Source organism: Acinetobacter sp. (assembly GCF_045628685.1).
Classification (GTDB): Bacteria; Pseudomonadota; Gammaproteobacteria; order Pseudomonadales; family Moraxellaceae; genus Acinetobacter.
In genome coordinates, this window is record NZ_JAZQPV010000036.1 from 1 (window position 1) to 57671 (window position 57671).

The window sequence follows — 57671 nt, forward strand, 5'->3', positions numbered from 1 at the left end:
TCGGAAAATAGAAAGTAACTTAGACCAGTGTTGATTATTCAGCATTGTACGAGGCATAGCGAGAGTAAAATTGGGTTTGGCGATTTAATTTTACTACCTCGCTATTTTTTTAAGCAACAAATGTCAACAGACCCTAATAAAATATGTATTTAATCTTTCAAATGTAAATGATCTCAAGCACTTTTAAAAAAATGAAGGACTATATTTTTGAATAAATTTAATGGTTTGTGTAAAGGTTTGCTGACTGGCTTTTTTACTCATCATAAATTGATATTCATGGACTAAAAATTCTTTAGAGTTGGGATAAAATAATTCAGTTACGGGTATATTTTGATCTATTAAAGCTTTTGCAAAAGGTACAGATTGAGTCCTGGTTAAAAAGTCTTTATTACCACCACTAATTAATACCGGTGGATAATTCGGGGTTAAATATTGAATGGGAGATATACTTTTTAAAAATTCCGCATTGTCTTTTTTATTGCCGGTATAGGATTGAACCAGATTAAATACCCCCCATTCGATTAATTTCAGTTCATTCGGTGCAGTATTAATAAAAGCATTCATATCATAAATACCGCAATGTAAAATTAAGCCTTTAATCTGGTCACGTTGAATCAACGGCGTAAAACCTGACTGCTGGGCAAAATCCGGATTACTGAGTAAAGCGGCATAATGACTGACTAAGTTCGCACCTGCCGAATCACCTGCCAAATACATTTGATTGGCATTAAGATGATATGCCTGCGCATGCTCGCTTAGAAACTTTAATGCTTGATTAATTTGTAGCAGCTGATTTGGATAAATGGCTTGGGGGGCAAATTGATACTGTATTGACACCACGTTATAGCCCTGATTGGCCAAAAGTTTAAAGTAGCCACGCGCGTGCTCTTTAGAACCTGAAACCCATCCCCCTCCATGAACCCAGACTACGGTTGGACGCGGCTCAAGTTGCCTCACATTTTTGGGCTGATAAATATCCAAAGTTAATGTGGGTTCCTGCATATAGGTTATATTTTTCTGTACCAAAATCTCTTGGGGTGCATATTTATCGATCATCTTTTTTTGTACATTGGTGGAAGCATTAAAAACACTCGCAATCACTTTGGTACTACTTTGGGTATTCTGACAACCACTAAGGTTGAGTGCAGCAATTAAACACAGACTTAAACCGAAAAATTTTGAATCCACGGGCTTTCCTTATTGGCATTATTTCGCCCGCTATTTATTGAAGACGATAATATTCTTAGCCATTTTAATACGGGTTTAGATATTTAGAAATATCTATGCAAATGTAGAGTTTCCAACTTAGATTTAAATGCAAAACAGAACACACTTATATTTATGATATTTAATAAATTTTAAATCATTTCACAGTCTAAATTGATCATTCAAACACAATGTGCTATCTATAATTAATAGCCAGATAATAAACTCCAAGGAACAAGTAATATGTCTTATCAAAATATTTTAGTCCCAGTTGACGGTTCCCCTATTTCCTTGTCTGCCGTGCAAAAAGCTGCTCAGATTGCCCAAGCTTTTGGTAGTCAATTAACTTTAATTAGCTTGGTCACTGAAGACCCGTTTTCTGAGGCAGACTTTTACTATCCATCTCCAATTATGAAAGAGTATTTCGTCCAAGCCTATGCCAATGCGGAAAAGTCACTGAAACAGGCTCAAGCGATTGCCAGCGAAAATGGTGTTACTGCCAACTCTCAAATCGTTAAAGGGACTGTCTCTGAAGAAGGTATTATTGAAGCTGCAGAAAAGTTGAAAATTGATCTCATTGTGATGGGTTCACATGGCCGCAAAGGTTTTCAAAAGTTCTTGCTCGGTAGTTTTGCTCAGGATGTTTTAAAAGGAACGAAACTTCCTGTTCTCATTGTTAAAGAATAAATACTTATCAATAAACCCTACAGCTGATGTGGGGTTTATCTATCTATTTTAACAGTCCTTTACTTTATCATCATGACTTACAATTAAAAACTCTTTCCAATTCAGCTCTATTCATAAGGATAATCTCATGACTTATAAACATATTTTAGTTCCGGTAGATGAATCCCCTATTTCTTATGCAGCGGTTGAACAAGCATTATCTTTGGCCAAAGAACTCCATTGCCAAGTCACTATTACCAGTGTGATTGCTGTAGATCCATTTGTCGGTGTGGACTTTTATAAAGTCGCACCTGCAATTACGGATTACTTTATGCAAGCTGAAAAGAGTGCGCAGTTGCGCTTAACTGAAATCAAGCAATCCTTTATTCAAGATAACATTGATGTAGATACCAAAATTATTCACGGTGTCTCGCCTGCTGAAGGAATAATCCAGGTGGCTGATGAAGTCGGTGCGGATTTAATTATTATGGGTTCGCATGGCCGCACAGGATTCAAAAAATTAGTATTGGGAAGTGTCGCTCAGGCTGTACTGACCCAATCACCCATTCCTGTACTGATTATAAAAATTTAGCCATGAAAAAAGTCCCTTTCAAAGGGACTTTTTAATATAAGTAGATTTACAATCGATTAAAAAAAGACTCATTCACTTTTTATCTGGTTCATGATCCGTATTAATCTTTGAATATCCAAATAAATCAAGTGACATACGTTAAAGGTTAATATGACAATTTTTAATCATCGTTATCCTTTATTTAGATTTTCATCAATCAAACTTATTCCAACAAAAGACTCTTTTTTAAATAAATTTAGGTTGTAAGCCTAATAGCGATATAAAGAAATTATTTGGAAATGTGTTGATGCAAAGTTTGTAGATAAATTTCGGCTTCAATTTTACTGTCAAAAGTTTTTTGATAGGTTCCCATTGCCTGAATATTATTCGGTGTATATTCAATCACTACAACAAAATGTCCATCACTGGTACTTTTTGAAACCCGAATAGCAATAATATGCTGGGAGTTTAAATAAAAACCATCTTCAATTTTAATTAACAAAACCAACCTCCAGTCTACTGAATAAAGTGACAGGTTTAATCCAATAACAGTCTGCTAAATGATAAAAGCCCATCTTAAGATGAGCTTCAATACATCTATTTTAAGCTACTAATGTGACTTAATCGACACTTTTAAAAGAATAACTCAATAGAAAATATGTCTTATAATTTTATCTTTTAATTTAGTTATTCTAAACAGCGGTTCATTTATTCTTCTGTTAAATTACGCTGTAAAAATAAAAAAGCCTTTTCTCGGTTTTAATCAAGAAAAGGCTTTCTAGTTATTTAATGAATGCTAAGTTAAATACTCAACATACTATTCAACGTTTCTGAAACGTTTTTAGATTTCACTTGTGGTTTTAACGCTTCAAGCGCAGTTTTTACTTGTGTACGTTGTGGCTCTGCCAAGGTGTACCAGCGTGAAAGTACTTGCAGTAAACGTGAACCGACAATCGGGTTTTTCTCATCCAGATATTTAGCCAGATCAATATAGTGCTGGACACCAAAACTCCAGGTATTTACAGGATTGGCATTCAAACCCCCACTGACTGCACGAATACGGTTAGGTGTACCCAAATCATAATCAGGATGAGAGGTTAAATACTTGATGGTTTCTGCAGTTGCTTTCGGATGTGCTGCCTGAACCATAAACCATTGATCTAAAGACAAGGCTTCATCTTCAAAGCGGCTATAGAAGTCTGCCAACGCTTCTTGAGCCTGTGGTGCATCATTCCAGACCAGTACTTTAAGCGCACCCAACCGTTCAGACATGTTGCCTGTATGATACTGCTCATAAGCCAGATCAAAGGCAGAAACATCACCCTGACGTGCAATCATACTGAGCATAATGTTTCTCAGTGCACGCACACCCATCGCTTGAGAGAACTCACTTTGATTATCCGGGTCTAACTCCAGGTAAGTCTCTTTGCAGAATGTACCAAGTTCACGTGCCAATCTATTCAGCAAAGCATTACGCTGTTCCTGAATTTTGGCAGGTTGATAATCTGTATCAATACGGCTGCCCAAATAGCCTTCTGTCGGCACATCAAACAAACGTGAAGCCAACAGTGGATCTTTTTGAATGACGTCAGGCAAGGTATTTTTCATGGTTTGGATATAAATATCTGCATCATGACCTTGCAGCAAAATACGTTCCAGCAAGGTTTGGGTGGCCTGCCACTGGTTAAAACCGTTGGTTTCATGTTGCAATAAGAATGCAAGTTCTTCATCTGAATAGTTAAATTCAAGATTCACTGGTGCAGAGAAATTACGCAGCAATGAGACCACAGGTTTTGCAATTACGCCGCTAAACTCAATGGTTGCTTCACTCTGATCAAATAAATACACCCCATCTTTCACGCCATTTTCAAATAGTGCTTCAGATTGCAGTGTATATTGCTCACCTGTTTCTGCATCAAAAAGTGCCAAAGCAACAGGAATCGGTACCGCTTTTAGGTTTGGATATTTCGCATTCGCTTTTAAACTTTGTTTAAAGCTTAAACGGTAGATTTGAGCCACAGCATCGTACTCGCCTTGAGCTTCCAGTTTTGGTGTGCCAGGCTGGTTATACCAAATCAGGAATGCAGATAAATCTACTCCAGAACCTGCAGTTAATGCGGATACCCAATCTTCTACTGTCACCGCTTGACCATCATGACGTTTAAAGTACTCATCAGTCCCAGCGCGGAATTTCTCTTTACCGAGCAAGGTCGCCATCATGCGGTTAATTTCCGCACCTTTTTCATACACGGTTGCGGTATAAAAGTTATTAATTTCCACAAAATGGTCTGGACGCGGCGGATGAGAAAGCGGACCTGAATCTTCAGGGAATTGATGCGCTTTCAATACAGCAACATCATCAATACGTTGTACTGCAGCAGATTGTAAATCTTCCGAGAAAGACTGATCACGGAAGACGGTTAAACCTTCTTTTAAGCACAGTTGGAACCAGTCACGACAGGTAATACGGTTACCGGTCCAGTTATGGAAATATTCATGCGCAATCACCGACTGAACACGCATGATAGCAGCATCCGTGGTGAACTCTTCGTCAGCAAGCACGCATGACGTATTGAAGATATTTAAACCTTTATTTTCCATTGCCCCCATATTGAATGCACTGGTCGCTACGATCATATAATTGTCTAGGTCATACGGACGACCATAGTGTTCTTCATCCCATTGCATGGAATGTTTGAGCGCTTCCATGGCAATATGACATTTTGGAATATCTTTTTCGACAGCATAAATTTCTAGTGCAACGTTACGGCCTTCGGAAGTCACATAAGAATCTTTCAACACCGCCAAATCACCAATCACGCAAGCAAACAAATAGCTGGGTTTCTTGGTCGGATCTTGCCAAATGGTGTAGTGACGACCTTCGCCAGCCTCACCGGCTTCCATCAAGTTACCATTGGCTAAAAGCACAGGAAATTTTTTATCCGCTTCTACGCGTGTGGTAAAGACAGACAGGACATCCGGACGGTCCGGATAGAACGTGATTTTGCGAAAACCTTCAGGCTCGTTTTGAGTCACGAATAAATCGTCACCCGCCTGATATAAACCTTCAAGCTGTGTGTTGCTTTCAGGATGAATAACCACGGCAGTTTCAAGAATGACTTCATTTGGTGCATCGGCAATCACCAGCTGTTCCGCATCCAGTGTGTAGTCTGCTTCAGTCAGTGGCTTGCCGTTTAAAGTAATGGATTTTAATTCCAGATCACGACCCAGCAGTACCAAATCCCCTGCTGTCTGGCGCTTCATCACCAAGGTTGCATTTACATCGGTACGATCTGTATGAACTTGAATATCCAGATTGATTGAATCAACCAAAAAAGAAGGTTTTTCATAGTCTTTTAAATAAACAGTTTGGTCTGCTTCAACCATTGGGTTTGCCGCGATATTCATATAATGTCCTAATCCTGTAATTCTTACGCCAAGACTTTGTTTTGTGTGAATGCTTCGATCATACGACAACTTTCACAATCTGTCTGTGCGATTGATTTGAGTTATATATGGGCACATTGCTCACAATTTTCAATTCATGCTCTGAACATCAGTACAATTAATACTTCATTTGCTTACTTAACATACGTGCAGTTAAAAATCATGTGTTCCAACTTAGATATTTTCCAGCAATGTAAATAGAAAATAATCGTATTCTCACATCTCTTTATATTAAAAGAGCAAGATTTACCTGGCTTCTACCCTGACTTAACTCAAAGTGACAGATATTTTCAAGACGACTACATTTTGAGCACGTTTTTTGCTTGTATTGATATGTGTAAAGCGCACTATAAAATTAATTCAAAATTAGAAGAGGTGTCCCATGTATTTAAAAGATCATATTGTCCGTGTGGAAAACATCAAAACCATGCAAACACTCGACGCTGCCGGAATTGATCACAAGGTGATTGCGATGTTTATGAGCTGTGAAGGTATTCCGATGCAATCGCCCGATATTGGCGCGATTTTGAATAATTACGATGCATTAGGCAGCAAAAAAATCCCCTCTAAAAAAGTTCAGGCTTTAATCAATGCAAAGCAATTAGGCGAAGAAGATGAGTCATTACCTTGCCCTGCTTCTTATTAGTTATTTCCCCTGATAGTCCCTGTTCTTGTGAAGATGGAAGAATTGCTTCTATCTTCACATCAATGAACCATAAACGCTTAGGCTATTTCAAGCACAAGGTTCAGCTGCATTTTCCTGCACGGATTTATTGCTCATTCAGTACTATTCAATCACGTTACAATAAAAGAGATGTGTATAATCGTTTAAATGATTAACCAGACTTGTGATTGACTCTTTCCATGCTCCTTCAGATTCTGCAAAAACAGTTAGATGAAAGTACATCATGCCCTTTGTGCCAGGCATCCATGTTCTGGATTGAAGCAGAACAGTACGATCAAGCACTTAATTTTCATGAATGTAGTCACTGTCAGCATCGTGTTTTTCAGGATGGACGCACCAACTGTCATTGTGACAAATGTCTGGTCAATCGAAAAAAAATGCTCACCGAAACGCGTCTGCAAGAGCAACGCAAACTCAAATCAAAAAATAAAGATACGGTTGAATACCGACTGGATCAGATCAGCTTTTTAAATAAATTGTTCTTATTGAGTATTTTGGATAATCAGGTTCAGGAACATACTACGCATCATGAATATATTGACTGGGAAAGTATTAAATACCATTCCATTACTCCGAATTATTTATTTCAAAATTATCTGGTCAAGCAACTGGTAAAAGAACAAATCCTGATTGCCAAGGATTTTGCCTCGGAGGCACATCATTACTATGTCAATGTGCGTTTGGATGGTTATTCTGAACCAAGTCTGTTTAGCATTACCCAGCAACTTCGAAACTGGTTTTATGAAAATTTAACCATGGGTGTGCCCTTTAAAAATGCCGATGAAGTGAAGAATGTGCTTTATTTAGTGTTGTATCAGGAAATTATTCAGTTTGCCCAGTTCTATTGCCGCACGTGGGGCATCCAAATTGCAGGAAATAACAGTTTTCAGACCTTTTGTTATCGCTTAATGGATTCATTGGCAGTGGGGCAAATTTATTATCTGGTGCAAACCGCTTTGGAATATTTATATCAACAAAAAGCCCTGCAAATCCGTAATGAAAACTTTATTAACACCAACTTGTTAAAGAAAACCTTGCAACAATATCGTGAACGGGCCGTGACCGAAAAATGGGAAACATCGACCCTGCCACGTCCACACAATATTCCTTTTAGCAAGATGAGTGAAATCCTGTTTTTTCGCTTTATAGGCTATGATGAAAGTATTTTTTTCCAGCCGATTTGGCGAATTTGGAAAAAAATTGAACCACGCTTAAGCTTCTATTCTCAAAAACGCTGTATGTATTGTGGTTCCAATGAGCTAACCGTCGATTACGATGCTGAAAATTATGTGACCTTATGCTGTCGCACCTGTAAGCATCAAGACCACTATTTTACCCAATAGAATTTCACCCAGTAAGCGGTGAGCCATATGTCTCGTCTCATCCATCCGGGATCTAACTTAAGGAATCATCCTATGGATCAAACTTCAACATTGGTCAGGCAGATTGTTGAAGCATGGACCCAGCTGCACACCCAGCAACCTTTGGTGCAATGCATTACCAATAGCGTTGCAGCCAATTATGCAGCCAATGTTTTGCTGGCTGCGGGTGCTTCTCCTGCAATGATTGATAATCCATTCGAAGCCGAAAGTTTTACCACTATTTCCGCTGCACTCAGCATAAATCTGGGTACACCGACCACTGAACAGATGCAGGCGATGCAAATTTCTGCAAAAACGGCACAACGTACCAATACCCCTTGGGTGCTTGACCCAGTCGGTTATGGTCCCGTTTTGAAATGGCGTTCGGATATGGTGGATGAGTTACTGCAATATCACCCAACCGTGATTCGCGGTAATGCTTCAGAAGTCAGTACCCTTGCAGGCAATCAGGTAATCTCCAAAGGTATGGATAGCACTCTGGATAGTGCCGATGTATATCAACAAGCTAAAGTGCTGTTAGATTATGCTGAATGCATTGCCATTTCAGGTACATCTGATTTTATTTTAAGTAAAGAGCTTGATGCTGTAATTCAAGTCAATGGCGGCTCTTATTTACAACCGAAAGTTACCGCGACAGGCTGTGCACTCGGTGCTTTAATCGCGGCTTACTGTGCTGTAACCACACCAACCATTGCCACCATTGCGGCACATACCCATTTTGCCATTGCAGGAAAATTGGCATTTGAAAAAACGCAGATGATAGGTCAGTTTAACGTTGCGTTCATGGATTACATCCATAGTTTAAATCCGGATTTAATTCAGCAATATGCCGATATCAAAATTCTTGAAATTTAAAAATATGCTTTTACCTCTATTAATGATTCCGTATGAATTTTAGTTTTTGGTCTCCAGGGTAAAACCATTGTGCAGCAGGAAATACTCTATGGAACTTAGACATTTACGTTACTTTGTGGCTCTGGCTGAAGAACTCAACTTTACCCGTGCTGCACAAAAACTGTGTACCGTACAACCTTCCCTCAGTCAGCAAATTAAAGATCTGGAAGAAGAAGTCGGTGTACAACTGATTGACCGCAGTGCACGCAAAATCGCTTTGACTGCAGAAGGTTATGGTTTTTTAAAATACGCCTTGGAATCGATTAAATACGCGGAACTTGCTGTCGCTCATGCACGTCAAATTGCCAACCAAGGTCAGCAACAGCTGTTTATTGGCGTATTGCACGTTGCGGAAATGACTATTATTCCCCAAATTATTCAACGGGTTCGCGCTCAATTTCCACAAGTCGATCTTAAAATTAGAAGTTTATCCTGTAGCGAACAGGTTCAGGCATTGAAAAACTCCGAACTGGATTTAATTTTTAGTCGCGTGTGTATTGATGATCCGGTTTATAGCAGCACCTTGCTATTTGAAGAAAAATTATTATTCGTCGCCCATCAAAATTATATTGCCAATCGCAAGATTCAGGACTTAAGGCAAATTCAAAATGATGACTTTATTGTCTGCGACCAGTTTTTTTCTCCAGTTTTCTATCAGCGAATTGAAGAATTCACTGAAAAAGAAAATTTAAAACTGAAATATAAATACCAAGTCACCAATGCCTTACAGCATATCAATCTCATTAATATGGGTTTGGGCTGGAGCTTTATTCCTGAATATGCACGGCAATTGCTCAACCCGAATGTACAGCCGATTGAGCTGAAACAACACTTACCGACCTTACCGCTCTATGCCAGTTATCGAACAGATGCTGAAAATCCGGTTTTGCAATTTACCGCAAAAATCATTCATCAATCTGTTCAACAACCAGTTTCAACATAACTTTTTAAAATCTGAATTAAGCGATTTGATAATTCATTTGTTCTAGCACCTGCGTTAATTTTTGCAAGGCGACTGCGCCATCATACAAGGCTTCCTGATGGCGCCATGCCACATAACCATCCGGGCGCACCAGCAATATGCCTGCTTCAGCAATTTCACAGGTTTTTTGCCAGATGCCATAAACATCTTTCACTTCTTGCCCGATGGTCACCACATTCAAATAAGGCAGGTCTAACTTATCGGTAGCCTGTTTCCATGCAGTACCGGATAAACCTGTCACTAAAGTAAGTTTGCCATTCCCAACAATATCCAGTGTGGAAACCTTTTGACCATTCTTAGCATCCACTAACCAGCAATGTGGAATTTTCGCTCCAGGACGTGACGTTGCCTGTAAATATAATTGCGGATCAGCTTGCCATTGTTCATCACATTCATCATCCAAAACCACAGCAACCGACTGATAACGCTGATTCAGCTCCACACCTTGTGCATTGAACTCAAAGTTTTTAATGTCTAAGGCATGATTTAACTGAAGACGTAATTCAGCTGCATCTGCTGTCGGTGCATTGAGTCGATCTAACAGTTGTTGTGTGGTTGCTATACCTTGGTCAAAACCAAAAACATCTTTGAGATGCTTATAATCCATCCGAGATTGATTGGCACGTGCCACAATTTGCTGTCCAACTGGCACACGTTCATCACTATAAGAGTTCAATAAGTCTGCTTTTGCCCAACCTTTAGTGACAAAAGCCAGTTTCCATGCCAAGTTAAACGCGTCTTGAATGCAGGTATTTGAACCTAAACCACTCGATGGCGGATGACGATGCACTGCATCCCCGCCGCAGAAAACACGACCAACTGAATAATGCTTGGCAAAAGCCTGATTTACATACCATGCCGATACATTTTGAACTTCAATATCAACATCGTCCGTACCAATAAAGGTATGAATACGTTGAATGATTTGTTCTTGAGTATATTGCGGCTCACCTTGAGCAATATCGAAACCCCAACCTGCAATCCAGTCATTCCATGGAGAAATGGCACGCAGCAAGCCCATGCCAATTTCGCCAAAACCTGCGGCAGGATTGACAATCCAATGTAAAATACTTGGACGATGTTGCACATACTTGCTTAAGTCCGCTTTAAAACGTACATAAGTTGTACCTGCACGTGCCATATGCCCCTCAATCGGAAGGCCAATTTCCTCAACAATTTTAGAGCGCGCCCCATCCATACCCACCAAATACTTGGCACGAACCGAATATTTTCGATTTTCCAAGCGGTCTAAAAACCAGACTGTAACGCCATCATCATCTTGTTGATGATCTAGATATTCGGTGTTGTAAAATATATTTGCACCACGCGCTACTGCATGTTTAACCAGCAGTGCTTCCATTTCTGGTTGCACCAAATCGAATAAAGGCGAAGGACTGCTTTTTACATAGTCGCCATGGCGTAAATCGCCCGTTCCCCAAGCCTGAATACGGGCAATTTCTTCACCAAGCAGACTGGTGGTGATCATGCTTTCCCCCATGTCTTGCCATGGAGTGGCTCTACTTTTAGCTTCTTCTTCTAAATCAAATTCACGCAATACTTCGACTGCGCGCTGATTGGTAATGTGCGCACGTGGCGAATTTGCCAAGCCATTAAACTGGGTATAAAAACGGACAGAAATACCATAAGTGGCTAAGGCTAAAGCGGTGGTTGCTCCCGCCGGGCCGGTCCCAATCACCACAACATCCGTATCAAAAGGCTGATTTGACATCACATTTCCTTATTCAATTCACTTAAATATGCACATCCACATCATTGGATTTGCTTTTATTGAACTATAAGGAAAATGTCGAGATTATTTTAAAACTATCACAACTAACTATAGCCATATTCCTCTGAGCTATAGAAGTTTCAATTGAAGTTTTATCTTGAATCTTTGTTTTGAAGATCAATCAGTTTCTTTACACATACTTTTTCTTACGCAAATTCAGAAACTGCTCACTAGAAATTTTGTCAAATAAGCACATGAAAAATATAATTTTATTATACATGCCGATTAAACCACACATTAAATATAGCTTCAGAAATTGTTTTTAAATCCAGTTTACATATACACATCAAACCCATGCCATCAAAATAATCGGGCACATGCTGGGTAAAAAAATTGATATGTTGGGTGGTTTTATTTCTTAAGCGCTGAATATCTGCAGGTGTCGTTTGTGGCATTACATTTGGATGCACAAAAATATCTTCTCTGCGCTTTTGCACCTTATTTTTACGCTGCTGAATCATATCTAAAACTTTTAAATATTCCTCTGGCATCGGCTTTGCTTTACGGGGAAAGAAATTCTGCGATCTGGATGCAAAATTCTTATAAACTTTAGGCTGGATAATTGTAGGTACAAACCATAACGGAATGGTCGGATGTCGAATTCTATAATTAATCACAATACGAATGGCAGTTTTGAGTGTTCTGTTGCTTTTACCATAACCCGCTAAAGTACCCAGCCGGGAACTCACCACAAAAATCGGCTTGTCTTCAAAATAAAGCTTCAAGAGCTGAATAATATTTTGCCCAATCAATTTATTTTCATGAAAGTAATGAACCACTTGGACAGCAACAGCATCTATATCATAAACAAATTCATAAATTTCATCTGGAGTAGAATTTGGAAATATTTGCTGATCAAATGCCAGCATTGTTTCAAAAAAATATTTTTTCTGTTCAGACGTAAGTTTTGTAAAATCGACAATCTTTTCTGCAATATGCATGAGATCAATTCAACCCCTATTTTTATATTTTTATTATTCATCATTTTACTGGCATTCAATATCCCTAGAAATAGTGATTTCAGGGCGGATTCAGTTGCTTGCTCTCTTCATCTTAACATCAGAAAGTCAAAATTTATCTCTTTCTTCACCACTTAAAGTTAAATCCAAATAATAAAAAACCCAACAACACATGTTTGTTGGGTTTTTAAAGAAGTTAAAAAGGAAAACATTAAAGATATCTATTACCTTTTTTGAATGTCCTGAATGACCTTCTAGCGATGCACGATCAAAACGGATTTGATTCGATTATCATCCAGTTCCGTCACCTCAAAGTGAACCCCGTGATACTCCAGATGAGTACCTACGGTTACTTCTCCATGCGCCTTTTCCAAAATCAGACCTGCAACACTGATATAGCCGGCATCTTCTTCGACCAGATCCATCATGCCAAGCTCTAATTCAAGCTGGTACACATCCAGCATACCCGATGCTTTCCAGGTATGATCATCAATTTTCACTAAATCAAGCTGTTCATCTGCATCCGGGAATTCTCCGGCAATAGCTTCAAACACATCCAGCGGAGAAATCAAACCTTGTACATTGCCAAATTCATCACTCACCAGAACCAATGAACCTTTCGAGGTACGCAAGGTATTGATCGCATCAATCACTTTCATTTTCGCGAAAATATAAATTGGACGATGACGTTTGATTAAAGCTTTAAATTGTTCGTCATCATCAAGAACATCAAGCAATTCTTTGGCACGAACGATACTGATCACTTTATCCAGACTGCCACGACATACTGGAAACAAGCTATGTGGTACGGATAGAACCTGTTCACGAATCTGCTCAGAACTATCTTCTATATTTACCCAGGAAATCTGGTTGCGCGGTGTCATAATCGAGGCAACAGACCTTTCTGCCAAGGTTAATACTCCACCAATCATATAACGTTCTTCATCGGCAAAGGCTTCTTTAGCTTCAAAGTGTTGAGCGTTATTTGCTAAGGTTTCCATTTTACCACCCATCAATTTCAGGATGGAATCCGCTGTACGGTGACGTAGTGGAATTTTCGATTCATGTTTGGCTGCATTGCGCTGACCAAATTGGTTAAATGCTTCAATTGCAATCGCAACGCCAATACCTGAATAGATATAGCCTTTCGGAATATGGAAGCCAAAACCTTCTGCAATCAAGCTAATCCCAATTAACAGTAAGAAACTTAGACACAAAATGACAACGGTTGGATGTCGGTTTACAAAAGCAGTTAATGATTTAGAAGCCAGTAACATTACTGCCATCGCAACAATCATGGCCACCATCATCACATAAATGTTGTCGACCATACCAATTGCGGTAATTACCGAGTCTAAAGAAAATACAGCATCTAATACAACAATTTGTGCAACAACTGCAGCGAAACTTGCATAAACAATATTGGTGGTGACGTTAACTTCAGGTTTGCCTTCCATCTTTTCATGTAGTTCGGTCACAGCTTTATAGACCAGGAATAAACCACCAAATAAAAGAATAAGATCTCGACCTGAGAAGGTCCAATTAAAGACTACGATAAGCGGTTTGGTCAAAGTGACTAACCAAGAAATAGCAAACAACAAGCCCAAGCGCATAAACAAAGCGAGGGAAAGCCCCACTACACGTGCTTTATCACGTTGTTCTGGAGGAAGTTTTTCTGCCAAAATAGCAATGAAGACTAGGTTATCAATACCTAGGACAATTTCTAAAACAATCAGGGTAAGTAAACCAATCCAAATTCCCGGATCTAACAAAAACTCCATTAGTTTATAGCTCCGATTTTATGAATTTGGTTAAAATTAAATGTAGACCTGCACGGCGACGGATCCATAGAGGTAACCTGTTCAACAATAGATAAATGAATTATGCACACTCTCCAAAATTTGTAATTAGTTTTTTGTATTTTTAAGCATAAAAATGCCAATGTGTATAAAATAAATACTCATTTTTGTGACTCATTTCATCTATTCATCTGATTTTTTGATTTAATCCCAAAATAGATTGAATGCTTACCTCCTCCAAAAAAATGACAAAAAAACGAAAAAATGAAATGTAAATTATTGTTTTTATATGTTTTATTTTAATGAAAGTTTGACAAATGCATTAATTTATTAAACTTACGAGTTAATTATCAGAAATTTTTTGTTAAAAAGATCAGTTCCAAAAGCTATTTTTTTCACTAGAATGAGATATAGCTAAAATTATTTCACTCAATAATTAAAACGAAACTTGGATGCGTAAGTCTCTAATCCAATCAAAAAATTACAGGATTATTTTCTATGAAAAATGAAAAAGCATTAACTTTCAATAAAATGCTGAAACCGGGTGCTAATCTGCACTATAAAAGCACTTATCTTAATCAAGATTCATGATTTGGCCAGCATCAAGTTAAGGCAGGAGTCCCACAAAATAAGCAAAATTTTGAAATGCTTGGGTCTTTTGTTTTACAACATGGCATTTCTATTGCAATGCTATCTTCAGCGCTTTATCAAAATTCTGAAGTCCTTGAAGTAGGACTGAAGTTTGCCCAAAGTATTGTTGTATATCATCAAAATAAAGACAGCTATGCAAGGTATCTTTTAAGCAATCCCGCTTAATTTTGAGTAAGATAAAGAAATTTATAAGTATAATATTCCTAATTGCACTAAGGAAAACTTAATATATACTAATCTGCAATAAAAATAATTTAATATGTATTGCGAAATAAAATAGCTTTAGATTAGAATGCTTTCCATGAAAAATTACAATTACAACAATAAATTAGGGGCTCGGCTATCATGACTAAAAAATACAGTAAATTTTTACCTTCTCCGGAAAGTTTTAGCTTAGAAAATTTTCCTTATTATTGGGTTACCCAAGTACATGCTCAGTATGTTCAAAATGTAGATCATGTATTAAAAAAATATGGTTTAGATAATTCTCGTCGCCGAATTTTACTCGCTTTAAAATCAAAACCGCATGCAAGTGTGTCCGATCTTTCTGAAATGGTCGTATCCAAGATGTCGACAACCACTAAAATTGTTTATCGCTTAAAAGATGAAGGATTAGTTGATACTTACTCATGTGCAGATGATGCCCGAATTACCCGTGTGGTCTTAACAGAAAAAGGGCAACAAATGACTCAAAAGATTAATGATCTCACCAATGTAGTTTTGGAACAGTCTTTTGAAGGTTTAACTCCATTACAAATTGAAAAAATGATAGAAAGTCTGAAACATATTTTCAAAAATTTAGCGCATTAATGTAAGTTATAAGTTTAATAGGAGGTAGTTTTTAGTTTGATTATAAGACACATTATAAATAAATTGTATTCAAAAAATTTTGCAAAGAAGTTACAATAATAAAATACAATTACAACAATTAATAACAGGAGATACATCCATGACAAAAAAATATAGTAAATTTTTACCTTGTGTGGAAAATTTTAGTTTAGACAACTTCCCATTTTATTGGGTTACCCAAGTACATGCACAACATGTACAGAATGTAGACCATGCATTAAAAAAATATGGTTTAGATAATTCTCGTCGCCGCATTCTACTTGCTTTGAAAGCAAAATCTCATGCAAGTGTGTCCGATCTATCGGAAATGATTATTTCTAAAATGTCGACAACCACGAAAATTGTATACCGCCTAAAAGATGAGGGATTAGTAGACACTTATTCTTGTGAAGATGACGCCCGAATTACTCGTGTTTTACTCACTGAAAAAGGCCAGCAAATGACCCAAAAGATTAATGACCTCACCAATGTGGTTTTGGAACAATCTTTTGATGGCTTAACTCCATTGCAAATTGAAAAAATGATCGAAAGTCTTAAACATATTTTCAAAAATTTAGCACGTTAAACCACACTTAATCAAAAAAGTTCAGTTGTGGACTGACTTTTTTGATTTTTTCTTTGGGCACATGTGAACACTCGAACTCTTCTACCGGAAACCCTTGTGTAAACGATCGGATATCTGGAGACTTCCAACTCAGCCATTCATCTAAACGCTCGTGAGGAATAACAATCACCGAACGTTTGATATTACCCGGCTCATGAAATTCTTTCATCATGGGATGATCAATTGCGTCCATGGTAATCATACTAGCAGACCGTACAATTTCCCCTGATATCCGCGTAATTTCATATACGGCTGCAATAAAAGTTGCCCGCCCATCTTTACGCCTTACGCCCCAGCGCTGTGGTTTATTGTCAAAATATTTGGACTCATAAAATTCTAATACCGGAATGACACCAAAATGGCATTTGGCAGTGGCCTCAGCAAAGGTCGGCTTTTGAAGTAAAGTCTCATTTCTGGCGTTATAGGTCTTTGTACCGATACTTTTATCTTCTGCCCATTTCGGAATAAGGCCAAAATTCACGGACCGCCATTCCAGTCCTTGAACTGAGCGGAATAAAAGCGGCGTAGCATAATTGGGATAGACCTCCTCCGGATATTCAAAAGGAATTTCTGGCAATCCCAGATTATGCAACTGTTCCAGGGTTAAAGGCTTAAAGTTGGCACACATGGCTCATACATGTAAATCATTCATCTATGAGATTATACCGTGCTGCCAATTCTAAGCCTGTAGTATTTCTATAATTCTAAACATATTGATTGTTAAGAATTCGGCACGGTCAACCAGTGGGTCCGGGTAAATTCCTCAAAAATCCAGCGCCCGTTAAAACGACCCAGTCCTGAGTTTTTTTCGCCCCCAAATGGCGCATTAGGCTGATCAGCAACACTAATCCCATTAATATGAGTCATACCGGCATCCAGTTGTGCAGCAAAAGTACGCCCTCGCTCAATATTTGAGGTACATACGGCGCTGGACAGCCCAAAGTCCGTATCATTGGCCAGGTTTAAGGCATGGGCTTCGTCATTCGCCTTCAAAATGGGTAAAATCGGTCCGAAGCTTTCTTGCTGTGCCAAATCAGAATCTGCCGCCACCTCAGTGAAGATATGAGGATAGACCAGATTCCCCTCAATTCCACCTTCATAGACCAGCTTTGCACCCTGCTCACTGCCTGTCTGAATGATCTGCTGATGCTTTTTGACCTGACTCTGATTAATGATTGGCCCGATGATAGTATCTTCCAGGTTTGGATCACCCACTGGAATCATTTTCACCCGATCCAAGAGTTTATCCACGTAAACATCATGAATGGAGGCATCGACAATCACTCGGTTGGTACTCATACAAATTTGTCCCTGATGTATAAACCGTCCCTTCAGGGTGAGATCAACAGCTAGATCAAGATCGGCATCATCCAGAATAACCAAGGGTGCATTCCCCCCCAGTTCAAGCGCGAGACGCTTAATTCGGGAACTGGCTAAAGCTTTGCTGCCAACTCCCTGCCCAACTTCTGTGGAACCAGTAAATGAAATCATTTTTGGTACCGGATGCTCGACAAAATAATCACCGATCTCGCTGCCGGAACCTGCTACAACATTGAGAGCACCTGCAGGCAAACCGGCCTCTTCAAATAGCTTGCCAATTAAGGTGCCACCAGTCACCGGTGTATCACTGGCAGGCTTAAGCACTACGGTATTACCACAAGCAATTGCAGTCGCGACTGAACGTAAGGATAAATGAAACGGAAAATTCCATGGACTAATCACCGCAATCACCCCTAAAGGCTTACGCAGCACCAAACTCTTGCGTGCAGGATCTTTACTGTCAAGCTCTTCAGTTTTGAGCCAATCAGGAAATTTCAGACTTTCCTGAATAATACCCAATGCTGCATTGATCTCAAGGCCGGCTTTAAACCGAGTACTACCTGACTCAATAATCAGCCAGTCTATAATTTCGTCATGACGTTGCTGGATGATAGTGATTAAATTTTGCAGAACTGTTTTACGTACTTCAGGCGATTGCAGAACATTCTGCTGAAAAGCTTGTTGTGCTGCTGCATAAGCGCTGTCTACATCGACAGAGCTAGCGGCTACAATGCTACAGATTTCCGTTTGGGTAAAAGGATTTAGATTCTTAATAATTTTCGTTGAAGTCCCTGGCCGCCACAGACCATGAATAAACTGCTGGTTTAAACCCTGATAGACTGTACTCATTTTATTATTCCATAGCATACTTTTCTCCCACTTTAAGAGTTCAGTTGGAAAATTTCTAGTATGAAAGGCAGTAACTTACCATTAGACAATAAAAAAGCCTCACACGGAGGCTTTTTTCAGCTAGACAGGATTAGTCACCTGTATAACCTTTCAACTTTAAACGCGCTGCGTGTAGAAGCGGCTCAGTATAACCTGATGGCTGTTCGCCACCTTTAAAGATCAGGTCAGACGCCGCCTGGAATGCGATGTTGTTTTCCAAGTCATTCGACATTGGCGTGTAAAGCGGATCATTGGCATTTTGCTCATCCACAATTTTCGCCATACGCTGCATGACGTCTTCAACTTGTGCACGGGTTACGATACCGTGACGCAACCAGTTGGCAACGTGTTGTGAAGAGATACGTAAAGTTGCACGGTCTTCCATCAAACCAACATTATTAATGTCGAGAACTTTAGAACAACCTACACCCAAATCAACCCAACGAACCACATAACCCAAGATACCCTGACAGTTATTTTCAAGTTCCTTGGTTTTTTCTTCTTCAGACCAGTTGGTGTCTTTAGCCAACGGCGGAGTCAACAAATCATCAAGTGGCAATGCTTGAGTTGAAAGCAACTCTTGCTGACGCTTTGCAACATTAATTTGATGGTAGTGAATCGCGTGAATCACTGCACCTGTCGGAGAAGGAACCCAGGCACAGCTTGCACCTGCTTCTGGATGTTCAGTTTTGGTTTTGTACATGTCGAGCAGCATGTCTGGTTTTGGCCACATGCCTTTACCAATTTGTGCTTTACCACGTAAGCCAGCCTGAAGACCGATCATCACGTTACGGTTCTCATAAGCTGGGAACCAAATTTGACTTTTAACTTCACCTTTACGAACGAAAGGCCCCGCTTCCATTAAGGTATGGATTTCATCACCCGTACGGTCCATAAAGCCGGTATTAATGAAAATGGTACGGTCTTTCGCTTGAGCGATACAGTTTTTCAAGTTTACAGAGGTACGACGCTCTTCATCCATGATACCAATTTTAAGCGTTTTAGCCGGCAAACCTAATGCCTGTTCAGCACGCTCGAAGAGTTCAACTGCAAAAGCAACTTCTTCAGGACCATGCATTTTTGGTTTAACGATATACATAGAACCTTTACGCGAGTTCTTGATTTCGTTTTCACCTTTGATATCTGCAAAAGATAACAATGGTGTAACCAGTGCATCCATGATGCCTTCATAAATTTCCGCACCCTCTACAAGAATGGCTGGATTGGTCATCAAGTGGCCCACATTACGAAGTAACATGAGTGAACGACCCTGAATAGAGGTCACGCCACCAATCAGGTTTTTATGAGTGCGATCTTTGTTCAATGCACGAGTAACAGTTTTACCATTTTTCTCGATTGATTCTTCGAGTGTGCCGCGCATTAAGCCTAACCAGTTACGGTAGCCTTCTACTTTTTCTTCTGCATCCACTGCAGCAATCGAATCTTCTAAATCCTGAATGGTGGTTACAGCTGCTTCAAGTACTAAATCTTTCACGCCAGCTGCATCTGTTTGACCAATTAGGCTGCTTGCATCAATTTCAACAATGACATGCAAACCATTATTTTTAAATACGATTTCAGTCGGCGCAGTAGCTTCACCATTATAACCCACGAATTGTGCTTGATGCGCCAAAGTGGTGGTAGAACCATCTTTTAAAGTCACAACCAGTGCATTGTGCTCTACTGTGTATTTTGTTGCATCTGCATGCGAACCATTTACCAACGGGAAAGTTTCATTTAAAAAGTTTTTCGCGAATGCAATTACTTTTTCACCACGTACCGGGTTATAGCCCTTACCTTTTTCTGCGCCACCTTCTTCAGAGATCACGTCGAAACCGTAAAGTGCATCGTATAAAGACCCCCAACGCGCATTTGCTGCGTTCAGGCAATAACGTGCATTACGTACAGGTACTACAAGTTGTGGACCAGCCAAAAGCGCGATTTCTTCGTCGACATTTTCCGTGCTGATTTTGAAATCTTCTACTTCTTGTAATAAGTAGCCAATTTCTGTAAGGAAAGCTTTGTAAGCTTCTAATTCAAATTTGTTGTTGCGGTGCCATTCATCAATTTTAGCCTGAAGATCATCACGCTTAGCTAAAAGCGCCTTGTTCTTGGGACTAAGATCAACAACGACTTGCTCGAAGTTTTTCCAGTATGTTTCGCTGTCTAAACCAGAACCTGGTAATGCTTCATTTTCGATGAAATCGTAAAGTTCTTTAGCAATCGCTAACTTGCCTTTTTGAATACGTGCAGTCATTGTCTTTCCTGATATTGCTACTTTTTATAACAAGAGATTCTAGTATACCGATTTAAATCTAGCTGAATAGTACTATCACATTGCTAAATAGTGATCATTTTTTATAAAATAAATATGCACATTATCAAATAAAATATAACTCACCAGTGCGATGTCATCATCAACCTGAGTATCTTTTTACAGTTTATAAAGTTTTTTGAATGTCGAAATTAGACTTAAGTGCAGCTTTATGGATAAAACGTCCTATAAACCTGACATTGGTATAGTTATAGAGCAAAGATTAAACAATGACTAGTCTTAAATGCCGTCTAAGCACATATTTGTTAGCAATAAAAAAACGCCATTTCTGGCGCTTCATTTTAATTTGCTTGGGATTCTATGGTCTGGATTTGCTTATGCGCAGCATTCAGATATTCATCGGATTGCATTTCCAGTAAACGTGAACGCGTGCGTTCAATTTCAAAGGCTAATTTTTCACCCTGATAAATTTCAATAATTGAATCTTCAGAGGTCAACAACAGTTTTACCCCACGATCATAAAACTCATCGACCAGATATATAAAACGACGCGCGCCTTCCGACAAGTAGTCTGTTAAATGCGGGACATTGCTGACCAGCACAGTATTATACATATTGGCGATTTCAATAAAGTCTGCCGGACTACGCGGCTTAAAACACAACTCTGAAAATTCACACCATAAAACGTCTTCAGTATGTCCAATGGTTTCCACAATACGGTTATTAATAATAATCGGCTCTTGAGAAACTTTTTGAGTTTGGGTCAAAGCAGTGAAACGCTGTGCGATCCAGTTTTTATGATCATGCGTCAGTGGAGATTTAAACAGTTGCGCCTGTTTCAGCACACGCAAACGATAATCCACACCTGCATCGACATTTAAAATGACACAGTTCTTTTTCACCATCTCAATGGTAGGGATAAAACGGTCACGATGAATCCCGTTTTTATACAGACCATCTGGAGCAATGTTCGATGTAGCGACTAGGGTAATCCCGCGATCAAATAATTTTTGGAACAGTTCGCTTAAAATCATCGCATCCGTAACATTCGATACAAAGAATTCATCAAAACAAATCACCACAGCTTGTTGATAAATTTGGTCAGCCACCAATTCCAGTGGATTACGCTGTCCCGATAATTTGTTCAATTCACGATGCACATGCTGCATAAAATGATGGAAATGCATGCGCATTTTGCGGCGAAAAGGAATTGACTCAAAAAACTGATCCATCAACCAGGTTTTGCCGCGCCCTACACCGCCCCACATATAAACACCTTTAGGAGAGGTTTGACGACGGAAACGACGGAAAGCTTTTTTCGATGCCTTAAAACGCTGCAGCAGTTCTTGCCAAACACGATCCAATTCATGGACAGCTTGTGCCTGTGCATCATCTGGCATGAACTGACCAGAAGAGATCGCTTGCGCATAACGTTCTGCAGGTGACAAAGGAATAAAGGCGGTGCTGTGCTTAGCATTTAGGTCTGACATATCATTGAATACTATTTTAGGCTATTGAAAGTATAGCGAAGTTTGGGATGGAAGATATAACACTTTGGCATTACTAAACTTAGGCTATTTAAAGTACTGGCGTGGACTATATCCAAACCATCGTTTAAAGGCATGATTAAAAGCTGCCGGCTCTGAATAACCAAGTAACTCTGCAATCATTTCAATAGAATACTCTTTATATTCTATCAGCCTTAATGCCTTGTCTTTAATCAATTGTTCACGTATTTGTTTATAGCTACTTTGTAATTGGTGTAATTGATGGCGCAAGGTTCGTTCCGGAATTTGCAAGGCTTGGGCTGTTTCCGCCATCGTTGGCATCACACCTTGCTGCAACTCTAAATAATCCTGTACGCGTTGCACCAATGAAGGCACCTGTTCATCCATTTTTAAACGCTCCAACTCAGCAATACATTTACTTTCATAGATTTTAAAAGTCATTTTATCTGCGGATGGAATCTGAACATTCAGCACTGGGTCATCAAACCAAAATTCTGCGCATTTTGAGCCAAACCTTAACTCTGCACCATAATAACCTTGATAAGTATTTAAAAAATCTTGATTTTGTGGCTGGGAAAATGGCAATTCAATATGAATTTGGGGAATGCTCAACCCCATCATTTTATAAAGGTCCTGGATAAATTTATAGGTGCCTGAAATCTCACATTGTGCCCGTAACAAACCCAGATCACTGTTTAAATCTTGCGGTTCATAGCACAAGGCAACCTTGTGTGCTGTATATTTTAAGCTTAAAGACCCGGTTAAATGAGTTAATGGTTGATATTTAATACCTTGCTCTAATGCTGTACGCACATTTTCACTGGTGACCAATAACATGAGCAAAGGGCCATATCCAGCAAGTGCATAATGCTGCCCAATAAACAGACCTTTTTCAGGTGCAACATCCTGCCCAATAACTTTTAGAACATCCCACTCCAGACTCGAATGAATAATTGAACTGGGATCCAATGCATCAGCACGCAGACCAATACTTTGAAGTTTTTGATCAACTGCAATCCCAGCTTTACGCATACCTTGAATTAAATACATCAAGCCAAGAATTGATCGTTTCATAGCATTGTCTAATTAAAAGAATATGACTATTTTTACTATAAAATTCCATGCTTGCAAATTGCCGAATCTATCAATTTTTTTGTCATGGCTATCATGTTATAGACCCATCTATTCATTTAAGCTTGATAAAAATAACTCCATAAGGCAATAAAAAATGCAGGATGCCACTCACAGCAAGCAAATGCCCCAGCAAACTCAAATTGCTATTATTGGCGCAGGATTTGGCGGTTTGGCGATGGCCATCCGCTTATTACAAAATAATATTCAAGATTTTGTCATTTTAGAAAAAGCCAATGATGTCGGTGGTACTTGGCGCGATAACCAATATCCTGGTGCAGCATGTGATGTGCAATCACATATGTATTCACTTTCTTTTGCACCTAAAACTGACTGGTCAAAGCGTTATGCCGAAGCTCCTGAAATTTTTACTTATATCCAAAGCTTACTAACCGCCTATGATTTGAAAAAATATTGCCAATTTAGCTGTGAAGTTCTGGCTGCCGAATATAATCAGCAAAGTTGTGACTGGAAACTTACCTTAAATAATAATAAAACCTTAATTGCTCAATTTATTGTTTTCGCATCTGGTCCTTTACATGTACCGCAAATCCCCCACATTAAAGGCATTGAAAAGTTTCAGGGTAAAGTTTTTCATTCATCGCAATGGGATCATCAATATGACCTCAGTAATAAAAACGTTGCATCCATCGGTACAGGTGGTAGCGCTATTCAATATATTCCTGAAATCGCTTCCAAAGTGAAACAACTGTATGTGTTTCAACGTACCGCAGCGTGGATCATTCCACGAGATGAACGCAGTTATTCAAGTTTTGAAAAGAAGTTATTTGCCAAGTTTGACTGGTTTAGAAAACTGCATCGCACACGTCTTTATTGGTCTAACGAATCTCGCGTGGTTCCTATTGTTAAACCAACCGTAATGAAATACACCCAGAAACTCGCGGAAGCCTACATTAAATATCAGGTAAAAGATAAAAGCCTAGCTCAAAAACTTACCCCAAATTACATTATGGGCTGTAAGCGTATTTTAGTTTCTAACAAATATTATCCCGCATTTAATCGACGTAATGTCGAACTCGTTACCGATGGTATTCAAGAATTAACTCGTAACAGCATCATTACTCAAGATGGCAAAGAATGTCAGATTGATTGCCTGATTTACGGAACAGGCTTTATTACCGATCCCCGCATCTATTTAAAATCATTTAAATGTACTGGAGAAAATGGTCTCGATTTACAAGAAGCTTGGCAGGATGGTGCTGAAAGCTTTTATGGGATGTGCACCAAGGGTTTTCCGAATTTATTTCAACTTTTAGGACCCAATACAGTTTTGGCACACAACTCGGTTATCTTTATGATTGAATCACAAATCAATTATATCTTGCAAATGATTCAACTGGTCAAACACACCCATAGCCATGCCCTTGTAGTGAAAAATCAAGTACAAGATCAATTTAATGTAGAAGTACAAAGCCTGCTTAATGGCACGGTTTGGCAATCAGGATGTGTCAGTTGGTATCAGCAAGATGGCGGCAAAAACTTTGCACTTTGGCCTACCTATACATGGAAATATTGGTTAAAAACCAAAAAACTTAATCCAGCAGATTATCGCTTGCTAAATAAAACATCTGAAAGTTGTGCAACCTAAATACTTAATGCTCATAATAAGCAGGTGTTTTTTTTCATCTGCTGACTTTTTGTATGCAATCGCTTTGGTTGATCTTCCAACTTCTGATTTGTCTAATTCTGGGATTTGCTCTTGCACGTAAACTTCCACAATGGCTAGAAACTTTAGCCTTTAAAGCTTTACCCTATTTTACTTATATATTACTTATTACCATCGCGATTGAATTCTCTCAAACACTACACAGCATAAGCAGTTCACTGCAAATTTTATCTCATGCACTGACTCTCTCAATTGCAACATCAGTTGGTGCTTTTCTCTGCTGCTATATTCTGTTTAAAAGTATTGGCTATCAACCAACGCAAGGTAAAGTATCCGCAGAGTTATTGATTAAATCGCTGCTTAACATTAGTTATGCATTTATTGCACTGGCATTAGGTTATGGACTGGCTGAAATATTTAATCATTTTGAATATAGCTTGCATGTGAGCACATGGAATCTACTACTGATTTTCATGTTCTTGATTGGTCTGGATTTAGCATATTCCCCCCTCGACCGCTCATGGCTGAACTGGAAAATCATGCTGGTACCAATTGGCTGTATTGTCGGTTCATTAGCTGGTGCATTTTTTACCGCAGCAATTGTGAAAGATATTAGTCTCAAAAACCTGATTATGCTATCACAGGGTTATGGTTTTTATTCTATGACCGGCATTGTAGTAACTGAACTCAAAAATGCCGAGCTTGGCAGCATTGCACTGATGAATGACTTATTTAGAGAGATCATTGCTATTCTTCTGATGTATAGCATTGGCTGGCGTTACCCACGCTCTGCTATTTCATCTGCTGCGGCAACCGCTATGGATGTCACTCTACCTATGGTCAAACAAGCCTGTGGTAATGAATTTATTCCACATGCTATGGTCAGTGGTTTTACTCTTTCTGTACTTGCACCAATTGCAGTGAGTGTATTGGCAGCTTTATAAATCATCTGACTAAATCATTCGCTTCCATTGAGGAATTACCCCTCCTTTTTTAAAGAAAAATTAGGGAGGAATTAAAGGAATTAAAGGAATTAAAGGAATTAAAGGAATTAAAGGAATTAAAGGAATTAAAACAAAAAAGCCGACATTAAGTCAGCTTTTGAATACATCAAATTTAGATTAAATTGTTGCTAAAATATCACGTAAAGTTTGACTTGGATTTTCTGATTGAGTAATTGGACGACCAATCACCAGATGAGTAGAGCCATCAAGCATCGCCTGTTTTGGCGTTACAATACGTTTTTGATCGTCTGCTGCTGAACCCGCTGGGCGAATACCGGGAGTAACTAAAGCAAAATCCTGACCCAAAGTTTCGCGAAGCATTTTTGCTTCCTGAGCAGAACACACCACACCATCCAAACCACTGTCTTGAGTAAGCTTAGCAAGACGTTTCACTTGTTCAAATGGTTCAATATCTAAACCGATATCTTTTAAGTCCTCACGACTCATTGAAGTCAACACAGTCACAGCAATCAATTGTGTATTATAATTACCTACTTTTAAACGCTTTACACAGGTCTCCATCATTTTACGACCACCTGATGCGTGTACATTCACCATCCACACACCAAGATCTGCTGCCGCGCATACAGCTTGTGCAGTAGTATTCGGAATATCATGGAATTTTAAATCTAGAAACACCTCAAAGCCTTTGTCGTGTAATGCTTTAACAACACTTGGACCTTCATGGGTAAATAACTCTTTACCAACTTTTAATCGACATAATGCAGGGTCTAATTGCTCTGCAATGGTTAACGCGTCATATTGGCTTTTAGCATCCAGTGCAACAATGATACTCAAGAGATTTTACCTTCGATCAGACAAAAAGAAAGCCCATTATAATGGGCTTTTATTTTCGTTGGTAATATCTAATACAGTTTTTTCATGCCTGGTATGAGCTGCGGCTTCAGCAGCAGCCAATTGGGCAGTTTGAATTTGCTCTTTCCGGAGATATTCAATATCTTTACGTAGTCGTTTAATTTCCCAACTATTTTGAAATACTCGGAAAATTTGTACACCTAGTAATAAACCCAATACCAGCCCCAAAGCTAAAGTTAGTAATAACAATAAGCCTAAACGCATAGCAGGAACTTGAGTAAATAACAGATCTACACTTAGCTCAGTACCATTTTGTAAAACCAGTGCTAATGAATAGCCAAACAGTACAATTAGCAAAGCGACCAATACGTAACGCATAAACACCCCTTCTGGAATTTTTATTACTCTGCAGATTCGTTTACCGCATCACGCAACGCCTTACCAGGTTTAAAGTGAGGAACTGCTTTTGCAGCCACTTCAACAGACTTTCCTGTTTTAGGATTACGCCCCACACGTGGATCACGGTGATGCAAAGCAAAACTACCAAAACCACGAATTTCAATACGATTATCAGATGATAAGGCGGCTATCATTTGATCAATCATAATTTTAACAGCTTCTTCGACCAAAGGTTCTGCTAAGTGTGGATTTTTAAGGGAAATTCGCTCTATTAAGTCAGACTTATTCAGTGCTTCCGTAGTCATCTGCGACCTCTTTAATTATCAAGCTACTTTGTAGATGATCCGATAATAACGTGTTTAAATACAAAACGGTAGCGCAATAAGTTAATACTACGCTACCGTTTACAGTATTTGTGTAAAAAGTATTAGTTAATTTACATTAACAATACATTTTAACGCCTACTTAGTTGCCCATTTGAGCTTTGATCAAATCACCAATAGTCTTAGGACCATTTTCTGTAGAAGTAGTTGCTGTTTTCAAGTTAGCAACTGCTTCTTTCTCTTCAGCTTCGTCTTTCGCTTTGATAGACAAGTTGATAGAGCGTGATTTACGATCTACATTGATGATTTTAGCTTCCACTTCTTGACCAACTTCCAAGAATTTAGTTGCATCTTCAACGCGATCACGGTTGATTTCAGAAGCTTTAAGAGAAGCTTCAACTTCGTCAGCTAACTTAACAGTTGCGCCTTTAGCGTCAACAGCAGTCACAGTACCTTTAACCAAAGCACCACGTTCGTTAGTTGCCAAGAAATCATTGAACGGATCGTTGTTCATTTGTTTGATACCAAGGCTGATACGGTTGCCTTCAGCATCTACAGACAAGATAACCGCTTCAACAGTGTCACCTTTCTTGTAACGACGGATAGCTTCTTCGCCTTGTTCGTTCCAAGAAATATCAGATAAATGAACTAGACCATCAATACCGCCTGGCAAACCGATAAAGATACCAAAGTCAGTGATAGATTTGATCGTACCAGAAACTTTTTCGCCTTTATCATGCTCTTTAGCAAACTCTTCCCATGGGTTAGCACGAGTTTGTTTGATACCAAGAGAAATACGACGACGTTCTTCATCAACTTCAAGAACCATAACGTCAATTTCATCACCAATCTGAACTACTTTAGATGGGTGGATGTTTTTGTTAGTGTGGTCCATTTCTGAAACGTGTACTAAACCTTCAACGCCTTCAGCGATTTCAGCGAAACAACCGTAGTCAGTCAGGTTAGTTACGCGCGCTTTAACGATTGAACCTTTAGGGTAACGGTTCATGATCGCTAACCATGGATCTTCACCAAGTTGTTTAAGGCCTAAAGATACGCGGTTACGTTCACGGTCAAATTTAAGTACTTTAACAGTAACTTCTTGACCCACTTCAACAACTTCTGAAGGATGCTTGATGCGTTTCCAAGCCATATCAGTGATGTGAAGAAGACCGTCAATACCGCCAAGGTCAACGAATGCACCGTAGTCAGTAAGGTTTTTGATTGTACCAGTAACTGTTTGGCCTTCTTCAAGCTGAGCAAGAAGCGCTTCACGGTCAGCTGAAGACTCAGCTTCCATAACGGCACGACGAGATACAACAACGTTATTACGTTTAGCATCAAGTTTGATTACTTTGAATTCTAACTCTTTACCTTCAAGGTGAGTTGTGTCACGGATAGGACGAGTGTCTACCAAAGAACCTGGTAAGAATGCACGTACTGGACCGATGTCCACTGTGAAACCGCCTTTAACTTTACCAGAGATAACACCAGTAACGATTTCGCCGTCTTCAAAGATTTTTTCAAGTTTAGTCCAAGTTTCAGCACGTTTCGCTTTTTCACGTGATAAAACTGTTTGACCCATACCGTTGTCAAGAGCTTCAACAACAACATCAACAGTATCACCAACTTGAACTTCAAGTTCACGTTGGTCGTTTAAGAATTCAGCGCGGTCAACAATACCTTCTGATTTAAGGCCAGTGTCAACTGTTACCCAGTCAGAGTCGATACTAACTACAACGCCTTGGATGACAGCACCCTTTTCAACGTTGAGGTTTAATTCGCTTTCTTCAAAGAGGGCTGCAAAAGATTCGGTCATGATATACCTGATAAAGTCAGCGGTCTTGGATCAGACAAGGCCGGTTTAATAAAGCTTCCACATAGTCCGTAATAAACTGATCTAGCTATGCTTTGGCTGAAAATTCTTTAATGGGCTAACTGCTTTTCGACAAAGCTAGTCATCAGCTGGAAGACCTCATCGATGTCCAATTCTGAACTATCAATGATGTAGGCATCTGCTGCTGGCTTGAGTGGGGCGACTGTGCGCTCCATGTCTCGTTTGTCTCGAGCTTGTATATTAGCTAAAATGTCGTTTATTTTAACATCTAGCCCCATACCCTGCAACTGCTTTACACGTCGTGCTGCTCGGGATTCAGCCGAAGCAGTCAGGTAAATCTTGGCTTGAGCTTCAGGAAAAATAGAAGTAGCCATATCTCGGCCATCTGCAACCAAGCCCGGCTCTTGCGCAAAAGCACGTTGCCGCTCTAAAAGAGCCGCTCTAAGTTCAGGAATTGCAGCAACTTTTGAAGCAAACTCGCCTACTCGTTCAGTACGAATGGTTTGAGTCACATCTTCACCTTCAAGTTGAACCTGAGTACCCGTTTCATTTGTAACAAACTTTATGTCTAAATTTGTTGCAATTTTAATGCATTGATCAAGTGCTGAATCCAGACAACCTAACAAGCCTTGTTGATGTAATGACAGCCCTAGCAAACGATATAAAGCACCCGAATCCAGTAAATGAAATTGATAGTGCGCTGCCAGTTTAGCCGCAAGTGTGCCCTTTCCAGAACCACTTGGACCATCGATAGTAATAATTTGAACTGTCATTAATTTTCCACTTTACCCTATACAGTTTTAGCTAATTTCAAAAAGCCTAGTTTAATCGCAGATTTAAGCTGTGCAAGAATTAATTTACTGATAAAAGGTGCGCGTGCCTGCAATTCAATGGTGTAGGTTACTAAAGTTTTGTCAGCATCTTTTGCTTCAAACTCAATAATCCCTAAATGATGTTTCACCAAAGGATTTTTAATAATCTGGTATTCAATACGCACATTAGGTTCCAGCAAAGTAATTTGTTCTTGTAGCGGTTTGACCGGACCAAATCCCATACGACGCACTGAACCCACCCCATCTGGACGTTCAGGATCTGTAGAGTCTTTAATCCGTTCTACCTGAATGGGTGCAAAGGCAATATTATAAGTGGAATGTTTTGATAACAAATCAAAAACCTGATCGAGAGGTGCATTAAATTCTTTTTTTATCTGAATGGAATTCATTACTTATCCTACACTTTAATTGACAATAGTTATTGTCATTTTAGTTTACATGGTTTGAATTAAGGATTCTGATCATTTAAGAATTTTTCTTGTAATTTCTGTAGCCGTTTTTGCTCACGACGCTTCTTGAAAAAATCACTCAGCTGTCTGGAACATTGTTCATTTAAGCATCCAGCTTTAAAATCAAACTGATGATTATAATAACCTGTTTCAAATAACTTGCGTGCGCTGATCAAGGAACCTGCTTTGGGTTCGGTTGCACCAAACACCACTTTAGATACACGTGCATGAATTAAGGCTCCCACACACATAGTACAAGGCTCTAAAGTCACATAAAGAACGGAATCTTCTGGAAGACGGTAATTATTAAGATTTGAGCAGGCTTGACGCAAGGCTTGAACTTCTGCATGTGCAGTCGGATCATTTAAAGAAATTGGCGCATTGTACCCTGCGCCAATAATTTGATTTTGACTGACAATAATCGCACCGACAGGAATTTCTTGCTTCGATGCTGCAATAGCAGCTTGCTCGTAGGCAAACTGCATCCAATACTCATCTGTCAATTGTGTTGCACCAGTCATTCTTAACCGATCACACCATAGTGTTTCAACAGATTATTCCAGCTTTCATTTTTGGTCACAGGCGGAAAATCTGACAAAATTGTTTTTAACGAGAAATCCGTACCTTTGATCCATTCTGGAGACAGATCCTTATCCACCAAACGTGCTCGAACACCTTCTACAAAATCTGGATGACGGATTTTCCAATCTGAAATTTGAGTTTCAAGTTCAAACACCTCATTCCAGGAATGTACCTGTTTACCCCATTGCCACAATAACCATGTTAATGCAGCAGTTGTAGGTGAACCTTTTTGCAAGTTTTCACTCGCCTGACGCAACCAGTCACTACGCGCATCACTCAAACCAATAATTGATTCATAGTCATGCTCAAAGTTAACGCCACGGCAAACACTGTGAATCACATCTAATGAGTTTTGTAGCGGACCAGGACCTACAGGACGGTGCATGCCATTCAAGGTATCATCAATAGCACGAAAGTCACCTGCTGGGTAATGTCCCCAATCAATATTGATGACTTTTTCCAGCACATTATCCCGCTGTGCATCACAGATATGCGTCGCCCAACCAATGCCATACGCACCCGCTGCAGTCATGATTGAACCGGTTAAGCCAGTAAATAAGCCTATCGCTCCACGATCCGCCAGGAAACGGGTCGCGCCAACATCCGGATATAAACCGATATTAATTTCAGGCATGGCCAGACGCGAATACGGTGTTACCAAACGGAAAGGCGCTGCCATAAACAGGCCCAAACCACCTCCCATTACATAACCTTCACCCCAAACAAGTATCGGCTTAGTATAGTTATGCAGCAATAAGTCTAAAGCATATTCTTGTTCAAAGAATTTATTTGCCGCCTCTACTTCATCCTTAATCACTAATTGACGAAGTTTACGTACATCCCCACCTGCACAAAATGCTTTTGGTGTAGTTGAATCCAACCAAATGGCTTTAACAGCATCATTATGCTGAAAATCTTGAAACACATTCAAAAGTGCGGTGACGATGGATTCATCCAAAGCATGTAGAGATTTGGGGCGGTTCAGACGAACAATACGCCAGCCATTTTCTGCTTCTTCTACAATAAGATCGGGATGATAATTTTTTAATTCAGGAGATTGTGTCATGCGTCCAGCTGCCAATTTATCGGCTCAATGCCATTTTGTTTCAGGTAATTATTTGCTTTAGAAAATACTTTACAACCAAAAAAACCACCACGATTTGCTGCCAGTGGTGAAGGATGTGCCGCTTTTAAAATCAGGTGTTTATTTGGATCAATCCGTTGACCTTTGCGTTGCGCATATGCTCCCCAAAGGATAAAAACAATATGCTCACACTGCTCATTTAACACATCAATAATATGATCGGTAAAATCTTCCCAACCCTGTTTTTGATGTGAAGTTGGCTGACCTGCTTCAACAGTTAATACTGCATTCAGCAATAACACGCCTTGTTCTGCCCAAGGTGTTAAATCGCCATGTTTCGGAACAGGAATACCTAAATCGGCATTCAATTCATGGAAAATATTACGTAAAGATGGTGGTAATGCAAGTCCCTTTTGCACAGAAAAACTTAATCCATGCGCCTGATTAGGTCCATGATAAGGATCTTGCCCTAAAATAACCACTTTCACCCGGTTTAACGGGGTTTTATTTAATGCATTAAAAATGAGTGAACTCGGGGGATAGATCACTTTATCTGCATTTTTTTCAGCAATCAGAAACTGCCTTAACTCATCCATTTTTGGGCTGAGCAAGAAATCACTCAAAACACCCTTCCAACTTGCATCTAACTGAATTTTATCTAGTTGAGCTTGCTGTTGTTCCGTTAAAGACATAACTGCTTCCTAATCCTTTCTTGAAAACCTAGCATGTAATTCAATGATCTTTAGAGGGGGACTTGTAGATCAACAATCGGGTTATGGAATTTAATTCCTTGTTGTAATTTTTCATACATATCAGGGTCTGTCCATTCAGCTTGAACTTGATCAGAGAAGACAATTTGTTCAAGACTCAACACACCCATTTGCGCATTTTTAATATCTTCTACAAAGCTTTGTGCATAACCGGTATCAGTTTCATGCACGATCACAGAATAAACCTCCACATCACCTTCCCCATTTTGAGTTTCAGTAGATGCCAGCACTTGTTGAGCTAGGTAGAAGAAAATACGTGAAAATTGTTCCGCTGAAGGAGAAACAGGTAAAGCGACCCAACGAGCACTAAACTTTTTGCAGGCTTCAATATATTCAGCATCATCATGCTGCCAAAAACAAATTGCATGATCAAAACTGTCAAAAATGTCTTTAATTACGCCCTTCAGCAATCCAAAGTCATACACCATTTGACCATGATCTAGCTTCGAAGCTTTAAGCAATAACTCAACTTTATAACTATGCCCATGAATGGAACGCTTACAGCGATCCGAGGTGCAATTGCGCACAATATGAGCATTTTCAAACTTAAATAACTTACGAATTAACATGTGCCGTGATGCAATCAAATTATGTGAATTGAATTTGATTATAAAGCAAAAGTGAAAGTCTGGGCATTAATTTTACTGTTCAAAGCAATTGGTAAAACATATGCGACTTAAACAAGATAATAAGATGGATTATATTTCAGCTTGTTGGTTTATATGATTAAAATGGCGCCATACTGCGATATGCCACATACACTGTTTTATCTTTACGTACCAAATCACTACTAAACTGACGTTTACGCTCACTTAACAACACTTCAATCCTGGCTTTAAAATAACTGGATTGCACTCCCAGCAAATCATTCACTTCATTGCGAATATCAGGGTTAACCTGCGTAAAAGGCTCAATAGCCCAAAGATCATTAATATTGGAAAAATATTCTAAATTTTCTTGGCGTTGCTGCAGAGCTTGTTGAACTGCGTTGACATCCAACTTGGGATCAAGACTCGCAAGCAGCATTGCGGATGCTGTATTGACATTAACTTTACTGTTTGATGTAGGGGCGGCATTGACATAATCTTTAATTTGCAGATATTTTTGATCTTCAAAGCCACGGACTAATTTAAGTTCTTCAACACTATGAAATTTACTGTTTGGCGGTAAATAGCCTCGTGGCAAGCCTTGATAGTTGTTGGCTTCTGCCCCCATCGTCCCACTAGTTTCATCATCAGCATCTTGCCAGTCAATCACCGCTTCACTCAATTTTTCCGGCAAACCCACCCGAACCAACAGCTTTTCAAACCAGGCTTTTGCCTGAGCATTCGTAGTGCCGTCATTATTGACCAAACTGTTTAAATTAAATTTACCGGATTCATCCTGCAAAGTTCCCGAAACAAAGCCATCTTCCACCGGAAAAGCGGGCATCGGTTTGGCCCAATTTTCTTGCAGATGATCAATATCACCCGCATTTTCTGCATCATCCACCAAAAGTTCTGAAAAAAAGGCTTCTGCACTTTTGGCATACAGCAAGGATTGATTTTGACGCATCAAATATGCGGTATTTTCAGCAGTATTGGCCTGTCGTTTGGCAATCGTCGCAGCAAGAATTGTTGCTAATGCGACCATCACCAAGATTGTAATTAAGGCAATCCCCTGTTCCTGCTTCATGCTCAATCTCTTTAGAATGGTTATGTTGGATTATTTGAATTGTTATTTTGATTACTGTTCTGCAATTTTAAATAGTCCGTATTCAACAGACTAAAAATCCATTCATAAGCAACATCTTTCACCATTAATTTAATTTTAATGCCTTTTGGTAATATCTGTTTTTGCGTGGCATCATTTAAATCCACTTGTCCCTCTGGCCATGAAGTCGACTCATTCGGATTCAGCACCACAATTTCAAACTGATCCACATCATTTAGCAATACACTGGATTCAGGCTGATCGCGTCCGCTACTATTTAAATTACGATATTTCAAACGATAGAGTTTTTTTTCATCTGCACGATATTGGTATTCAACCCGCTCATCCGGGGAAATACCTTGCTGCAAAGGATCCGTCACCCCAGTTTTACTAAAATTAAATCGGCCATTTTGCAGCACCAGAGCGGGTTGAATATCATTATTGATATTGGCAGTCAGTGGCACTGCCTGAACCGTATCACGTAGAACTTGTTGATAGGCTTCCTGCAATTGACCCAAATTCACTTCATGTTCAGTATTACGCTCTTTGACTTTGATTAGATAATCAAAAACTTTCCAGCCTAGTGCGGAAAGCACCGCGAATATGGCAATGGCGACCAACAATTCAACCAAGGTAAATCCTGAGGCACGATTAATTCGAGTAACACTCGACCTGAGAGGTAGTGCCTCGCAAGAAAGTCCGAAAGCTGGGCGTAATAAGCAAGAATTACGCTTTGTCTCAGTGCAAGATGAGCAATCTTTTAGAGAGTTTAAAGTTTGATTTTTTTTATTTTTCGTTTGCATCAAACTTTGACCTTATAGTTAAAGAAAACCAGATTCGTAATTCCCGACTCAACTTTACCTGATTCAGCATTAACCAAACTAATCTGCACTTCAATACGCTGCACATTCGGACTAATCGTCGATTGTGCAGATTTATCAATTTGCCAGGTTGCACCCTGCTGCGTTATCTGTTTTGATTGTGTTCCTTGCAACCATTCTTGGCTAATTTCCATCACGGCAACTTCATTTAAAGCCACAAATTGTGCTTTGGTGCGTAAAATTGCATTGGATGTCGCTTGAGTATATTGCATCGCCACTTTGGTTAAAGCGATTGCTGCTGTCGCGAAAATGGCTAAAGCCACCATCACTTCTAATAGGGTAAAACCTGAGCGAGACCAAGAGCTATGCTTGGAGTATCTAGCTTTCATTGATTTTACCTAAATGATCAATCTCGATTTCTTCACCAATCGGACGTTGCTCGAAATAAAACTGGATCCGCACCGGTTTCGCTTCACCATTCCCTAACCAAAGTAATTTTGGTGCCTTTGTACTCAGCAAATCATCATTATTAGCATTTTCATAGGGATGATCGAGAGCAGTAATACTGAACGAGACTTGGTCGGGTAAAGCACGCTTTTCAAATTCTGAATATTCTTGCCATTTTTTATTTTCATTGCGGATTGAATTTTGTGAAACTTGCAGGGATGATGCCAAATATTCAACAACAGCATAACGAAATGGCGACACATCTGTTGCAGTTTGCACATCAAGGGCAAAAATGCGTGCCTGATCATTCGCTTCACGATTCATCCTGCGCAAATCCATAATAAACACTTCACGTGCCTGCATGGCTTTACGCTGATCAACACCATTGATATTGGTTAAAATTAAAGATGTCATGATTGCCATAATCACAATAACCACCATCAACTCTATTAAGGTAAAACCGCGAATTGATAATGATCCTGGGTGCTTCATGGCAGACCTTTAGGCAAATTGTTCCGTAACGCGGATTTGTTTTGGCATCGCCAATGCCTGGTCAATATAAGCAACACGCAATGTATCGCGCGAACCTAAATAGCGCTGATAAAAACTAGAATTCAATATTGCCGCTGCACCATGGGTTAAAGCCCAAATGGAGGCTAAATAATCACGTACCGACATGCGACTTTGAATGCTTTCTAGATAGCTTTCGGTCATACGAAAAATAATCCGTAAGCGTTGCTTTCTCACCTGATACAGTTCACTGAACAAATGATGAATACCTACACCGGTGGTAGAAAGGCGTTCTTCAATTTGATGGAACAGCACGGTACGTTCTGGATGATGTAAATGATGCAACATAAAGAAAGCCAAATGTTCTGGAAAGGCTTTTTCTACATCCTTAATCATCTCGAGCAACATCTTCTCATTACGGATAATGAGAAGCATATAGAGTTCATCTTTACTTTGGAAATGTTTATATAGAGTCCCTTTCGCTAAATCGAGTTCTGCTGCCAACGCATCTAGCGTCATCCCTGATTCGCCATTTTCTAATAACAGTTGCTCTGCAACCTGAAAAATTAACGCTTCTCTTGCTCGAAACTGAGCCTGACGATCCATCTTCACCCTGTAACTCTCTTATGCGCTTGTATCAATTCGAATTATTTACTTTAAATTGAGGAGGTTTTCAAAGTTTTGCATAGTAATGAAAGCAATTTCCTCAACTGACTTATCATATACATCACTTAAGGCTTTGGCTACATAGGGAACGTATTTTGGTTCATTAGACTTTCCTCTATAGGGCATCGGTGCCAAATAAGGACTATCTGTCTCAATCAGTATGCGATCAAGTGGAACCTGCTTCGCCACATCACGTAAATCTTGTGCATTTTTAAAAGAAACAATGCCGGAAAATGACACGTAATAACCGCAATCCAGCACGGCCTTGGCGGTTTCCCAGTCTTCGGTAAAACAGTGCAAAATACCATGGGTCGACTTCTCGGCGCGAATGATATCCACGGTATCATGCTTGGCTGAACGAGTATGCACTACTACAGGTTTTTTCACTGCCTGAGAAGCATGAATATGACGGGCAAAACATTGTTTTTGTTCAGTAATAAAATCGGTGCTATGAAAATAATCCAAGCCTGTTTCACCAATCGCCCAAACTTTTTCAGGCTGCGCCAGTTCAATCAAATAATCTGTGGTGGCGCGCGCCATGGTCGCTGGATCTTCACACGGATGAACCCCAACGCTGTATCCAACATCAGCATGACGTGCGGCAATTTTAGCAAGCTTGATATGGTCATCCAGATCCACCGAGATACTCATGAATTTGGATACACCCGCTTCACGCGCCTGTGCTAATGCCAGATCTAGATTGCCATCATAAGGCGTTAAATCAAGCAAGGTTAAATGGCAGTGAGTATCTACAAACACGGCGAGATCCTAAATCGGTTAAACAGCTACATAGTGTAACTAGTTCGACCTTCAGATTTAATACCTACAAGCAACTTTTCGGCTTCTGATTTGTAATACACGCCCTTTTCCCCGGTTAACTGCATACCGAAGCCTTGTAATTTAATGCCGTTTTGCTTTTGAGAAATCCAGATAACTTTACCAGTTAAAGGAATTTTTTGTGATTGATCCGGTAAAGTTGCTAGCACAAAAACTTCTTCACCAATTTTTACTGGCTGCTTGGTGGGAACAAATAATCCGCCACCGACAACATAAGGCATATAACTGGCATATAACGTGTCTTTGTCTGGAATATTCGCCTGAATAATACCGCCCATACGTGGTTGCATCATCTTCCCCTTTAAATATTCAAATGTTCATTAGTTTTATACACAATTGATCAAGCACCAAATTGCTTTGTACATTCTGCTCGATAAACTGTTTAGATTGTTGCAAGTCAGAATAAATTGTAAATAAAAATTCCAATGTATATTGTTCTGATAGCAAAGTTAAATCCAAATCCGGATTTTTAACCTGCTGATTGAGCTTGACACAAATTAAATCGGACAACAAGTATTCAAACATTTGCGCAAAATCACTAAAACTTAAGGCTTTGTTCCACTTGGTCGCAATTGCCATCGGCATATTCTTTTGTGTCACTAATTTTTGCCAGTCATTTAGAAATTCTTGTCGCTTATTCAACCATTCAGCTTGGGCCAATTGCATGGCCTGCAAAGGCATTTGATTGGACAGATTCAGCAACAGTTGTTTTTGAGTTTGATCTAAACCAGGTAACTGCTGAGATAAATACTCGCCTGCTTGAACTTCCGACATCCGGTCTAAAGCAAAATGTTGCAAACGACTGCGAATAGTCGCAGGAAGTTTCAGATAATGATCGGCTAGTAAAATAATAACAATACGATCGCCCGGTTCTTCAAGGGTTTTAAGTAAGGCATTCGCGGAAGCCATATTTAAAGCTTCTGCCGGCTCAATCACAATCACCCGCCAACCATCTACCGTTTGTTGGACAAAGGGCAATAAATCACGAATTTTTTCGATCTTGATTTTCGCATTTTGCTTTTTATTATCTTCATCCGTGCTGATATGCACATAATTCGGATGGGTATCCGATTTCAGCCACAAGCAACTGCCACATTCACCACAAGGTGCATTGTTGGCATGACGATTGGCACATAAAACCCAAGCCAAAAAATATTGCGCAAAGGCTTCTTTGCCACAACCTTTTTTGCCATAAAAAAGCAAGCCATGTCCAAGTTTGGGGAAACGCCCTATTAGCGTATCCCAAACGGTTTTTTGCCATGGATAAACTTGTGCAACTACATCATTTTGCATTGAATTAAAGCCCAACCTTATCCTAAATTTTACTCAAAGCAGGAAACATCCATTTCATTAAGACGATCTAAATCTGCTAGCGTATCAACGCCTGGTGGCAAGTTGGCTTCTGCAACCGCAATTGCAATACGATGTCCATTTTCAAGCACACGTAATTGTTCCAGGCTTTCCAGTTGTTCCAGTACGCCCATATCCCACGACACATATTCTTGCAGCAAATTCACCCGGTACGCATATAAACCCAGGTGACGGTATGCCTGCGAATGTAATTCTTGAACTTCCTGTTTAGCACCATCACGATCATAAGGAATGGTCGCACGGCTAAAATACAAAGCCTGGTTGTATTTGGACATCACCACTTTGACAATACTGTCGCGATTAAATTCTTCCAGACTGTGAATCGGCTCACATAAGGTCGACATAGAAGATTCGGGTTGTGATTCCAGCAATTGTGCCACCTGTTGCACCAATTGAGCAGGAAGCAAAGGTTCATCGCCTTGTACATTGACAATAATATCTTCACTTGCCCATCCTTTAATCTGGGCAACTTCACTTAAACGATCTGTACCCGATGGGTGATCCACACGTGTCATAACAACATCCACACCTTCAGCACGGCAAACTTCGGCAATACGTTCATCATCGGTTGCAACACATAAATCGTCAAACCCCGCGACTTTTTTAGCTTGATCCACCACCCGTAAAATCATGGGGCGGCCATGAATTGCCAATAATGGTTTACCTGGTAAACGTGAACTTGCAAAACGTGCAGGAATAACAATATGTTTCATAAACGATGAACCTTAAGAAATTTGAATACCGAGTTGCTGCAATTGCTGATGCAAGATTTCATAACAGTCAGGCGAAAGTACAGCCTCCACAGGAACCACCCAAATTTCCCGTTTGAAATCTGGATTTTGTTTTAATAATGGCAAAATTTTCACTGCATCTTTTTCGGTGGTAATAATGGGATTTCCATCTTCAAATTGAAGATCGGTAATTTCATAATCATAATGATCAGGAAATTCATGACATTGAAATTGATGGATTCCCATAGAATCTAAAGTTTCATAAAAACGCTGCGGAAAACCAATCCCGACCACCGCATAAAAATTATCATCTGGATTAAAAGGTTGAGTATCCTCTTCATTCAGCAAATATGGCATAGCCACTTCTAAATGCATATTTAAAGCAGATACAGGCTCTGCGGCATGTTCAATGACCGTACCTGTTTTTAAACGGCTTGGAGGCTCGCGCAAATACCCTTCAGGCAATAACTTTTGATTCCCCAAACCACGATTCCGATCCAGCACAATCCACTCAATTTGACGTTCTAAAGCAAAATGCTGTAGACCATCATCACTAATAATTAAATCCAGATCATGTTTAGATAACAAATATTCAATACTATGCTGTCGATTTGAATCCACAGCCATGGGAACCCCAGTCGATTGAACAATCAAACAGGGCTCATCACCGACAATTTCCGGTACAGATTCCAAATCGACATAGGCTGGAAAAGGCCCTTTCCCACCATAACCTCGACTGATCACACCCACCCGTACATTTTGACTGTGCAGATAATTCACTAACTGGATCAGCAGTGGTGTCTTTCCACTGCCACCTACTGTGATATTACCAATCACCATTACCGGAACTGGCGCTTGATAGCTTGATTTAATGCCCAACTGGTAAAGCTTTTTATTCAATAAAAAACCGGCACGATAAATCCATGACAAAGGCCGAAGCACAATTAACCACTTGGCTTGCTTATTCCAAGCATCCTGAATCAATTGTGCAATGGACATAAATCAATTTTCCTCAAAATTACGCTGATGCAACTGGTAATAAGCACCATGCTTGGCAATAAGTTCTGCATGTGTACCTTGCTCAACAATTGTACCTTTATCCATCACCACAATACGATCAGCATTTTCAATGGTGGATAAACGATGCGCAATCACAATCGTCGTCCGGTCCTGCATGGCCGTATCAAAAGCCTGTTGTATAAAGTATTCCGACTCATTATCAAGCGCACTGGTCGCTTCATCAAGAATCAGGATCGGCGCATTTTTCAAAATAGCACGCGCAATAGCAATACGCTGACGTTGCCCCCCGGACAAGTTCAAGCCCTGTGCACCTAATGGGGTGTTGTAACCTTGCGGTAAAGCCATAATAAAGTCATGCGCATAAGCTGCTTTTGCGGCCGCAATAATATCCGCATCGCTTGCACCTTCAAGCTGACCATAGGCAATATTTTCACGCACAGTCCGGTTAAACAGCACGACTTGCTGATTCACCATCGCAATCTGGGTTCTCAAGGTATTAATATCCAGTGCTCGAATATCATGCTCATCCAAATAAATATGACCTGAACTCGCTTCCTGAAAACGCACCAACAAATTTACTAAAGATGTTTTACCAGCACCAGAACGCCCCACCAGTGCAACGGTTTCACCCGCTTTAACATTCAAGTTAAAATCATGAATCGCTTGATGACCATCGGAATAAATTAAATTCACATTTTGGAATTGAATATTGCCTTTGAGTACCGGCGTTAAAGTTCCTGTATTTTGCTCTTCCGGTAAATCAAGCAATTCAAAAACTGAATGAGCTGCTGCCATACCCCGTTGTAATTTTTCATTTACATCGGTTAAAGCTTTAATCGGTTTGCTTAACATACCTGCTGCCGTGATATAAGCAACAAATTCACCGGCACTGGTATCACGTAAAATTTCTGGTCGCAATGCAATCCAGATAATAAGCCCCATTGCAATCGACATAATGAATTGCACAACAGGACTATTGAGCTGCTGTACCACCACCATTTTCAAACCGCGTTTTAAGTTTTCAAGTGAGTGGTCTTTAAAACGAGTTTGCTCATACTCTTGCCCACCAAAACCTTTTACCACTAAATTGCCATTTACCGTTTCTTGCACCACATGGTTAACATCGCCCATGGTGTCCTGAACTTGCAAAGATAATTTACGCATACGTTTTGATGCTTGACGAACCAAAAAACCCATCAATGGTGCAAAAACCAGAATAATCAGGGTAAGTCGCCAATTGCTGTATAACAGGTAGCCTAACAATCCGATGGTGATCAAACCTTGTTGCACAATGGTTTTCAGTGATTCTGATGAAGCAGCGGTTAACTGCTCCACATTGTACATAATTTTAGCAGTGATATGACCGCTGGTATTGTCCAGATAATACTGTGATGGAAGCTTAAGCAGTTTGGCAAAAACTTCCTGACGAATATTAAAGACCAGATTACGTGAGATGACTGCGGTATAGTAGCCCCCGATAAAGGAACCCAATCCCCGGAAAAACATCAGTAGAATCACCAAGAAGGGAAATATAGAAGTAAAGCCTTGGTCTCTATGCTGGATTGCGGTAATGATTTTTTCTAACAGCTTTGCAATAGATACTTCGGTAGCAGCACTAATTGAAAAACCGATAAAAACCAATATCGCCACACCCCAAAAAGGCTTTAAATAGCCCAAAAGACGCAGATAGACTTTAAAATCTTGTTTCACTAATAACCTCTAGACGGAACTTTAGTACTAATATTGATATTAACAAAACCCAGTTGGCCTGCGACATCCATCACCCGAATAACATCCTGATGGGTGGCTTTAGCATCTGCGGCAATCACGAACATTAAATCACGACGATCATTAGAAATCTGTTTAATTGCAGTATTTAAATCTGCAACATCCTTACTTGCAAGTGATTGCCCATTAATTGAATAATGCCCGGAAGCATCCACAACCACTTCAACTTTATGCTCATATTGCTTAGGCGGAACACCTTGGGCATCGGGCAAGGTTAAATTCATGCGACTAAACTGGTTAAATGTCGTGGATAACAGTAAAAAAACCAGGATAAACAGCAAGCAATCGATCATGGGGGTTAAGTTAATATGAATATCTTCAACTTGTGTGCGTTTAAATCTCATTTTCCACCCTAACCTACTTTTTTCATATCTTGTTCTTCAATCGTAGAATTTTGATAGAAAAGTGCTGCATGGAATAAGGTCGATTGTTGCTCAAGTTCAGCAACATACTCTTGCACCAAACGCTGAAAATAACGGTAGGCAAACAATGCTGGAATGGCAATAAACATCCCCGCTGCAGTCGTAATCAGGGCTTTTGAAATACCGGGGATCATCAAGGTTGGATTACTATTGGTACCTAGGTCAATCACCAAAAACGATTCAATAATACCTAGAACGGTACCCAACAAACCCAACAGTGGCGCGACTGCGCTGAGTGTGCCCAAGAAATTAATATTCTTTTCCAAATAGCTAATTTCTTGAGAGGCAGTGCTTTCCATCTGTGCGCGAGCATACTGCTCATTTTTAGTTTTACTTTGGTAACCAGCTGTAAAGATGCGCCCTAATGTACTGCTTTGCAATACTTTATCTTGTTGCAATTGCTGTATGACAACATCGGTGTTTTGAGTCTGATTCAGTAACAATGCTTTGGGCAAAATCATTGATTTTTTTAATCGAATAAAGCGTTCAATAGTTATAGCTACTGTAAAAATCGAACATAAAACAAGTGGAAGCATCAGCCATCCACCTGCTTTGACTAATTCCCACATCTGTTTTTCCCCAATAAAACTAACAAAAAATTATTCTGCGAAACAAATATTCAAAATACCATCTAATTCATCAAGTGAATGATATTGAATGACAAGTTTTCCTTTACCTTGCTTATTATGATCAATCTTTACATCTGCACTAAAACGCTCTGCTAGACGCTGCGTCAACTGCTGGATATCTGGTGCAACATCCACTTTGGCTTTTTCTTGTTTAGGCGCGTTTAAATCACGGACCAGTTGCTCGGTTTGACGTACAGATAAACTTTTTTCAATTACATGCTCGGCAACTTTAAGCTGATCTTTGGCTTTTAAAGTTAAGATTGCACGCGCATGTCCCATATCAAGCAAACCTTGCTGCATGAAATCTTTGACCGATTCTGCCAGCGTCAAAAGACGTAATAAATTACTTACCGTCGTACGTGCCTTACCGACTGTATCGGCAATTTCCTGATGACTTAAACCAAATTCCTCATGAAAACGCTGTAATGCCATGGCTTGATCAATTGGATTCAAGTCTTGACGTTGAATATTCTCAATTAAGGCCAATGCAATGGCGACTTGATCGGTCAAATCACGGACAATCGCCGGAATTTCAGTTAGGCCCGCAAGCTGGGCTGCACGCCAACGACGCTCACCAGCAATAATTTCATAGGGAAATTTTTCATCATCGATTGGGCGAATGACAATAGGCTGCATCACGCCATGTTTTTCAATCGAAGCAGCGAGTTCTTGCAGATCAGCTTCATGAATGAAACGACGGGGTTGATATTCACCACGTTTCAGTAAATGAACATCAATTTGTTTTAATTGCCCATGATCTAAACCTTGCGCTTCCATCTGTAATTTTTCTTTTTGGATTGAACCAAGTAAGGCATCCAAACCACGACCTTTAGCTAACCCGCGTTTTTTTGTGGTCATGCTTTAATTCCTTTTTTTACTTTGCTTTTCTTTAACACTTCAGCCGCTAAATTTAAGTAAGCAACTGCGCCTTTTGAATTTTTCTCAAAATAGATAATCGGCAAACCATGCGCAGGCGCTTCAGCCAGACGTACATTACGCGGAATCACTGTGTCATACAGTTTTTTACCAAAGTATTGTTCAAGTTCTTCTGAAACATCGCGCGTCAATGCATTTCGTGCATCATACATGGTGCGTAACACACCTATAATTTGCAAATCCGGATTAAGTGCTTGCTGAATACGATCAATGGTTTGGGTTAGATCGGCCAAGCCTTCCAGTGCATAATATTCACATTGCATTGGAATAAGCACACTATCGACCGCTGCCAAAGCATTTACCGTAATCAGGCTTAAACTGGGTGCACAGTCCACGATAATATAATCAAAAGAATGTTCTATTTCTTTTAATGCTTCACGCAGAATAAACTCGCGCCCATCCTGTTCTGCAATCGCAAGTTCTACGCCAGCCAAATCACGGTTTGCACCTAGAACTTTATAGCCGACTTCTGCTTTGCTAATTGCTGTTTCAATGGGTACTTCACCCAGCAAAACATCGGTGACCGAATACAGAAGATCATTTTTTTGGATACCAGACCCCATCGTGGCATTCCCCTGCGAATCCATATCCACAAGTAAAACGCGCTTCTTTAACACAGCTAACGATGCTGCCAAATTTACTGCGGTTGTGGTTTTACCTACACCACCTTTTTGGTTCGCAATCGCAATAATTTGTGCCATGGTAACCCCAATCCTTCGAAAATAATTAAATACGTTTTAACAAAAGCAGATGACGCTGTTCATCCAATCGCGGAACCTTTAACGCAATGATGTCACAGCTAAATTCTTGCTTGATGGCGGCTACTTCTTCTTCAGGAATTAAGCCTTTCATTGAAGCAATGATACTGTTTTCATGCATATACGGTTTCGATGCAGCAACAAAGTCGGTTAATGAAGCAAAGGCACGACTGGTAATGACATCAAACTGCCCCAAGTCATTAATACTGTCTTCATTTTCGACACGCGTTTGCACTGCAATCACATTTTTTAGTTTTAAATCTGCAATAAACTGCTTCAAGAAACGAATTTTTTTGCCATTTGAGTCGAGTAAAACACATTCACGTTCTGGCTGACACAATGCAATGATCATGCCCGGCATACCCCCACCCGTACCAATATCCAGCAGACGTCCAGGTGGCAAATCTTTTAAAATACTCAAACTATCCAATAAATGTTTAACCAACATTTCTTTCGGATCACGAATAGCCGTTAAATTATAGGCTTTGTTCCACAGTACAAGTGCATCTTGATATTTCAGCAAAAGATTTAATGCTTCTTCACTCAAATCTAAGCCAAGCTCTTGGCTACCTTGCTTTAACTCTTGAAAAAAAGGATGCATAAACAAGACATCTCAATAAAATTAAAGTGAAGTATACCCATTTCTACTCCGTGGAACAGTAGTTAACGCTTAGTGATTATGCACTTAAACGTACATCCCCTGACGAATCTGTAGATCTAGATCACTTAATCGTTCCGGTGTGCCAACATCTACCCAAGCTGCATGCATTTTTTCGGCGGAAATCTTTCCATCCAACATGGCTTGTTTCAACAGTGGCGCAAGCGGTCGCTTACCCGCTTCCAACCCATCAAACATTTTAGGATGAATCACCGCTACACCACTATAAGTCAGCGCCTCACCATGCTGCTCTTGCTCAAAGGTATAAGCACGACCATTTGATAAAATAAAGTCACCATTCGGATGTTGCGCTGGATTGGTCACCAAAACTAAATGAGCAAGATCTTGTTTAAGCTGAATATTTAATAAAGGAGCAAAATCAAAAGTGGTCCAAACGTCCCCATTCACTAAAATGAAGGGTTCTGTGCCTAACAATGGCAAGGCATTGATAATACCGCCCGCTGTTTCCAAGCCTTGATCTTCACGCGTCCACAAAATTTTGACCCCAAACTGCGAACCATCCCCCAAAGCATCAATCAGAACATCGGCCAACCATGCAGAATTGATAATAATTTCAGTCACACCAATTTGTTTTAATTTTTCAATATGCCAGACAATCAGGGCTTTCCCCCCAACTTCGAGTAAAGGCTTCGGCTTATAAAGGGTTAAAGGACGCATACGAGTACCCTGACCTGCCGCTAAAATCATGGCTTTCATTAGGCAGCAACCTCATATGCACCGTATTTGGCTTCAAATTTCGGCATCACTTTAGTCTGGATAAACTGCATAAAAGGTTGCAGCTCTACATAATCTTTACTTTCTTCAAGTAAATACCACATCACACGCGGTAAATCTTTCAAGTACCCTGTTTTTCCATCACGTTCGAATAAACGCACAAAAATACCTAAAATTTTAATATGACGCTGAATCGCCATAAAGTCGGCATCACGTTTAAACTGTGCAAAATCGCGATCTTGTTTTGCAGCTTCAGGCAACAAGTCATAGAAGACTTTAAACCAGGTATAAACACGATCTGCGTTCCACTGCACGTAAGCGTCACGTGTAATTGAAATTAAATCATAAGTATCTGCACCAATCACAGCATCTTGGAAATCAATTACTCCGAGATCTGTCTCACCTTCAATTTTCATCAAGTTACGGCTATGAAAATCACGATGTACAATCACTTGCGGTTGCGCCAGTGCTGCATTGGCCAAAATCGCAAAGGTGCGTTTAATTAAGGCTTGTTCATCTTGAGTGGGTTGAATCTGCAATGAAGGCAACATCCAGTCTGTGAGTAATTCCATTTCAGAAATGAGTTTCTCATAGGAATATTCCGGAAAGTTTTCTGTGCCCTCAATTGCCTGCAATTCGATCAACTGTTTAAAGCTTTGCATATAATAGGCATCAACCGTATCATCGTTAAGCAGGGTTGAGAGCAAAACATCACCAAAATCTTCGAGCAAGAGAAAGCCGTGCTGCAAGTCTTTAGCGATAATATGCGGAACGCGAACACCCTGTGTATCAAAAAACTGGTCAATCGTCACAAAAGGCACACAATCTTCTTTTTCTGGTGGTGCATCCATGAGCATAAATGTTTTATTATTCAACTTGATTCGTGCATAACGACGGAAGCTTGCATCGCCTGGCAAAAAATTAATTTCAAATTGATCTGAATCAAGTACAGATGTAATCCATGTATGTATGATTTGTTCACGTTGTGTTTTCATTTGCGATAAATTCTAAAACAGGCTGATTTTTAAAGTACTAAGTGTAGCCACTTATAAACTTTTTCTCTATGATGCGAGAATAATTAATTGCGATTAAGCATACTTGACTTGGTTAATGATACAAATGAAGCATCAATTCAAATTTAATCCTTTAGCGACTGCTATCTTGACCCTTTTATGTGGCAGCTCGATTTCAAGCTATGCTGAGTCCACACTTCCAGCTTCGACTGTCGACAACCAGAAAATAAAGGACAGCATTCAAGAAGCTTATCCTGGCCAACAGTTTTTTGAACAGTATTATGTTGATAAATCATCACCGGAAGCCCAACAACGTCAGGGACAAAATTTAAGTTCCACCTATTGTAAAGGTGCCTGGGTTACCCCTATTAGCCCAGAAACTAAAGCGGTAGAGCCGTCTGAAGCTACCTCAGTTGTGACTGCAGATTATGGCCATTACGATCCAAAAGGTGACTCGGTCCTCGAAGGTAATGTTGTCATTGATCAACAAGGTCGCCAGATTCGTGCTGATAAAATTACCATTGATCAAACTCAAACTTTTGCCAATGCTGAAGGTCACGTGCAAATGGCGCAAGCCGGATTACTCGCACAAAGTGATCAAATCAATTACAACCTAAAAACCCAGCAAGGCGATTTAAATAACAGTTTTTATATTTCTGAAGAACAACATGCGCATGGGCGTGCGGAAAAAATTGCCCGGACCTCTGAAAATGTGGTGGTGATGAACAATGCAACCTATAGCACCTGCCCACCGGATGAAACGCCTACCTGGAAAATTCAAGCCAATAAAATTACTTTAAATCAGGAAACAGGTCGCGGCGAAACGCGCGGAACTAAGCTATATGTTAAAGATGTTCCCGTCTTAGCAGTTCCTTACTTTAACTTTCCGATTGATGACCGTCGTACCACAGGTATTTTGACACCCAGTTTTGGCTTTACCAATGATGGTGGTGTAGAACTCGCGGTTCCTGTTTATTTAAATCTGGCACCCAATTACGATGCTACGGTTACTCCACGTTATATTGCTGATCGTGGAGCAATGCTTGAAGGCGAATTCCGTTATTTAACAGAGAACTATGGCTCAGGTATGATTTGGGGCGGTTATTTAGCTTCGGATGACAAATATGATGGCAAAGACCGTAAAGACTTGCATCTATTACATCAATGGCAAATCAACGATCAGTTTTCTACCAACTTAGATTATAACTATGCCTCAGATAAAGATTATTTTTCTGATTTAAATAGTAACCCAAACTCCAAGACCGACTTAAACTTGCGTCGCGCTTGGGAACTTAACTATAAAAATGGTATTCCCGGCTTAAAAGCTCAGTTAAAAGTTGAGGACTTCCAAACACTGGACAAATCTATTTCTGTTGAAGACCGTCCCTATGCACGTCTACCGCAATTCCTGTTAAATTATAAAACCGGAAACCCACTGGGTTTACAATACGAATTTAATAACGATACTGCTTACTTTAAAAAAGACATCAGCCTGTCCGATACAACGAATGATGGTTCCTATGAGCCTAGCGGCACCCGTATTTATAATGACTTTGCTGTGCGTTATAACTATCGTAATCCGTGGTCATTTGTTATTCCAGAAGTGTCGCTTCGTAACATCAGTACTTTCTATGATCAAGATACTATTAACGCCAATCAAAACACCAATTCCTCAAGTGAAAATCAATCGGTCACCGTACCGCAATTCACTTTAGATACCGGTCTGATCTTTGAAAAAGACGGGAAATACCTGCAAACCCTCACGCCACGTGCATTTTATGCCTATGCACCGTATAAAAACCAGGATGGTCATCCAAACTTTGACTCAACAACCGCATCGATCAATTATGACCAGTTATTTAATGCACGTCGTTTCTATGGCCATGACCGTTTAGAAGACAACAACTTCTTATCCCTAGGTCTAAGTTATAGCTTATTTGATGAAATTGGTCTGGAACGTTTAAAAACCAGCATTGGACAAAGTTTCTATTTTGAAGATCGCCGTGTCACTCTAGAAAATGAAACTAATCAGTTTGATACTGAACGCCGTACCGGCCCTGTTATAAGTGTTTCTAGTCAATTGTCACAAAATTTCACCATTGGAGCTAATTCAGCATGGATGTCGAATGGCGACAATGTTCAACGTGACTTCCAGCTTTATTACACCGGCGAGCAAGGCAACCTGTATAACCTTGGTTACTTCTATCGCCAAGATATTCCAGACCAGCAAAAGCAATATGACCAAGTCGTTGCCTCCTTCATTCAGCCAGTCTCTAACAACTGGCGCATTATGGGGCATGCTCAATATGACATAGATAACAATATAGCGCGTGAATATCTATTGGGTGTAAATTATGAAGCGTGCTGTTGGGGTGTTTCGGTTTATGGACGCTCTTACTATAATGACCTGGATGATGTGAAGGCAGATGGTGTGAATGCAAAACGCGCCATTATGGCCGAAGTCAGCCTTAAAGGCTTGGGTGGTTTCAACAAAAAGCTTTCATCATTACTAGAAAATCGTATTCTAGGTTTTAATAAAATTAATCAATCTTGGACACAACGTTAATGAAGACAATACAGTTAAAACATTTTTTTAAAGCGACTGCTCTCGCTTTAGCCCTTTCTTCATCAATGGCTACATTTGCACAACCAACAGATGAAATCGTGGCTTTGGTAGATAACAGTGTTATTTTGGAAAGTGATTTAGATCAAAGTATTGCAGAAGTAAAACATCAACTTGAAGCCCAAAAAAAACCAGTTCCACCAGAGCAGTATCTAAAACAGCAGGCACTTGATCAGCTGATCATTCGCCAAGCACAACTTGAGCAAGTCAAACGCTACAATATCAAGCCAAATGAAAAAGAGCTTAATGAAGCCGTGCTTAAAGTTGCCACTCAGTCTGGCAGCAAAAGTCTGGCAGCATTTCAGCAAAAGCTGGATGCTATTGCACCAGGAACTTATGAATCACTGCGTAACCGTATTGCAGAAGATTTAGCCATCAATCGCCTGCGCCAACAAAGGGTGATGTCACGTATTAAAATTAGTGACCAAGACGTGGAAAACTTCTTAAAAACACCACAAGGCCAAGCAGCCCTAGGCAATCAGGTGCATGTATTACATGTACGTATTTCTGGCACCAACAATGCAGAAAAAGTTGCGGAACAAGTAAAAGTGGCATTAAAAGACAGCAATGATATAAGTGCAATTGATAAAAAATTCACTGCCAATGGCGTGAAAGTCGAAAGTGCAGATATGGGCTTTCGGAATCTATCTGACCTTCCAGGCGAACTTGCTGCACGTGTAAGTCCACTGCAAGTTGGACAAACCACTGATCTTATTCCTGTAAAAGACGGAATACATATTTTAAAGCTAGTAGATCGGAAAGGGTCTGAGCAAAAAGCCATTGTACCTCAATATAAAGCACGCCATATCTTGATTCAGCCTTCAGAAGTGGTGAGTCCGGAAAATGCCAAACAACAAATTGACAGTATTTATAATCGCCTAAAAGCGGGTGAAGATTTTGCAGTGTTAGCATCTACTTTCTCTAATGATCCGGGTTCTGCTCGCGATGGTGGTAACCTGGGCTGGGTTAACCCGGGCGTTATGGTACCCGAGTTTGAAATAAAAATGAAAAACACACCTGTAGGCCAAACCAGCGCGCCATTTCAAACCCAATTTGGTTGGCACATTCTTCAAGTGACAGATACTCGCCAACAAGACATGTCACGTGAATACCAAGAACGGCTTGCGCGTCAAATTTTAGGTGAACGCCAATTTGATGCAGAGTTAGATAGCTGGTTACGTGAAATTCGTAGCAATGCTTTTGTTGAGATTAAAGACCCGAGTCTGGATCGTAAAAAGAGCAAATAAATTTGATTTATTTAATTCTTAAACAACCAGTTGCTCATCACAACTGGTTTTTTACTTCATTAAAATGCAGTCTGCTATGCACAAGAATTTGACAAATCCCATCATCTTAAAACTATAAATTTTAAAATAAAAAAACCTCTCACAAGGAGAGGTTTTTAAAAAAATCAACAATTAACGATTGTTTTCGTCATCTTGAGGATCTTCAAATTTTGTTTCGCCTTCAAAACCAGGGGTAGATTGGCCACCGAAGCCACCTTGACCACCGAAACCGCCCTGTTGACCACCAAAACCGCCTTGACCACCAAAACCGCCTTGACCACCAAAACCGCCAGGTTGCCCGCCGAAGCCGCCTTGACCGCCGAAACCGCCAGGTTGACCACCGAAACCACCTTGACCACCAAAACCGCCAGGTTGACCACCGAAGCCACCTTGACCACCTTGTGCGCCAAAGCTACCAGGAGCGCCTTGAGCACCAGCAGGAGCACCAGCAGGACGCGGGTTACGCGCAGGGACTACTGTAGAAATCGCATGTTTGTAAACCATTTGGCTTACAGTATTTTTTAATAAAACGACATATTGGTCAAAAGATTCAATATGTCCTTGTAATTTAATACCGTTAACAAGGAAGATAGAAACAGGGATACGTTCCTTACGGAGAGAATTCAAGAACGGATCTTGTAAAGTTTGACCTTTAGACATGTTATAACTCCAAAAAATTTAAAAATCAGCGCAAAAAACTATCTCTATTTTTCAAATAAAAATTATAAAAAGATAGTTACTAAATTTTGCTTTATCCGTAACAGTTTCGCAAGTCTTCTTGAGCCTGCGTTATCGTTAAATATGTTTTAAAACTATGTGATTCTTGCAAAGATCTTAACCAGGTATATTGACGTTTTGCAAGTTGTCGTGTCGCAAACAATGACTTATGCTCCATTTCCTGCCTTTTTTCGTTACTTTGGTCACTTTTTTGTATGAATTCTAAAGCTTGACGATAACCAACAGAGCGCATGGAAGGTAAATTATCATTTAAATCGTATTTTTCCATCAGATACTTTACTTCATGTAAAAATCCGATATCCCACATGGTTTTAAGTCGCTGTTCAATACGTTTATGTAATTCTACACGATCTGGCAATAAAGCATGATTATGAAAAGTGTAACGATAGGGTACATTTTTGGGTTGCTCAGCTTGTAGTTTTGTAATCGGTTGTCCGGTAAGCTTAAATACTTCCAATGCACGGATGATTCTTTGTTTATCACTGATCTTAAATTTCTGTCCTGCCAAGGGATCTACCGCACACAATTCTGCATAAACCGCTTCCCAGCCTTGTTGTTCTGCTTGCACTTCGATTTCAGCCCGAACAGCATGATCAGCACTGGGTAAATTGCTCGACAATCCTTCTAGTAAGGCTTTGAAATAAAGCATGGTTCCGCCTACCAAAATAGGTGTTTTACCACGTGCATGCATATCATCAATCAGCACACAGGCATCTTCTACAAACTGCGCAGCTGAATACACTTCTAAAGGCGTAATAATATCAATCAGATGATGCGGATAGCGCGCCTGCTCCTCTTTCGTTGGTTTTGCCGTACCAATATCCATATCTTTATAAACCAGCGCAGAGTCGACGGAGATGAGTTCAAAATGACCTTGCTCATAAAGTTCACATGCCAAAGCGGTTTTACCACTTGCAGTTGGTCCCATTAAATTGATGACCGGCAATTGATTTGACATGTACAACTACTCTCCTCGAGCAAAAAGTTTATCTAACTGTGAAAGTGGAAATGCGCGCCAGGTTGGACGTCCATGATTACACTGGCTGGCAAATTCGGTTTGTTCCATTTGGCGCAGTAAAGCATTCATTTCAGAAAGGCTTAAGATACGATGTGCACGCACTGCGCCATGACACGCCATTCCCGCCAAAATTTGGTCACGCTTTTGCAGCAAGCCTTGCGCTTCGTCACTCGGGTCTAAATCATTCAGCAATTCAGGCACCAAGGATTCAAAATCCGCCTTATGCAAAATGGCAGGCACCCCGCGTACAATGACTTGTTCATCGCCATATTGATCAATTTCCAGACCTAAACGCGCAAGCTGATCTTTTAGCTCATCGACCCGCATGGCTTGCATACGACTGATACTGATGACTTTAGGAATAAGCAGCTGTTGTGATGTCCAAAATTCTGGCTTATCCCACGCCGCTTTCATTTGCTGCAATACAATCCGCTCATGTGCGGCATGCATATCAACAATAATTAAACCTTCGGTGTTCTGCGCCAGAATGTAGATGCCATGCAATTGCGCAATCGCAATCCCTAAAGGATGCTCATCCACATGAACGGCTGCACGTTGTTCAAATTGATTCAACACTGCATCTGCATTCGATGGGGTAGCTTCACGTAATGGTGCCAAATAGCTTTGCAAGGCATTATTCAGCTGCTGTGAACCCATATAACGACTTTGCGAAGATTGTGACGCGTATTGAACTGTTTGTGGAGTACTGGCATTAAAGTCGGTTAATAATTCGGTGGATGACTCAACTGCCATCGCTGGCTCCAAAGTCTCTACAGCACGATGCAATTGAAACTGCTCCTGATAACGCGGAAGTTGCGTTTGAGGAATACCTGTAGCTTCTTCTTGTATTTTCATTGCCTGAGCTAAATCCGCACTTGCTGTTTGAAACTGGGACAACGTTTCTTTGGCAAAATGACGCACAAATTCATGTATTTCACGTTGATTTAGAAAGCGAATTTCATGTTTGGTCGGATGTACATTAACATCGACATTTTCAGGATCCACTTCTAAAAACAATAAATATGCAGCGTGTTGATGCCCATGCAAAATTCCGTCGTAAGCCATACGCAAGGCATGTGAAATGGTTTTGTCTTTTACGATCCGCCCATTCACATAGACATATTGTATATCTGCTTGTGAACGTGCATCTGAAGGATGACCGAGCCAACCAGATAAACGCATGCTGATACTATCGGCATCAATCCAATAGGCATTTTCAGTAAATTGGCGACCCAATAATTGTTGGACACGCTGAAAACGTAACTCACCACTATCTGCAATCGGCAAGTTCAACCGGATATTATTGTTATGCTCTAGAACAAACCGGATATCAAAATGGGTTAAGGCCAGACGACGGACAATTTCTTCAATATGTCCAAATTCAGTACCCTGTTTTTTTAAAAATTTCCGACGTGCCGGCACATTGAAAAACAGATCCTGAATCCGAATATGAGTGCCTTTTTGAGTGGCAACCGCCTGAATTTCCTGATGATCAAAAGCAGTACCATTCACTTCAACTTGATAGCCGATGCCATCATCATTCTGGCTACTGATCAGGGTTAAACGTGAAACTGCAGCAATCGAAGCCAATGCTTCACCCCGAAAACCCAAACTGACAATGGCCTGTAAATCATCCGCAGTTTGAATTTTACTGGTGGCATGACGCATGACCGCCAAGGCTAAATCATCAGGATGAACACCATGACCATTGTCAATGATTTCAATCAGGGTACTGCCACCTTGCTCAATACGAATAATAAGTTCAGTCGCACCAGCATCAATTGAATTTTCCAATAATTCTTTTACTACCGATGCTGGCCGCTCAATCACCTCTCCTGCTGCAATCTGGTTGGCTAGTGCAGGATTAAGGGTGTGAATGCGACGTTCGCTTAAATGATCACGCATTGTTCAATTGACTCTCTAATGCTTGTTTTAAGGCTGCCGATGAAAAACTTAAACTTGCTGTACGAGTCAGCTCATCTTCAGATTTTTCAATATTAATAATAAGGTCAGCGGGTGGAATTTCATCGCCACCTTTTGAAGGCCATTCAAATAAAAATAAAGCATCCGGTGTTTCCAAATAATCCCGGATCCCCATCAGCTCAAGTTCATAAGGGTCGTTTAAGCGGTATAAATCGAAATGAAAGATATCTTTACCGTTAATATTATAGGGTTCAACCAAGGTGTAGGTCGGACTTTTTACCGCACCTTGATGCCCTAAACTTTGCAAAAAATAGCGGGTGAATGTAGTTTTTCCGGCACCTAAATCACCAATTAAATAAACCACGCCCGTGCTAAAATGCTGCGCCAAAACCTGTGCTAAATTTTGGGTATCGTCTTCATTGTTTAAGGCCAAATTAAATGAATACTGCATATTGCTCACGACATGATTTCAAAGACCAATTATGATAGCATCGCACCGCTTTATTGCCCATGTTCGCATTTGCAAATGTGTAACTTTTCCTACATTTCTTTGTAAATACCATTCATTTTGATTAACGACAGATTGATCCACGACAAATCACATGACCAGCACTGAATTTATTCCCCCCATGATTGATGGTGTAAGCGCAAGCAAAGTATTCCTTCCTAAAACATTTCCTACACCGGCCACTGTCTATCAATATTTATGTCAGCAGTTTGCCCATATTGATACATCTGAATGGCAGCAACGTTTTGCTGACGGATTAATTTATGATGCTTTAGGTCAAATATTAACTATTAGCTCTGTATATATCGAAAATAGCCACGTGTTTTACTACCGTTTTTTAGCACATGAAATACACGTTCCCTTTGAACATGAAATTTTATTTGAAAATGAACACTTGCTGGTGATCGATAAACCACATTTTTTGACCATCAGTCCAACCGGTCAATACGTGCAAGAAACGTTATTGGTACGGTTAAAAAAACAAACTGGTAATGAATTTTTAACACCGATTCATCGTCTCGACCGTGAAACGGCAGGTGTGGTTTTATTCTCTAAACAAACCTCTACTCGTGCTGTCTATCAGGAAATGTTTGCACAACGCCAGGTGAATAAAACTTATCATGCCATTGCAGCTTTTAATGCAGATTTAACATTTCCCTGCTATACCCGTTATCGACTGGAAAAAGGACAACCGTTCTATACCATGCAAGTGGTTGAAGGACCAATAAATAGCGAAACCGAAATTAATTTAATTGAGCATGACTCTGTGTGGGGGAAATATGAACTTAACCCGATTACAGGTAAGCAGCATCAATTGCGCGTTCATTTGAACAGTTTAGGCATTGCTATTAAAAATGATCCTTTTTATCCCGTGGTGCAACATAAGAGAGCAGATGACTTTTCCGCACCACTACAGCTTTTAGCAAAATATATTCGCTTGACTGACCCCCTCACTTCTCAGGAGATGGAATTTTCCTCTAAGCTTGAATTGACATTGTAATATTCTTGTCATTACAATTTATTTTCGTAAATATAGTGTATGAATATTGAAATTACATGAGATTTGATTAAAATAAATGCTGAAAAGTTAAGTAATTAGATGTATTCAGAAATCATGAGAAAAACAGAAGTTTATCAAATAAGACTTGACTCCCAAGAAAAAAAACATGCTTTTGCAGTGTTTAAACAATTGGGGATTACGCCAGCACAAG

The 57671-nt window shown here is 39.9% G+C and carries 57 protein-coding genes (1 of these 57 running past the window's edge); 14 read left to right on the top strand and 43 right to left on the bottom strand.

The window, feature by feature from the left end:
• Window positions 1-183: 183 nt before the first annotated feature.
• Window positions 184-1188 carry an alpha/beta hydrolase gene (locus tag ACKI4H_RS04660; RefSeq protein WP_407304133.1) on the bottom strand — a complete coding sequence of 335 codons (1005 nt, stop codon included), beginning with the start codon at window positions 1186-1188 and terminating at the stop codon, window positions 184-186.
• A 261-nt stretch (window positions 1189-1449) separates the two neighbouring features.
• Here ACKI4H_RS04660 and ACKI4H_RS04665 point away from each other — a divergent pair, with 261 nt between their 5' ends.
• Both ACKI4H_RS04665 and ACKI4H_RS04670 read left to right on the top strand, forming a co-directional pair.
• A complete protein-coding gene (locus ACKI4H_RS04665) occupies window positions 1450-1893 on the top strand; it encodes a universal stress protein (protein WP_407304134.1) in 444 nt (147 codons plus the stop codon).
• Between the two features lie 127 nt (window positions 1894-2020).
• A complete protein-coding gene (locus ACKI4H_RS04670; protein WP_407304135.1) occupies window positions 2021-2464 on the top strand; it encodes a universal stress protein in 444 nt (147 codons plus the stop codon).
• Window positions 2465-2732: 268 nt separating this feature from the next.
• Here the strand turns inward: ACKI4H_RS04670 and ACKI4H_RS04675 are convergent, their stop codons facing one another.
• Together ACKI4H_RS04675 and pepN are read right to left on the bottom strand one after the other, a co-directional pair.
• Window positions 2733-2945, bottom strand: a complete 213-nt coding sequence (locus ACKI4H_RS04675) for a hypothetical protein (RefSeq protein ID WP_407304136.1) — start codon at window positions 2943-2945, stop codon at window positions 2733-2735.
• 299 nt (window positions 2946-3244) lie between these two features.
• The gene (gene pepN, locus ACKI4H_RS04680; protein ID WP_407304137.1) at window positions 3245-5851 is read right to left on the bottom strand and encodes an aminopeptidase N; all 2607 of its coding nucleotides are present in this window, start codon (window positions 5849-5851) and stop codon (window positions 3245-3247) included.
• Between the two features lie 421 nt (window positions 5852-6272).
• Here pepN and ACKI4H_RS04685 point away from each other — a divergent pair, with 421 nt between their 5' ends.
• From ACKI4H_RS04685 to ACKI4H_RS04700, 4 genes are all read left to right on the top strand, one after another.
• Window positions 6273-6536, top strand: a complete 264-nt coding sequence (locus tag ACKI4H_RS04685) for a hypothetical protein (protein WP_407304138.1) — start codon at window positions 6273-6275, stop codon at window positions 6534-6536.
• Window positions 6537-6754: 218 nt separating this feature from the next.
• The gene (locus ACKI4H_RS04690; RefSeq protein WP_407304139.1) at window positions 6755-7918 is read left to right on the top strand and encodes a hypothetical protein; all 1164 of its coding nucleotides are present in this window, start codon (window positions 6755-6757) and stop codon (window positions 7916-7918) included.
• A 72-nt stretch (window positions 7919-7990) separates the two neighbouring features.
• The gene (thiM, locus tag ACKI4H_RS04695) at window positions 7991-8812 is read left to right on the top strand and encodes a hydroxyethylthiazole kinase (protein ID WP_407304140.1); all 822 of its coding nucleotides are present in this window, start codon (window positions 7991-7993) and stop codon (window positions 8810-8812) included.
• A gap of 88 nt (window positions 8813-8900) precedes the next feature.
• Window positions 8901-9794: a LysR substrate-binding domain-containing protein gene (locus ACKI4H_RS04700; protein WP_407304141.1), complete on the top strand. Its 894-nt coding sequence runs from the start codon at window positions 8901-8903 to the stop codon at window positions 9792-9794.
• A 16-nt stretch (window positions 9795-9810) separates the two neighbouring features.
• Here ACKI4H_RS04700 and ACKI4H_RS04705 read toward each other — a convergent pair whose 3' ends face one another.
• The 3 genes from ACKI4H_RS04705 to ACKI4H_RS04715 form a co-directional block, all read right to left on the bottom strand.
• Window positions 9811-11562 carry an FAD-dependent monooxygenase gene (locus ACKI4H_RS04705; protein WP_407304142.1) on the bottom strand — a complete coding sequence of 584 codons (1752 nt, stop codon included), beginning with the start codon at window positions 11560-11562 and terminating at the stop codon, window positions 9811-9813.
• Between the two features lie 272 nt (window positions 11563-11834).
• A complete protein-coding gene (locus ACKI4H_RS04710; protein WP_407304144.1) occupies window positions 11835-12563 on the bottom strand; it encodes a hypothetical protein in 729 nt (242 codons plus the stop codon).
• Window positions 12564-12835: 272 nt separating this feature from the next.
• Window positions 12836-14362 carry a TerC family protein gene (locus ACKI4H_RS04715; protein WP_407304145.1) on the bottom strand — a complete coding sequence of 509 codons (1527 nt, stop codon included), beginning with the start codon at window positions 14360-14362 and terminating at the stop codon, window positions 12836-12838.
• Window positions 14363-15376: 1014 nt separating this feature from the next.
• Between ACKI4H_RS04715 and ACKI4H_RS04720 the strand changes: the two genes are divergently transcribed.
• Together ACKI4H_RS04720 and ACKI4H_RS04725 are read left to right on the top strand one after the other, a co-directional pair.
• Entirely contained in the window at window positions 15377-15841 is a 465-nt protein-coding gene (locus ACKI4H_RS04720; protein WP_407304147.1) for a MarR family winged helix-turn-helix transcriptional regulator, read from the top strand.
• A gap of 139 nt (window positions 15842-15980) precedes the next feature.
• Entirely contained in the window at window positions 15981-16445 is a 465-nt protein-coding gene (locus ACKI4H_RS04725; RefSeq protein WP_407304148.1) for a MarR family winged helix-turn-helix transcriptional regulator, read from the top strand.
• Window positions 16446-16452: 7 nt separating this feature from the next.
• Here ACKI4H_RS04725 and ACKI4H_RS04730 read toward each other — a convergent pair whose 3' ends face one another.
• From ACKI4H_RS04730 to ACKI4H_RS04750, 5 genes are all read right to left on the bottom strand, one after another.
• Complete coding sequence (locus ACKI4H_RS04730; protein WP_407304149.1) at window positions 16453-17112, bottom strand: SOS response-associated peptidase family protein; 660 nt, start codon at window positions 17110-17112, stop codon at window positions 16453-16455.
• A gap of 92 nt (window positions 17113-17204) precedes the next feature.
• Window positions 17205-18653 carry an aldehyde dehydrogenase family protein gene (locus ACKI4H_RS04735; RefSeq protein ID WP_407304150.1) on the bottom strand — a complete coding sequence of 483 codons (1449 nt, stop codon included), beginning with the start codon at window positions 18651-18653 and terminating at the stop codon, window positions 17205-17207.
• Between the two features lie 130 nt (window positions 18654-18783).
• Window positions 18784-20949, bottom strand: coding sequence for a malate synthase G (locus ACKI4H_RS04740; RefSeq protein ID WP_407304151.1), 2166 nt, complete (start codon window positions 20947-20949; stop codon window positions 18784-18786).
• 359 nt (window positions 20950-21308) lie between these two features.
• The gene (gene zapE / locus ACKI4H_RS04745; RefSeq protein WP_407304152.1) at window positions 21309-22457 is read right to left on the bottom strand and encodes a cell division protein ZapE; all 1149 of its coding nucleotides are present in this window, start codon (window positions 22455-22457) and stop codon (window positions 21309-21311) included.
• An 84-nt stretch (window positions 22458-22541) separates the two neighbouring features.
• Window positions 22542-23549, bottom strand: a complete 1008-nt coding sequence (locus tag ACKI4H_RS04750; RefSeq protein ID WP_407304154.1) for a helix-turn-helix domain-containing protein — start codon at window positions 23547-23549, stop codon at window positions 22542-22544.
• 154 nt (window positions 23550-23703) lie between these two features.
• Here ACKI4H_RS04750 and ACKI4H_RS04755 point away from each other — a divergent pair, with 154 nt between their 5' ends.
• Together ACKI4H_RS04755 and ACKI4H_RS04760 are read left to right on the top strand one after the other, a co-directional pair.
• A complete protein-coding gene (locus ACKI4H_RS04755) occupies window positions 23704-25215 on the top strand; it encodes a flavin-containing monooxygenase (RefSeq protein WP_407304155.1) in 1512 nt (503 codons plus the stop codon).
• Between the two features lie 53 nt (window positions 25216-25268).
• Window positions 25269-26177 (top strand): lysine exporter LysO family protein, encoded by a 909-nt coding sequence (locus ACKI4H_RS04760; protein WP_407304156.1) that lies wholly within the window; start codon window positions 25269-25271, stop codon window positions 26175-26177.
• Between the two features lie 177 nt (window positions 26178-26354).
• On the opposite strand, the gene pyrF is transcribed toward ACKI4H_RS04760, so the two are convergent.
• The 28 genes from pyrF to ACKI4H_RS04900 all read right to left on the bottom strand — a co-directional run bounded on the left by pyrF (window position 26355) and on the right by ACKI4H_RS04900 (window position 48346).
• Window positions 26355-27035: an orotidine-5'-phosphate decarboxylase gene (gene pyrF / locus ACKI4H_RS04765; protein ID WP_407304157.1), complete on the bottom strand. Its 681-nt coding sequence runs from the start codon at window positions 27033-27035 to the stop codon at window positions 26355-26357.
• A gap of 36 nt (window positions 27036-27071) precedes the next feature.
• Window positions 27072-27431 (bottom strand): lipopolysaccharide assembly protein LapA domain-containing protein, encoded by a 360-nt coding sequence (locus ACKI4H_RS04770; RefSeq protein WP_407304159.1) that lies wholly within the window; start codon window positions 27429-27431, stop codon window positions 27072-27074.
• Between the two features lie 23 nt (window positions 27432-27454).
• Window positions 27455-27757, bottom strand: coding sequence for an integration host factor subunit beta (locus tag ACKI4H_RS04775; RefSeq protein WP_004648770.1), 303 nt, complete (start codon window positions 27755-27757; stop codon window positions 27455-27457).
• Window positions 27758-27917: 160 nt separating this feature from the next.
• Window positions 27918-29594, bottom strand: a complete 1677-nt coding sequence (gene rpsA, locus ACKI4H_RS04780) for a 30S ribosomal protein S1 (protein ID WP_407304160.1) — start codon at window positions 29592-29594, stop codon at window positions 27918-27920.
• Window positions 29595-29701: 107 nt separating this feature from the next.
• Window positions 29702-30385 carry a (d)CMP kinase gene (gene cmk, locus ACKI4H_RS04785; RefSeq protein ID WP_407304162.1) on the bottom strand — a complete coding sequence of 228 codons (684 nt, stop codon included), beginning with the start codon at window positions 30383-30385 and terminating at the stop codon, window positions 29702-29704.
• Window positions 30386-30402: 17 nt separating this feature from the next.
• Window positions 30403-30834 (bottom strand): SRPBCC family protein, encoded by a 432-nt coding sequence (locus ACKI4H_RS04790; RefSeq protein ID WP_407304163.1) that lies wholly within the window; start codon window positions 30832-30834, stop codon window positions 30403-30405.
• Window positions 30835-30893: 59 nt separating this feature from the next.
• Complete coding sequence (gene tadA / locus ACKI4H_RS04795) at window positions 30894-31415, bottom strand: tRNA adenosine(34) deaminase TadA (RefSeq protein WP_407304164.1); 522 nt, start codon at window positions 31413-31415, stop codon at window positions 30894-30896.
• Window positions 31416-31417: 2 nt separating this feature from the next.
• Window positions 31418-32542, bottom strand: coding sequence for an enoyl-CoA hydratase/isomerase family protein (locus ACKI4H_RS04800; protein WP_407304165.1), 1125 nt, complete (start codon window positions 32540-32542; stop codon window positions 31418-31420).
• The gene (ung, locus tag ACKI4H_RS04805) at window positions 32539-33252 is read right to left on the bottom strand and encodes a uracil-DNA glycosylase (protein WP_407304166.1); all 714 of its coding nucleotides are present in this window, start codon (window positions 33250-33252) and stop codon (window positions 32539-32541) included. Before ung ends, ACKI4H_RS04800 begins: the two co-directional genes overlap by 4 nt.
• A 50-nt stretch (window positions 33253-33302) precedes the next feature.
• Window positions 33303-33899, bottom strand: a complete 597-nt coding sequence (locus ACKI4H_RS04810) for a 6-pyruvoyl trahydropterin synthase family protein (protein ID WP_407304167.1) — start codon at window positions 33897-33899, stop codon at window positions 33303-33305.
• Between the two features lie 157 nt (window positions 33900-34056).
• Entirely contained in the window at window positions 34057-35004 is a 948-nt protein-coding gene (gene gspK, locus ACKI4H_RS04815) for a type II secretion system minor pseudopilin GspK (protein WP_407304168.1), read from the bottom strand.
• 20 nt (window positions 35005-35024) lie between these two features.
• Window positions 35025-35678: a type II secretion system minor pseudopilin GspJ gene (gene gspJ / locus ACKI4H_RS04820; protein ID WP_407304226.1), complete on the bottom strand. Its 654-nt coding sequence runs from the start codon at window positions 35676-35678 to the stop codon at window positions 35025-35027.
• A 146-nt stretch (window positions 35679-35824) separates the two neighbouring features.
• Window positions 35825-36232 carry a type II secretion system minor pseudopilin GspI gene (gene gspI, locus ACKI4H_RS04825; RefSeq protein ID WP_407304170.1) on the bottom strand — a complete coding sequence of 136 codons (408 nt, stop codon included), beginning with the start codon at window positions 36230-36232 and terminating at the stop codon, window positions 35825-35827.
• A complete protein-coding gene (locus tag ACKI4H_RS04830; RefSeq protein ID WP_407304172.1) occupies window positions 36222-36782 on the bottom strand; it encodes a type II secretion system protein in 561 nt (186 codons plus the stop codon). Before ACKI4H_RS04830 ends, gspI begins: the two co-directional genes overlap by 11 nt.
• Before the next feature lie 9 nt (window positions 36783-36791).
• Complete coding sequence (locus ACKI4H_RS04835) at window positions 36792-37406, bottom strand: TetR/AcrR family transcriptional regulator (RefSeq protein WP_407304173.1); 615 nt, start codon at window positions 37404-37406, stop codon at window positions 36792-36794.
• Between the two features lie 45 nt (window positions 37407-37451).
• Window positions 37452-38225: a TatD family hydrolase gene (locus ACKI4H_RS04840; protein WP_407304174.1), complete on the bottom strand. Its 774-nt coding sequence runs from the start codon at window positions 38223-38225 to the stop codon at window positions 37452-37454.
• Window positions 38226-38251: 26 nt separating this feature from the next.
• Complete coding sequence (locus ACKI4H_RS04845) at window positions 38252-38593, bottom strand: PilZ domain-containing protein (protein ID WP_171529076.1); 342 nt, start codon at window positions 38591-38593, stop codon at window positions 38252-38254.
• 19 nt (window positions 38594-38612) lie between these two features.
• Window positions 38613-39596 (bottom strand): DNA polymerase III subunit delta', encoded by a 984-nt coding sequence (locus ACKI4H_RS04850; protein ID WP_407304176.1) that lies wholly within the window; start codon window positions 39594-39596, stop codon window positions 38613-38615.
• A 29-nt stretch (window positions 39597-39625) separates the two neighbouring features.
• Window positions 39626-40387: a 3-deoxy-manno-octulosonate cytidylyltransferase gene (gene kdsB / locus ACKI4H_RS04855; protein ID WP_407304177.1), complete on the bottom strand. Its 762-nt coding sequence runs from the start codon at window positions 40385-40387 to the stop codon at window positions 39626-39628.
• Between the two features lie 12 nt (window positions 40388-40399).
• The gene (lpxK, locus tag ACKI4H_RS04860; RefSeq protein ID WP_407304178.1) at window positions 40400-41404 is read right to left on the bottom strand and encodes a tetraacyldisaccharide 4'-kinase; all 1005 of its coding nucleotides are present in this window, start codon (window positions 41402-41404) and stop codon (window positions 40400-40402) included.
• A 3-nt stretch (window positions 41405-41407) separates the two neighbouring features.
• Window positions 41408-43135, bottom strand: coding sequence for a lipid A export permease/ATP-binding protein MsbA (msbA, locus tag ACKI4H_RS04865; RefSeq protein ID WP_407304179.1), 1728 nt, complete (start codon window positions 43133-43135; stop codon window positions 41408-41410).
• Window positions 43135-43557 carry an ExbD/TolR family protein gene (locus ACKI4H_RS04870; protein ID WP_407304180.1) on the bottom strand — a complete coding sequence of 141 codons (423 nt, stop codon included), beginning with the start codon at window positions 43555-43557 and terminating at the stop codon, window positions 43135-43137. The genes msbA and ACKI4H_RS04870 overlap by 1 nt, the downstream gene beginning before the upstream one ends.
• An 8-nt stretch (window positions 43558-43565) precedes the next feature.
• Window positions 43566-44204, bottom strand: coding sequence for a MotA/TolQ/ExbB proton channel family protein (locus ACKI4H_RS04875; protein ID WP_407304181.1), 639 nt, complete (start codon window positions 44202-44204; stop codon window positions 43566-43568).
• A 30-nt stretch (window positions 44205-44234) separates the two neighbouring features.
• Entirely contained in the window at window positions 44235-45122 is an 888-nt protein-coding gene (locus tag ACKI4H_RS04880) for a ParB/RepB/Spo0J family partition protein (protein WP_131382858.1), read from the bottom strand.
• The gene (locus tag ACKI4H_RS04885; protein WP_067866770.1) at window positions 45119-45901 is read right to left on the bottom strand and encodes a ParA family protein; all 783 of its coding nucleotides are present in this window, start codon (window positions 45899-45901) and stop codon (window positions 45119-45121) included. The genes ACKI4H_RS04880 and ACKI4H_RS04885 overlap by 4 nt, the downstream gene beginning before the upstream one ends.
• Before the next feature lie 25 nt (window positions 45902-45926).
• Entirely contained in the window at window positions 45927-46559 is a 633-nt protein-coding gene (gene rsmG / locus ACKI4H_RS04890) for a 16S rRNA (guanine(527)-N(7))-methyltransferase RsmG (RefSeq protein WP_407304183.1), read from the bottom strand.
• Between the two features lie 84 nt (window positions 46560-46643).
• Window positions 46644-47333 carry an N-acetylmuramate alpha-1-phosphate uridylyltransferase MurU gene (gene murU, locus ACKI4H_RS04895; protein WP_407304185.1) on the bottom strand — a complete coding sequence of 230 codons (690 nt, stop codon included), beginning with the start codon at window positions 47331-47333 and terminating at the stop codon, window positions 46644-46646.
• Window positions 47333-48346, bottom strand: coding sequence for an aminoglycoside phosphotransferase family protein (locus ACKI4H_RS04900; protein ID WP_407304186.1), 1014 nt, complete (start codon window positions 48344-48346; stop codon window positions 47333-47335). Before ACKI4H_RS04900 ends, murU begins: the two co-directional genes overlap by 1 nt.
• Window positions 48347-48470: 124 nt before the next feature.
• Here ACKI4H_RS04900 and ACKI4H_RS04905 point away from each other — a divergent pair, with 124 nt between their 5' ends.
• Both ACKI4H_RS04905 and ACKI4H_RS04910 read left to right on the top strand, forming a co-directional pair.
• Window positions 48471-50930 (top strand): LPS-assembly protein LptD, encoded by a 2460-nt coding sequence (locus ACKI4H_RS04905; protein WP_407304187.1) that lies wholly within the window; start codon window positions 48471-48473, stop codon window positions 50928-50930.
• The gene (locus ACKI4H_RS04910; protein ID WP_407304189.1) at window positions 50930-52234 is read left to right on the top strand and encodes a peptidylprolyl isomerase; all 1305 of its coding nucleotides are present in this window, start codon (window positions 50930-50932) and stop codon (window positions 52232-52234) included. Before ACKI4H_RS04905 ends, ACKI4H_RS04910 begins: the two co-directional genes overlap by 1 nt.
• Window positions 52235-52405: 171 nt before the next feature.
• Here the strand turns inward: ACKI4H_RS04910 and hfq are convergent, their stop codons facing one another.
• The 4 genes from hfq to tsaE all read right to left on the bottom strand — a co-directional run bounded on the left by hfq (window position 52406) and on the right by tsaE (window position 56403).
• On the bottom strand, window positions 52406-52933 hold the full coding sequence (hfq, locus tag ACKI4H_RS04915) for an RNA chaperone Hfq (RefSeq protein ID WP_407304190.1): 528 nt from the start codon (window positions 52931-52933) through the stop codon (window positions 52406-52408).
• 91 nt (window positions 52934-53024) lie between these two features.
• Window positions 53025-53969 carry a tRNA (adenosine(37)-N6)-dimethylallyltransferase MiaA gene (miaA, locus tag ACKI4H_RS04920; protein WP_407304192.1) on the bottom strand — a complete coding sequence of 315 codons (945 nt, stop codon included), beginning with the start codon at window positions 53967-53969 and terminating at the stop codon, window positions 53025-53027.
• Window positions 53970-53975: 6 nt separating this feature from the next.
• Window positions 53976-55934 (bottom strand): DNA mismatch repair endonuclease MutL, encoded by a 1959-nt coding sequence (gene mutL, locus ACKI4H_RS04925; protein WP_407304193.1) that lies wholly within the window; start codon window positions 55932-55934, stop codon window positions 53976-53978.
• Window positions 55927-56403: a tRNA (adenosine(37)-N6)-threonylcarbamoyltransferase complex ATPase subunit type 1 TsaE gene (tsaE, locus tag ACKI4H_RS04930; protein WP_407304195.1), complete on the bottom strand. Its 477-nt coding sequence runs from the start codon at window positions 56401-56403 to the stop codon at window positions 55927-55929. Before tsaE ends, mutL begins: the two co-directional genes overlap by 8 nt.
• Window positions 56404-56554: 151 nt before the next feature.
• Between tsaE and ACKI4H_RS04935 the strand changes: the two genes are divergently transcribed.
• Entirely contained in the window at window positions 56555-57460 is a 906-nt protein-coding gene (locus ACKI4H_RS04935) for a pseudouridine synthase (RefSeq protein WP_407304197.1), read from the top strand.
• Between the two features lie 114 nt (window positions 57461-57574).
• Window positions 57575-57671, top strand: the beginning of a protein-coding gene (locus tag ACKI4H_RS04940; protein ID WP_407304199.1) for a type II toxin-antitoxin system RelB/DinJ family antitoxin. The gene runs 239 nt beyond the window's last position; 97 of the gene's 336 nt are visible here — the first part of the coding sequence; it begins with the start codon at window positions 57575-57577; its stop codon lies off the right edge, out of view.

Coding starts and splice junctions, on each gene's coding strand:
- ACKI4H_RS04665 (WP_407304134.1), top strand. CDS start 1,450: ATGTCTTATCAAAATATTTTAGTCCCAGTTGACGGTTCCCCTATTTCC.
- ACKI4H_RS04670 (WP_407304135.1), top strand. CDS start 2,021: ATGACTTATAAACATATTTTAGTTCCGGTAGATGAATCCCCTATTTCT.
- pepN (WP_407304137.1), bottom strand. CDS start 5,851: ATGAATATCGCGGCAAACCCAATGGTTGAAGCAGACCAAACTGTTTAT.
- ACKI4H_RS04685 (WP_407304138.1), top strand. CDS start 6,273: ATGTATTTAAAAGATCATATTGTCCGTGTGGAAAACATCAAAACCATG.
- ACKI4H_RS04690 (WP_407304139.1), top strand. CDS start 6,755: ATGCTCCTTCAGATTCTGCAAAAACAGTTAGATGAAAGTACATCATGC.
- thiM (WP_407304140.1), top strand. CDS start 7,991: ATGGATCAAACTTCAACATTGGTCAGGCAGATTGTTGAAGCATGGACC.
- ACKI4H_RS04700 (WP_407304141.1), top strand. CDS start 8,901: ATGGAACTTAGACATTTACGTTACTTTGTGGCTCTGGCTGAAGAACTC.
- ACKI4H_RS04705 (WP_407304142.1), bottom strand. CDS start 11,562: ATGTCAAATCAGCCTTTTGATACGGATGTTGTGGTGATTGGGACCGGC.
- ACKI4H_RS04710 (WP_407304144.1), bottom strand. CDS start 12,563: ATGCATATTGCAGAAAAGATTGTCGATTTTACAAAACTTACGTCTGAA.
- ACKI4H_RS04715 (WP_407304145.1), bottom strand. CDS start 14,362: ATGGAGTTTTTGTTAGATCCGGGAATTTGGATTGGTTTACTTACCCTG.
- ACKI4H_RS04720 (WP_407304147.1), top strand. CDS start 15,377: ATGACTAAAAAATACAGTAAATTTTTACCTTCTCCGGAAAGTTTTAGC.
- ACKI4H_RS04725 (WP_407304148.1), top strand. CDS start 15,981: ATGACAAAAAAATATAGTAAATTTTTACCTTGTGTGGAAAATTTTAGT.
- ACKI4H_RS04730 (WP_407304149.1), bottom strand. CDS start 17,112: ATGTGTGCCAACTTTAAGCCTTTAACCCTGGAACAGTTGCATAATCTG.
- ACKI4H_RS04735 (WP_407304150.1), bottom strand. CDS start 18,653: ATGAGTACAGTCTATCAGGGTTTAAACCAGCAGTTTATTCATGGTCTG.
- ACKI4H_RS04740 (WP_407304151.1), bottom strand. CDS start 20,949: ATGACTGCACGTATTCAAAAAGGCAAGTTAGCGATTGCTAAAGAACTT.
- zapE (WP_407304152.1), bottom strand. CDS start 22,457: ATGTCAGACCTAAATGCTAAGCACAGCACCGCCTTTATTCCTTTGTCA.
- ACKI4H_RS04750 (WP_407304154.1), bottom strand. CDS start 23,549: ATGAAACGATCAATTCTTGGCTTGATGTATTTAATTCAAGGTATGCGT.
- ACKI4H_RS04755 (WP_407304155.1), top strand. CDS start 23,704: ATGCAGGATGCCACTCACAGCAAGCAAATGCCCCAGCAAACTCAAATT.
- ACKI4H_RS04760 (WP_407304156.1), top strand. CDS start 25,269: ATGCAATCGCTTTGGTTGATCTTCCAACTTCTGATTTGTCTAATTCTG.
- ACKI4H_RS04770 (WP_407304159.1), bottom strand. CDS start 27,431: ATGCGTTACGTATTGGTCGCTTTGCTAATTGTACTGTTTGGCTATTCA.
- ACKI4H_RS04775 (WP_004648770.1), bottom strand. CDS start 27,757: ATGACTACGGAAGCACTGAATAAGTCTGACTTAATAGAGCGAATTTCC.
- rpsA (WP_407304160.1), bottom strand. CDS start 29,594: ATGACCGAATCTTTTGCAGCCCTCTTTGAAGAAAGCGAATTAAACCTC.
- cmk (WP_407304162.1), bottom strand. CDS start 30,385: ATGACAGTTCAAATTATTACTATCGATGGTCCAAGTGGTTCTGGAAAG.
- ACKI4H_RS04790 (WP_407304163.1), bottom strand. CDS start 30,834: ATGAATTCCATTCAGATAAAAAAAGAATTTAATGCACCTCTCGATCAG.
- tadA (WP_407304164.1), bottom strand. CDS start 31,415: ATGACTGGTGCAACACAATTGACAGATGAGTATTGGATGCAGTTTGCC.
- ACKI4H_RS04800 (WP_407304165.1), bottom strand. CDS start 32,542: ATGACACAATCTCCTGAATTAAAAAATTATCATCCCGATCTTATTGTA.
- ung (WP_407304166.1), bottom strand. CDS start 33,252: ATGTCTTTAACGGAACAACAGCAAGCTCAACTAGATAAAATTCAGTTA.
- ACKI4H_RS04810 (WP_407304167.1), bottom strand. CDS start 33,899: ATGTTAATTCGTAAGTTATTTAAGTTTGAAAATGCTCATATTGTGCGC.
- gspK (WP_407304168.1), bottom strand. CDS start 35,004: ATGAAGCAGGAACAGGGGATTGCCTTAATTACAATCTTGGTGATGGTC.
- gspI (WP_407304170.1), bottom strand. CDS start 36,232: ATGAAAGCTAGATACTCCAAGCATAGCTCTTGGTCTCGCTCAGGTTTT.
- ACKI4H_RS04830 (WP_407304172.1), bottom strand. CDS start 36,782: ATGAAGCACCCAGGATCATTATCAATTCGCGGTTTTACCTTAATAGAG.
- ACKI4H_RS04835 (WP_407304173.1), bottom strand. CDS start 37,406: ATGGATCGTCAGGCTCAGTTTCGAGCAAGAGAAGCGTTAATTTTTCAG.
- ACKI4H_RS04845 (WP_171529076.1), bottom strand. CDS start 38,593: ATGCAACCACGTATGGGCGGTATTATTCAGGCGAATATTCCAGACAAA.
- ACKI4H_RS04850 (WP_407304176.1), bottom strand. CDS start 39,596: ATGCAAAATGATGTAGTTGCACAAGTTTATCCATGGCAAAAAACCGTT.
- kdsB (WP_407304177.1), bottom strand. CDS start 40,387: ATGAAACATATTGTTATTCCTGCACGTTTTGCAAGTTCACGTTTACCA.
- lpxK (WP_407304178.1), bottom strand. CDS start 41,404: ATGTCCATTGCACAATTGATTCAGGATGCTTGGAATAAGCAAGCCAAG.
- ACKI4H_RS04870 (WP_407304180.1), bottom strand. CDS start 43,557: ATGAGATTTAAACGCACACAAGTTGAAGATATTCATATTAACTTAACC.
- ACKI4H_RS04875 (WP_407304181.1), bottom strand. CDS start 44,204: ATGTGGGAATTAGTCAAAGCAGGTGGATGGCTGATGCTTCCACTTGTT.
- ACKI4H_RS04880 (WP_131382858.1), bottom strand. CDS start 45,122: ATGACCACAAAAAAACGCGGGTTAGCTAAAGGTCGTGGTTTGGATGCC.
- ACKI4H_RS04885 (WP_067866770.1), bottom strand. CDS start 45,901: ATGGCACAAATTATTGCGATTGCGAACCAAAAAGGTGGTGTAGGTAAA.
- rsmG (WP_407304183.1), bottom strand. CDS start 46,559: ATGCATCCTTTTTTTCAAGAGTTAAAGCAAGGTAGCCAAGAGCTTGGC.
- murU (WP_407304185.1), bottom strand. CDS start 47,333: ATGAAAGCCATGATTTTAGCGGCAGGTCAGGGTACTCGTATGCGTCCT.
- ACKI4H_RS04900 (WP_407304186.1), bottom strand. CDS start 48,346: ATGAAAACACAACGTGAACAAATCATACATACATGGATTACATCTGTA.
- ACKI4H_RS04905 (WP_407304187.1), top strand. CDS start 48,471: ATGAAGCATCAATTCAAATTTAATCCTTTAGCGACTGCTATCTTGACC.
- ACKI4H_RS04910 (WP_407304189.1), top strand. CDS start 50,930: ATGAAGACAATACAGTTAAAACATTTTTTTAAAGCGACTGCTCTCGCT.
- hfq (WP_407304190.1), bottom strand. CDS start 52,933: ATGTCTAAAGGTCAAACTTTACAAGATCCGTTCTTGAATTCTCTCCGT.
- miaA (WP_407304192.1), bottom strand. CDS start 53,969: ATGTCAAATCAATTGCCGGTCATCAATTTAATGGGACCAACTGCAAGT.
- mutL (WP_407304193.1), bottom strand. CDS start 55,934: ATGCGTGATCATTTAAGCGAACGTCGCATTCACACCCTTAATCCTGCA.
- tsaE (WP_407304195.1), bottom strand. CDS start 56,403: ATGCAGTATTCATTTAATTTGGCCTTAAACAATGAAGACGATACCCAA.
- ACKI4H_RS04935 (WP_407304197.1), top strand. CDS start 56,555: ATGACCAGCACTGAATTTATTCCCCCCATGATTGATGGTGTAAGCGCA.